This window comes from Cystobacter fuscus (assembly GCF_002305875.1).
Lineage (GTDB): Bacteria > Myxococcota > Myxococcia > Myxococcales > Myxococcaceae > Cystobacter > Cystobacter fuscus_A.
In genome coordinates this window covers 2692459-2750129 of sequence record NZ_CP022098.1, presented here as the reverse complement: position 1 = coordinate 2750129, position 57671 = coordinate 2692459, and the positions used below count along the sequence as shown (strand labels likewise).

Here is a 57671-nt window from a genome sequence, read left to right as displayed (position 1 = left end):
GAGCCCATCCCCCTCAGCGAGTCAGCAGGGCGAGGATTTCCTTCACATAGGGGGAGTCGCACTCCACGCCCGGTGTGTCCGGTCCGGAAGCCGTCTCGCACCGCTGGAGGACGTGCAGGAGCGGATGATCGCAGGACAGGGCGGTCAGCCCCACGGAAGCCAGCTCCGCGCGGGCCTTCTTCTCGGCGGCGTCGAGCCGCTCGGCCCGGGCTGGCTCCTGTTGGCGAAAAGCCGCTTCGGTCATGGGCTTGCCATCCGGCAACTTCCGGCCTCCACGTCGCAAGCCATCGACGAGCAGGGGTACCCTGCACATCTCCAGGGAGCGGGCCGCGCGCAAGACGTCCCGGCCGTCCGCGGGCTTCGTCCCGGGCGGAGGCCCGGCCCAGACCACCCGGCACGGCTCGAGCACGGGATTGCCGCCCGACTGGCCCCGCGAGAGGCCGTGCATGGCCACGAGCTGCCCCGCGGCCAGATTCCCGGCGGCGGCCGCCTGCCCCGCCTCCACCCGGCAGAGAACGGACCGGGTGGGCTGGTTCGACGCGAAGGTGACCACGAGGCGTCCACTGTCCTCGTGGATCGCCTTGATCAGACCGGCCACCTCCACCTCGCCCCCGTCCACGACGCCCCGTCCACCCGGAGAGAGCATCCCGTCCGGAGAGGTGCGCACCATGTCCGTGGGCGCGGTGGGGACCGAGGACTTCTTGCACCCTCCACCCGCCACCAGCCCCAGCACCACCACCAGCAACACACGCTTCAACACGACCTCCTCGACGGATGAGCGGCCCCCACCCTACCGGAAGCCACCGCCCTCGCGCTGGCCGTTCATTCCGTGTTGACACGACGGTGAACTGAAACCATATTGGTTACAGTTCGAGTCCGCGATGAACACCAGCAGCCGATTCACCGTCGCCATCCACATCCTGACCCTGCTCGCCCATGGTAGGGGGGAGCAGCTGACGTCGGAGTTCATCGCGGGAAGCGTGAACACCAACCCGGTCGTCATCCGGCGATTGCTGGCACTCCTGCGTGACGCCAGGCTGGTCACCGCCCAGGTGGGCGTGGGGGGTGGCTGGCAGCTCGCACGGCCTCCCAGGGGAATCACCCTGAGGGACATCTACCGCGCGGTGGAGGGAGGCACCCTCTTCCCGCTGCACAGCAACACCCCCAATCCCCTCTGTCCCGTGGGGAGCACCATCCAGTCCGCGCTCGCCGGGCACTTCGAGGAGGCGCAGCTCGCGCTGGAAAAGGATCTCGAGCGCACGACCGTCGCGGACCTCGTCGAGGAGATAGACGCGCTCGCCCGCTAGCGAGGGACGCGGACCTCTTTTTTTACCCTGATTTGTAACTACCTCTGTTTCATTTATTTGGGTGATGACCGTGACCGCTCCAGCGCTGGCCCTCGACGCGTATCGAGGGCTCGTCTCCCTCGACACTCCGTTCACGCCCCCCGCCCCGGCCTCGGAAGAGGAACGATCGGCCTTGCCACGACGTCTGATCGAGCACCTCCAGGCGGACGGCACCGAGCAACCGCTGCGGGAGGAGTCGGGCCCGAGCACCCGGCTGGAGGCGAATGAGCGGGCCTGGCTGCGCGCGCTCCTCACGGTTCGCGGCCCCCAGCAACTCCCGGAGGACTTCCTCCTGGCCCTGGACCGGCTCCTCCAGGCGGAGCGGCGGATGCGCCCCGAGGTGGACCCCATCCACCTGCCCCGTCTCGGCGACGTCCCGGGCACGGCGGCCGCCCACTGCGCCGTGTGGCAGGGGGACATCACCACCCTCGCGGCGGATGCCATCGTCAACGCTGCGAATGCCCAGTTGCTCGGGTGCTTCCGTCCCTTCCACGCGTGCATCGACAACGCCATCCACGCGGCGGCCGGCCCCAGGCTGCGCGAGGACTGCGCCCGCATCATGAGAGCCCAGGGCACGCCCGAGCCCACGGGCCACGCGAAGGCGACCCGGGCCTACAATCTGCCCGCCCGCTACGTGCTGCACACGGTGGGCCCCATCGTGCGCGGCGCCTTGCGCTCGGAGCATGAGGAAGCACTCGCCGCCTGCTACCGCGCCTGTCTGGACGTGGCCACGCGGCTCCAGGGAGTGCGCTCGATCGCGCTGTGCGCCATCTCCACGGGAGTCTTCGGCTTTCCCAAGGGGCCCGCCGCCCGGGTGGCGCTGCGCACGGTGGGAGCGTGGCTGCGCGAGCACCCCGGCACGCTCGAGTTGGTGCTGTTCAACGTCTTCGGTGACGAGGACCGCGAGGCGTATTCCGCGGCACTCCAGAGGGGAGCCCTCGATGAACACGCGTGAAGGAACACGGAACATGGGGCACGAGAAAGCGGTGGAGCTGGCGCGGCGCTGGCTCGAGGAGAGCGAGCGGGTCCTCATCGGCGCGGGGGCGGGCATGTCGGCCGCGGCGGGCATCGACTACGGAGACACGGCGACGTTCGCCCGGCTGTTCCCCGCCTTCGTGCGCCTGGGCTTTCGCGCCCAATACCAGTTCATTGGTCACGAGGGCCTCACCCCCGCGCAACACTGGGGCTTCTGGTCGACGCACGTGAAGCACGTGCGCTTCGGAGAGGACGAGCGCCCCGCCTACCAGACACTCCGGCAGCTCGTGAGGGACAAGGACACGTTCGTGCTCACGTCCAATGTCGACATGCTGTTCCCTCGCAATGGCTTCGACGAGGCTCGGCTCTTCACGCCGCAAGGGGACTACGCACGCATGCAGTGCCGGAGGGCCTGCTCGCACGAGACCTGGCCCACGCGGCCCTTCATCGAGCGATGCCTCGCGGTGATGGATCCGGAGACCCAGCAGGTGACCGCTCCGGACGCGATCCCGCGCTGCCCCCGCTGTGGAGGGGACGTCTTCATGAACGTGCGACTGGACGCGTCCTTCGTGGAGGAGCCCTACATCGAGCAGGCGCGGCGCTTCCGACAATGGGTGCGCGATGGCGCGGCGCGGCGGCTGCTCGTCATCGAAGTGGGGGCGGGCTTCAACACGCCCTCGGTGGTGCGCTGGAGGATGGAGCACCTCGTCCACCACCACCCCGATGCCCGGCTGATCCGCATCAACCTCACGGACCCCGAGCTTCCCGAGGAACTCGGCGAGCGTGCCGTCTCCCTGGCGATGGGGGCGAGTCAGGCGTTCGAGCTGCTGGGGTATCAGGCGGCCACGCATGATCTTCCTTCGGCCTGACGGCCAGGCTGCCCGCGGAGGATGTCCCGGCGCGGACTCCATCCTCGTGCACCAGGGTGATACCGGGCCTCGGGAGATGCCGTTATGCACCCCTCATCCAGAGTCCATGATGAGGGGGGCAGTCGCCATGTCTGAACGTGTTGCCACGCTCGTGCTGTCCGGCGGAGGAGCCAAGGGTGCATTCCAGCTCGGCGCCGAGCGCGTCCTTCGCGAGGAGCTCGGTTTCCGCTGGGAGCGCATCATCGGAGTGTCCGTCGGAGCCCTCAACGCCACGCTCCTCGCCCAGCAGGAATACGCCCGGTTGATGGACCTCTGGCTGAACATCCGGGAGGAGGACATCTACCGGAAGTTCTCCTGGCCCGTCCTGGCCTTCCGGCTCGCCGTCCAGCACAAGCTCGGGTTCTACGATGACTCGCCGCTGCGAGCGCTCATCCAGAAGCACGCGGCGGGGCGGCCCTTCCGAGTCCCCACCCATGTGGGCCGCGTCTCGCTCGTGTCGGGCGAGTACGAGCTGCTCGGCCATGAGAGCCCCGACTTCCTCGACGCGGTGTGGCACAGCTCGACGATGCCCGTCATCTGGGAAGCGATTGGTCCCCAGGCGTTCGTGGACGGAGGACTGCGCAACGTCACCCCACTCGGCGACGCACTGGACTTCAACCCGACGGAAATCGTGGTCATCGCCTGTAGCTCGGGAAAGGCAGAGCAGGCGCCCTCCCCGGCCAGCATCATCGACGTGGCCAAGCGCAGCCTCACCGACATCACCATCAGTGAAATCCTTCGCAATGACGTCGATGAGTTCGTCCGCATCAACAACCTGGTGCGGCAGGCCCGCGCGGTGGGCCTGGAACTGAAGAAGCCAGACGGCAGCGCCTACCGCTATTGTCCCATCACCGTGATCCAACCCAGCAAGCGGCTGGGGGACATGCTCGACTTCTCGTCCGTGACCATCCGGCTTCGCATGCGCCACGGCGAGGAGGTCGCACGAATGGAGATGGCACGACAGAGCCTGATGAACCTGCCGCCCCCCGTGCCGCCCACACCCGTGTAAAAGTCATCCACCCCTCCGCGCCAACGCCGTCCGGGTCGACAGGGTCAGGGGCCCGGGCAGGTCATCCAGCGCGAACCAGCCCACCCCGGCCAGGGCCGCGGGTTCGCGGTTGATCGGCTCGCCCCGGACGATGTGGGCCCGGTAGACCGGCGACACCCAATGGGTGCCCGCCGCCACGTCGATCTGATCGACGAGGCAGAGCAGCCCGTCGAGGGCGATCTCCACGCCCAGCTCCTCGGCGATCTCCCGGACCACCGCGGCTTGCAGCGTCTCGCCGAAGTCGACCTTGCCGCCCGGCAGCCCCCAATGGTCCGCCTCCGGCATGCGCCGACGCCGCACCAGCAGCAGTCCATGGTCCGGGTCCTGGATGAAAGCACCGACACCCACTCGGGGTTGAGGCTCCATGTGTCGCTCCTCACGGGGTTGAAACCGGGGCGACCCTAACACCGCGAGGCCCCTCTGGACGGCTCTCGGCGGACGCGGGCTCCAGGCCCGCGTCCGGAGCCCTCCTCCTCGAGCGCTACGGCGCGAAGATCTTCACCGACGACATCTTGTCGTTGGCTTCCGCCGGGATCAGCGACGTATCCGCCGTGAACTGCCACATCGTCCCGGTGAAGTTGTCGTCCGCATAGATCTGCACCGTCCAGCCGGCGGGGACTCGGAGCGAGCTCATCCAGTCGTTGGGGATACCCGCCGCGATGAGCTGCGTGTACGTGTAGCTCCCGGCGCCCAGCGAGACCCCGAGACCGCCGTACCCACCATCCGCGTAGAAGATGACCCCGGGCGGCTTCGTGGCATTCACGTTGTCGAACGCGGCCGCGCTGTCATGGGCCCGGAGTCCAAGCGCGCCCGAGGCATACGTGGCATCGGTGGCCGTGACGATGGGTGTCGCCGAACGGTTCAGATAGACCGAGAGACGGTCTCCATTGGCCACGACCGCGAGGTGATAGGTGACGTTCGGATCGATCGCGGCGGCGGCGCTGGCGAGCTCGGTCCAGGTCCCTCCGTTCGCCTTGCCCAGCACCACCCTGTCGGAGCCCGCGGCGATGCCGGCGTAGTACCCCTTGTAGGCGTCGAGCCCGGCGCCCGGGCTGCTCACCCGGAACATCAACCCCGCGTCCCCGGAGGCGCCCGGCGTGACGTCGGCCTCATGGGACAGCGCGGAGAAGTTGGTGTTCAACAACGCCTTCGCATCCTGCACCTGCGGGGTGGCATACCGGCCGTTCGACACGGACCATGTCGCGCCGTAGGTGCTCCAGCCCAGCGAGTCGCCATCGCAGAAGTTGTCCTGGCTGCTCATCTCCACCGGCTTGATCGTCCCGTCGCTGTTGAAATACATGCGCTCATAGGCGAGCACGCGGTGATTCCCGTCCGTATCTCCGAGCGGATGGCGGTGATAGAAGATGTACCAGTCGTCCGTCCCAGGGACGTTGATCACCGTGTTGTGACCCGAGCCGGTGCCGATGGCCGCGTTCTGGCTGAGGATCGTCCCCACCTTGGGGAAGGGCCCCAGCGGCGAGTTGGCAATGGCATACGACACGCGGTAGTCCGGCCCCGTCCACCCGCCCTCGGACCACATCAGGTAATACTTCCCGTTGCGCTTGAACATCAGCGCGCCCTCGACGTAGCCCGACGGCGTGATCTCCTTGAAGGACGAGCTGTCCAGGCTGATCATGTCGGCGTTGACCTTGACGACGTTGCAGTGGCCCCAACCGCCGTAATAGAGATACGCCTGTCCGTCGTCGTCGATGAAGATGTTCTGATCGATCGGCTGCGCCCCATTGACGAACTTGCCGATCAAGGGTTTGCCAAGCGCGTCGACGAAGGGCCCGGCGGGGTTGTTCGACTTCGCGACCCCGATCCCGCCCAGCTGTCCGTCGTTCTGGATGTCGTTGGCCCCGAAATAGAGATAGTAGGTGTTGTTGCGGAAGATGGGCGACGGCGCCCAGATGGCCCGGGTTGCCCAGGACACGTTCACCTTGTCCAATACCTTGGAGTGCTTCGTCCAGTGGATGAGATCCGGGGACGAAAAGGCATCCAGATAGGTCTGCTCGTTATAAGGAGCGGAGTACGTCGGATAGACCCAGTACCGGCCGTTGTAGAACTTCATGTCCGGATCGGCATACCAGCCGCCCACGAAGGGATTGCCGGAAGTGCCGGGCGAACACTCCGGCGCGAGGGGCGCGACCGCTGGCGATTCGTGGCCAGGGCCCGCTCCCCCAGAGCCGGAACCGAGGGCGGGCGACACGCCCGGGCCGCCGCTGCCTCCGCTCGGGCCGTCATCCCCACCCGTGTTCTGGGAGGGCGTCGTCCCGTCGCCACAATGGAGCGTGGCGGCCAGGAGCAGTGGCGTCAGGCTGCCCAGCCCGGGCCGCCGCCACGCACCCCTTGGAGGCAGTGAATCACGATCTCCGCGAGCCACCGCGGCTGTGTCCACACGACGGCCTGCACGTCCATCATCGAGCGTCGATTTCATGGCCCGCATCCTGCGTCGGATCAGGTCCAGGCCTCAAGCCAAATTCAAGTTTACCCTGTATTCCAAAATCAACCCGTCAATACAAACCCTTGGGCCGCCTGTCCTCAGACTTGGGGGTGCGCGAGCATGGCGTGCATCCCGGGGGGGAGCGCCACCGTGAAGGTCGAGCCCTGGCCCGGCTCGCTCTCCACCAGGATGGAGCCCCCGAACGCCTGGACGATCTGCTGCGTGATGTGGAGCCCCAGGCCCAACCCGCCATAGTGGCGCTCGGACACGGCGCGCTCGAACTTGCCGAAGATGCGCGAGCGGTGCTCCGGCGCGATGCCGATGCCCTCGTCCCGCACCGACAGCCGCGCCATGCCCCCTTCCGACCAGACGCGCACGTGAATGGGCCGGCCCGCTCCGTATTTGAGCGCGTTGGTCAGCAGGTTGATCACCACCTGCTCCAGCCGCACCCGGTCCCACTCGCCCACCACGGGCGGTCCGGCCCATAGCTCCACCGCGCAGCCCGCGTGCACGGCCTCGTCCGAGAACTGCGCGAGCACGTCCCGCGTGATCGCCACCAGGTCCACCCGCTCCAGACGCAGCGGGAGACGGCCCTGTGCCAGCCGGGAGACATCCAGCAAATCGTTCACCAGCCCCGACAACTTGCGCACCTGGGCCTCGCAGATCCGCGAGGCCCGGAGCACGCGCTCGGGGTCCACGGGCCGGCTCACCGCCGACTCGACCACCCGCCGCAGTCCCTGGAGTTGCAGCCGCAGCGGCGTGAGCGGCGTCTTCAGCTCGTGCGAGGCCACCGCGAGGAACTCGTCGCGCAGACGCACCGCGCGCTGCGAATCCGTGAAGAGCCGCGCGCGCTCCAGCGCCGCGGCCACGCGGTGCGCCAGCTCCTGCCCCAGGGAGATGTCCTCGGGGCCGTAGCGCCGCCGCTGCGAGCAGGAGCCCAGGGTGACGAGGCCCAGGGCGCGCTCGTGCGAGCGCAGCGGCACCACCAGCACCGAGCAGGCCTCGTCCGACAGCTCCTCGAGCTCGGGCACGGTGCGCGAGGCCAGGTAGCGCCACGTCTCCACGCCGAAGTCCTGGAAGAGCAGCGGCTCGCCCGAGTGCATCGCGTCCAGCAGGGGCCCCCCCGAGTCACTCAGCGGGGGCAACGGCCACCCCCGCCGCAGCCGCTCCTCTCGCGCCTCCTCCCGGTGGGCCACGGCCGCCCTGCGCAGGAGCCCCTCGGGGGTGCACAGGTCGATCACACACCAGGAGGCCACCGAGAGGCTCGCGAGACCCGCCACGTCCTGGAGCGTGGCGTCGGACACCTCCAGTGACTGGCCCAGGGCACGGCTGGCCGTGGAGAGAAAGCGCAGCGCGCCCTCCGCGCGCTTGAGGTCCGACAAGTCCAGCACGAAGGTGAGGACGCGGTCCTGCTCCTCCACCCACGCCGCGCCCGTCAGCACGGGCACACGGCCGCCATCCCCGCGCAGCAGTTCAAGTTCGTGAGGGCGGGACGCGCCGCGCGTCCACGGCTCGCCCGGCTCGCCAGCGAAGGATCTCTCCTCTGGAGGCAACAGCATGCGCCAGTGCAGGAGGCCCCGCCGCACCTCCTCCCGCTCGTGACCGACCAGCGAGAGGAAGGCGTCATTGGCCTCGAGCAGGAGGCCATCCCGGTCACAGAAGCACAGCCCCATCATGTTGGACTCCATGATGCGGCGGAACACACTCTCTCCCTCGCGCAGGGCCCGCTCCATGCGCAACCGCTCGGTGATGTCCTCGAGGACAGCCACCGCGGCCGTCACCCGGCCCTCCGCGTCACGCACCGGCCCGGCACTCACCTCGAGCGTGAGCGGGGGACCCTCCTTGCGAGGAAATTCCGAGACCTCGCCATGCACCACCTCGCCGGAGAGGGCACGAACCAGGGGCCACTCGCTCGGGAGATAGGGCCGCCCGTCCGGATGGAAGGCGCTGCTGGTCGCGTACTCCTTCAGACCCCAGTTGGGAGTCACGGACCAGTTCCCGAGCCGCAGTGCCAGGTCATTGGCCATCACCATCCGGCCACTCGGGGCCTCGGCGAGGATGACGCCCTGAGGCAGTTGCTGGAGCACGGCCTGGAGGCGGCGATGCTCCAACTCCAGCAGACGGCGGTGCTCGTCGGACTCGGCCTGCGCCCGCTCCGCTGCCTCACGCAGATCCCTCTCGCGCGCATACAGGAGGGCACGCTCCAACGCCTGCGCGCAGTGCTTGGAGATGAGGCAGGCGAAGTCCTTGTCCTCCGCCGCGAAGCCATGCCCCAGCGGGAAGCCGACCCCCAGCACGCCCAGCAACCGTCGATCCACGTGCAGCGGCAGGAACGCCCACGCGCCATTCTGGTTCAGCGGCATGTCGTCGAGGGCCGGGTAGAGATGGCGGAAGGACGCCAACGACTCGACCCAGACGGGCTTCTCCGTGAGCGCGGCCTCCGCGATGGGAACAGGCTCGGTCACGGGCAGCCAATGCCAGCGCTCGAGAGCATCCTCGGGCATCCCCATCGCTTGAACCAGGTGCAGCATCCCGGGCACCACGAGCAGATAGATGCAAGCCTCGCATGCTCCCATGGCCGGCCCCGCCTGCTGGACGATGACACTCGCCACTTGCTCGGGCGTGAGCGCCCGCGACAGCTCGCTCGTCACCTTCTGCAAGCGCAGCAGCCGCTCCATCGATTGCCGCGCCGCCCGCTGCCGCCTCTCACTCAATCGGACTCCGTCGTCAGGAGCACTCCCACGGAGTCAACAACGCCCGTGGCGTTCGTTGCTCCCGTTGCGCCGCTGGCGGACGGGTTGACGCGAGCCGGCTTCCAGGACGTGCAGCGCGTCGAGCTGAAGCCCAACAATGGGGCGGCCCCCATCCGCGTGCTGGCCGAGCAGCTGGCCGGGGCGGCCAGCAGCCTGCGCGCGCGGACGGGCAGTGCGCGAATCGACGTGGTGGCCTTCAGCATGGGGGCACTCGTCAGCCGCTATTACCTGCAGCGGCTGGAGGGCCGGAACCACGTGCGCCGCTTCGTGTCCATCTCCGGCCCCCATGCGGGAACGCTGATGGGGTGGCTGCGAGCCAACCCCGGGGCACGCGACATGCGGCCCGGAAGCGAGCTGCTGCGGGGGCTCGCCGCCGACGAGGCCCCTTTCGGGGACGTCCAGGTCTTCACCCTCTGGACACCGCTCGACCTGATGATCCTCCCCGCTCGCTCCTCCCAGCTCGCCGGAGCGGGGGAGCGCACCATCCCCGTCGTCCTCCACCCGCTGATGCTGCGCGATGGGCGGGTCCTCCGCTCGGTACAAGAGGCTCTCACGGTGGAGCGTCCGGAGGACTTCCCGCCCCTGCCGGCCACGCCCTGAACCTCCGCCACGCTCGTGGCTGAAATCCCTCGACTCCTTGCTCATGGATCTCCCGGATTCTCATCCACGGGGAAAGGGATGAGGACGAAGAGCCCATCGCGTGATGACTCCTGTCACAGGATGGTGACAGCTGTCCCCACCAGGTGATGACAACAGACTCCACCCATTGGGGTCTCCAAATCCTATCACCCGGCGAGAAACCTCCTGATTTCAACGGGGTAACAGTCCAAGCGGAAGCAGGAGATGTAGGCATGGGTAATGCAATTCACCAGACCCGTCCTAAGACACAAACAGCATCAAACCATCTCCCGGAAAAACTCTCATGCACTCCATCAGCAAAAGCAGACTCCCGAGCCGTCCCAACGTCGATTCCAAGAAGACGAGCAGGAACACGAGCCAGGGCAGCAGCGCGGCGTCGCGCGGCAACACGGCCCCGGCGGCGACCGACGTCACGCACACGCAGGCTCCGCAGGCCGCCGCATCGACCGAGGCCGCGCACGAGCAGAATCCGCATGATCTGCAAGCGACGGTGAAGACGGCCGAAGACATGCAGGCGGTACTCGACCGCTTCGAAGCCGAGCGCGCGCAAGGCAAGCCGGTGGCCGTCATTTCAGGAGGCAGCCTGAGCGGCTACGCGGTGGCGCTGAAGCTGAAGAACCTGGGCTTCAACGTGATCAGCGCCGAGGCTCGCGGCACCTACACCCGGCAGAACGTCGTCGGACTGAAAGAGGAAGCCGTCCACTCGCTCGCCCACCTGTCGCCGGACGGCAGCCTGCTGAACTCGCTGGCGGAGTCCAACCGGCTCAGCATGAGGAAAAGTCGGATCGTCGAGAAGGACAACACCTTGCAGCAGGCCCCCTCGTCCTCTCATCGCTTCGCGGACTGGCTGATGCCCCAGCAGAACGGCAACCCGCTCCCGCCCCGGATTCCGGTACGCGAGGCCGAACCGCAGAAGCAGCCGTCTTTCATCGACGCCAACCCGGCCACGGCGAAGAAGCACGAGCCCATGGAGCACTTGAACCTGGAATGGCCGAACAAGGAAGTCGTCACGGCCATGGACCCCAAGGAGTGGAACTACCCGAACATGGAGCGCATCAGCGAGGACACGCTGGCCATCGGGCAGATCCGCGACCTGGAGGTCGGGTTGAACCAGCACGCGGTCAAGCAGGGCATCGAGGTCGCGCACGCCAGGGTCGCGCTCAAGGACATGGGCAGCCAGTACTCGCCCGAGTTCCAGTTCGGCAACGAGCATGTCGCGACCAGGTTCCCGGTCGACCTGGTCGTCGTCGCCGAGGGCAAGGGCAAGAACACGTCCGTCATCAGCCCCGAGCAGCACTCCATCGAGACCGGCGAGTCGTGGTACCAGCGGAACTTCGTCGTCGAGCCGGGCCTCAACAGCGGCACCAGCCTGGTCGGGTCCCGCACCGACCCGGACAAGCGGCCGCTGGTGCCGATCCGCATCAACCGCAAGGACGACTCTCTCATCAACGTCGCGCACTACGCCCGTCGCGACGAAACCGCGGAAGAGGTCTGGGCCAAGAACGCCGACCGCACGCAGGCCACCTTGCGCGCGGCGGGCTCGGCGGCCGACGCGAACGACCCGTCGATCGTCGAGTACCGTTCCGGCCGGATCGACGTGAACTACCGCCGCAGCGAAACCACGGCGCGCGGCAATGCGGTCCTCGTCGGTGACGCCGCCGGTACGGGCTCGCCCCTCGCCGGCGCCGGTGGATCGCTGGCGCTGTCGATCTACCCGGAAGCGGTGGAGCGCCTGGTCAAGCACCCCGGCTTCAACGACCCGAACACCCGGGAGCAGGCGAATGCGGCCTACCGGGAGGACGCGGACAAGGCGGTCGATGTGTGGCAGCGCAAGTCCGTCGACATTCAGCGCGCGCTGAACCTGGTGCCGACCGAAACCGCACAGCAGGTGAATGCCTCCAGCGGCAAGGTCAAGTCGTTGAAGAACTCCGTGGAGTAATGCTCTTCCCGGAAGGGTGTCGAAGGACTCGTATCAGAGCCGTGCCTGCTACGAGTCGTCTGACACTCCGTCCGGCTGCTGTTCCCGAACGCGAGGCTCGCCACGGTGACTCCGTCGAGCCAGTTCCCCCTGGGCGTCACCCTGAGTCATCGGCGCCGGCTGGCGCTCCTGCGATGGGCGGAGCGCTCGAATGCCTGGGTCTTCGAGGATGACTACGACAGCGAGTACCGCTACGTCGGCCGGCCGCTCGCGTCCCTGCAGGGCCTGACGCCGGACGCGCGGGTCATCTACACGGGCACCTTCAGCTTCATCACCGAGGGCCACTTCGGCCGGCACGTGCGGCGCATGAGAACCCTCTACGCCGAGCGACAGGCCCTGCTCGTCGAAGAGGCCCGGCGCGAGCTGGCGGGGTTGATCGAGCTGCACCCCGCGGACACGGGCATGCACCTGACAGGCTGGCTGCCCCCGGGAATGGATGATCGCACCGCCTCCGCGCGCGCGGCCTCCGCGGGCATCCACGTCTCTCCCCTCTCCGCGTTCCGAGAAGTGGCTCTCGTCCGGGGAGGACCCCCTCATTAAGAACCTCCCAGGAGGAAGCACATGAAAGCACGCATCAACGTCGCGGCTGTCGCCCCTGGGGCGTACCGGGCCATGCTGGGCCTCGAGAAGTACCTGAGCGAGTGCGGTTTGGAGGAGGGATTGCTCCACCTCATCAAGCTGCGCGCCTCTCAGCTCAACGGCTGCGCCTACTGCATCGACATGCATTGGAAGGACGCACGCGCGCTCGGAGAGACGGAGCAGCGTCTGTACGGGCTGAATGCCTGGGAGGAGAGCCCCTACTACACGGAGCGCGAGCGAGCGGCCTTCTCGTGGACCGAGTCCCTCACCAACCTCGGGGAGGGGCACGTGCCGGATTCCGTCTATGAGGCCGTGAAGCCGCATTTCTCCGAACGGGAATTGGCCGACCTGACGCTCGCCGTGGTCACCATCAACGCGTGGAACCGGCTCGCCATCGCCTCCCGTACGGTCCCAGGCGCGTACACTCCCGCGGCGCACTCCCAGAAGGGGTAGCGCAGTCATCTCCAGCCCGTACGGGCGCGAAGCGCCCGCGCGGCGGCCGAAGACTCGGGTAGTGAATCGTGAGCAGCCGCCCGACAGCAGGGCCCCGAGGCCGAGGGTGAACGCGCGTCGTCCGAGTTTCGCCATGGGAGAACTTTCCGCACCCCGGCGCGCCCCTGGCCCAATGATTCTCACCACGCCAGGGACGCTGACGTCCGCTGTCCTACGTTCCCATTCATCCAGACCCAATGGGGCCGGGCTACGGAACATGCGTTCTCGTTTTCTCAATTTGTTGCATAAGCTTTTTATACGGTTTTTACAGGATATGATGAGGTATACCCATCTCAAGGCACGACCGCCCTTCTTTGGCCGGCTGTGCCAGGGATTCAAGTCGCCGAACAGACGAGGAGGAGTCAAAGCATGATCATCCACAGGAGCTTGCGTTCCCCTGCCCTGCTGCTCGTGATGGGCATCTTTGGAACCGGATGTCTTCCGGACGAAGGCACGACGCAGGAAGAGGGCGTCTCCGGTGAATGCACCAGCGGAGAATGTAACAGCGGCGACACGGGAGGCAGCAGCGAGTCCAACGGCGGCGGCGAAAGCAAGCTGGTGACCGCGTGTGATCCCGGAACCACGACGACGGCCTGGGCGACGAGCTGTCCGACCTCACCGCCAGCCTGCACCGCGGGAACCTGGAAGGCGGGCGGACCGGATCCGGATCACACCAACTTCAAGCTGATCAAGGAGTCCGCGCACTTCGCCATCTATTCGGACGAGGCCATCTCCGACTCCACGGCCCAGTCCGCGCTCGACACGCTCGAGAACACGATCTGGAAGTTCTATTTCGGCTCGCCGATCTACTTCAAGGAGCCGCTCTGCAACCAGACGAACAAGACCAAGGCCAGCATCCACGTGCATTCCGGATGGGGTCTCTCCGGCGGCGCCTGGTCCTCGACGCGGATGGGTATGTGGATCGGCCCCGGCGCGCTCAATGATCACTGGGGGCTCGGGCACGAGTTCATGCACGCCGTGCAGAGCGTGAGCGGCGGCATGACTTGCAACCAGTCGAACACCTGCGGTTGGATCTACGAGAGCCACGCCAACTTCATGCCGCACCAGCTCCCCGAGTACCGCGGCGAGGTGCATTGCTCCGAGATGTCCGTGAACGCGCCGCACGTCTATCTGGGCTCGACGCGTGACCGCTACTGCAATTGGCAGTTCATGGAGTTCTTGAAGGACAAATACTGCTACAGCGCGGTCAACGAAATCTGGACGAGCAGCCCGAGCAACGATCCCTTCTCGCAAATCATGAAGACGCGCGGCTGGAACATCAGCCAGCTGAACGACTTCTTCGGCGAGTGGGCGATGCACAACGTGACCTGGGATTACAAGGATCCGCCCCCCACCAGCGGAGGCAACCAGGGCCCGACCTACCGCGCGAGGTATGGCTCGATCACGACGAAGTCGAGGCCGGAGCAGCGCCTGCGGCTGACCCAGCTCGAACCGCTGGATGGGAACTACGCGACGACTCGGCGCTTCGCGACGCCGACCGGCTGGGCGCCGCAGCGCTGGGGCTACAACATCGTGCGGCTCTACCCGGAAGCGGGCGCCACGAGCGTGACCGTGACCTTCCGTGGCGTGACGCAGAGCGGAGCGGACTCCGATTGGCGCTGGGGGCTCGTCGCCACGGACAGCGCCATCACCACGCCTCGCTATAGCGCCATGCAGCGCGGCTCGGACGGCGCGCTCGAGTTCTGCATCAATCCCGGCGAATCGCTCTTCCTCGTCGTGGTCGGAACGCCCTCGGTGCAGAAGCAGATCGTCTGGGATCAGATGTACAACACCATCCATCGCTACCCGTGGATGGTGCAGCTCGCGAATGCCTGGCCCGAGGGATTCAAGACCGGCAGCCAGGACGCCTGTCCCACGGGAACGAAGCGTCACTCGAACGGCGGAGGCTGCGTCACCACCAGCGTTCCGGCGAGCGTGTACGTCGGCCCCTACGCGCAGGTGCTCGGCGGAACCGTGAGCGGCTCGGCGCGCATCGAGGATCACGCGGTGGTCCTGTCGGGCAACGTCTCCGGCGGCACCGTCACCGGGCTGTCGGTGCTGACGAACGGCTTCGGCGTGAGCGGCTCGGCCAGGGTCGCCTCCACGTTCTATCCGCTCGGCTTCTACGAGGGCCAGCAGTCGGCCTCGGGCACGGCGCAGATCTTCGGTGATGTCGAATACCGGGGCGTGGGCCTGAACAAGTCGAGCGGCTCCTACTCCGGCTTCGTCGACTCGAGCACCCCGTCCCTCTCGAACCCGACGGACGTCACGATCGCGCCGCCCTACGCCTGGCGGCCGTAGCGCCGGCGAACAGGGTTGCCACGGCAGCGCGCGACAGCGGACCGTCCGCGCTCAACCGAGCACGAAGCGAACCCAGACGAGCCCATGGAGGGTGAGCACGGCGGAGGCGAGCAGGTCCAACGCCCCGCCGAGCTTCATCATCGTGGGCAGGCGCACATAGCCGCTGCCGAAGACGATGGCGTTGGGCGGAGTGCCCGCGGGCAGGGCGAAGTCGCACGACGCGGCGAAGGTGCTCACCGCGAGCAGGGGGAGCGAGCCGGGCAGCACGTTGAGCAGCACGTTCACGGTGGCGGTGTTGGAGGCCACGGCGGACAGGGCCACGGTGGACAGGGCCACGGCGCCGTACTGCGCGAGCAGGCCCAGGGACTCCAGACCCGCCAGGCGCACGCCCAGGTAGGTGGACAGGCCGCTGCCCTCGATGCCAGCGGCGAGCGCGAAGCCTCCTCCCAGCAGCAGCAGTGTGTCCCAGGGCACCCGGGCCAGCGCCCCTCGGGACAGCCGCCCCAGCAACACCAGCGTCCCGGCGGCGAGCATCGCCACGGCCGCCTCGTAGTGCTTCCCCAGCAATTTGAAGCCCCCGAAGGCCGAGGCCACCCACGGGGCCAGCACGTCGCGCAAGAAGTCCCCGCCCATCCACAGCGCCGCGGCCACCAGGAAGACGGTGCCCACCACCTTCTCGCCCCCCGACAGTGGCCCGAGCGCGGCCAGTTCCCGCTCAATGAGGTCCGAGCCCCGCCCGGGGCCGAGCGCGTCCAGGCGGCCCTCGCGCCACAGCACCCACCAGACGAGCGGCAGGAAGAGGAGGACGAAGGGCAGGGCCGCCACCATGTACTCGAGAAAGCCCACTTCGGCGGCCAGCCGCCGCGAGGCCACGCCCGCGAAGACGGAGTTGGTGGGACTGCCGATCTTCGTGCCAATCCCTCCGATGTTGGAGCCGTAGGCGACCGAGAGCATCAGCGCGGCGCCGAAATGCCCGAGCCGGCGGCCCTCGGCGGACTCGAGCTGGGAGACGAGCGCCATGCCGATGGGCACCATCATCACGGCGGTGGCGGTGTTGGAGATCCACAGCGAGACGAACGCGGTGGCCAGGAGCAGGCCGAGCAGCAACCGCCGGGGCTCGGTGCCGATGGTGCGCATGATGAGCAGGGCGATGCGCCGGTGCAGGTGCCACTGCTCCAGGGCGGCGCCCAGGGCCATGCCCCCAAGGAAGAGGAAGATGTAGGGGTCCACGTAGGGCAAGGCGGAGCGGCCCACGGCGGAGGGAAGGCCGCGCACGCCGAAGACGCCCAGCGAGGGGAAGAGGACAAGCGGGAGCAGGGAGGTCCAGGCCATGGGGACGGCCTCGGTGAACCACCAGAGGGCCATCCAGGCGGCCACGGCGGCGGCGGCGGCCGGGCGGTGGCCGGCACCGGGGACCTCGTGGAGCCCCGAGGGGATGAGCAGCAGGGCCGCGGCGGCGAGCGGCCCGGCGAGCAGTCCGAGCAGGCGCATACGGGACGGCGGTTTCCGGAGATGGGGCCTACTTCGAATCTGGAGGTTCCAGTTCTTCCGGCAGGGGCCTCGGGACGAACTTCAATCCCTTCGGCATCTCGTACACGACAAAACCCTGGTCAGCGATTTTAACGAGATCGCCATCCTTGGCATTTCCTCTGGCGAGCCACTTGTCCGCCTCCTCTCTCGTCACGAACGTTTGGGCAATGGTCACCGGCTTATAGGTGAAGAACCTCCGAAAATAATCACGGTATTCATCCAGTTTCTGGATGTCGCGGAGGTAAAGCAACGCTACCGAGGCAATTCGGAGCGCTTCGTCTTCCGGCGTGCCCTCCGGGTACTTCGCGCCCACAGTGCCGAGCATCTTCATGACGGTGTCAACATCGAAGTCTGAATGATAGGTCATTGGTGCACCAGGTTAGAGGGCAAGAGGAGCCAGAATCAGCCCGCCAGAGCCACCAGTCGTAATGACGAAGGCAACGCCAGCGATGATGACGACCGTACCAAACGCCACTTCGGCCTTGTGCATCCTGATCCACCCAACCGCGTCCTCAACGCGCGAGAACTTCAGCTCCTTCGCCTTCTTCTCATTCTCCTTTTCTCATTCCATATACCGCTTGCGGCATTCCCTGGTGCAATACTCGTTATACCATTCGTCCCGTTTCGTGTGAGGCCATGGTAGAGTACGAGCGTTCCAACACTCATTGAAGCACTCGACATGCTCCGCATCGCAATCGCGGAAGCCAGCTCCGCCAGTTCCGAGTGCAGTGCCGACTCCACGCGCATCCTCGGAGATGACGTAGACCCGTTCTTCTAGCCGTTGCCCGTGAGCACATCCGACGCTGAGCACCGCCATGGTGGTCATCGAAACAATCAGACTCATCTCTTTGTCCACCGCGTACTCTTCCTTTCTACCTGGCTATTCCTGCTCAACAACCTCCAAGGTACATGAGGAGGTTCGCGAAGAGAACGGGAGCCAAGGAGTCTGTTCCGAGGAAAACATGTGCTTCGTGCCGAGCCCTCCGATGTTTGAGCCATAGGAGACCGAGAGCATCAGCGCGGCGCCGAGGTGCCCGAGCCGGCGGCCCTCGGCGGACTTCGGCTGGGAAACGAGCGCCATGCCAATGGGCACCATCATCACGGCGGTACGAGAGGGCCATCCAGGCGGCCACAGCGGCGGCGGTGACCGGCACTGGGGACCTCGTGAAGTCCCGAGGGGATGAGCAGCAGGGCCGCGGCGGCGAGCGGCCCGGCGAGCAGTCCGAGCAGGCCCCCATCGACAGAGGGCGCTGCCGCTCAGCGTCCGACGCCTGTCAGCTCGGCGCTCATCCGCCACAGCTTCTCGGCGGCGTCGTCGTCCTGGGCGGCCCGGGACTCCTTGGCCACCTTGCTCTTGATGAAGTACCTGCCGCTCACGCCCTCCACCTCGGGCGAGGAGGCCAGGTACACCGACGTGCGAGCGCCGCCCTCGGCCGAGAGCATGAAGGGCGCGGCGAGCTTGATCAGGTGCTTCAGGATGCCCTCGGAGTTGAGGGCGAAGCCGGTGCGCACCACGCCCGGGTGCAGGCTGTTGGTGGTCACCTTCGTGCCCTCCAGCCGCCGCTTCAGGCCGCGCGTGAAGAGGATGTTGGCCAGCTTCGAGTTGCCGTAGACCCTCATTGGGCTATAGCCGCCCCGCTCGGCCTGCGGGTCGTCGAGGAAGTCGAGCGAGCCCAGGCGGTGGCCCTCGGAGGAGACGTTCACCACGCGCGAGGCACCGCTGGCCGCGAGGAGCTCCAACAGCTCGTGGGTGAGCAGGAAGTGCGCGAGGTGGTTGGTGGCGAAGGTGGCCTCGAAGCCATCCGAGGTCACCTTGCGCCGGTCGATGATGAGGCCCGCGTTGTTGAGCAGCACATCCAGCCGCGAGTACTTGCGCTGGAAGTCCTCCGCGAGCTTGCGGACGGAGGCCAGCGAGGTGAGGTCCGCGAGCAGCAGGTCCAGCTTCGCGTCGGGGACGGTGCGGCGGACCTCCGCGAGCGCGGCCTCTCCCCGGCCCGGATCCCGTCCCGACAGGACCACCGTGGCCCCCTGACCCGCGAGCCCCCGTGCGGACTCCAGCCCGATGCCCGAGGTGGCACCCGTGATGAGACAGACCTTTTCCCGCATGTTTCCCGCTGTCATCCGCGACGACCCTCCAAGGCTCCAGAAATGGAGGGCCCTCTATAATCCGCGGAGTCCCCCGCGCGCATCCATCTCGGTGTCGATCGCTCCGCCCATGCCTTCGCTCCGCGGGTCCGCTTGACCGGACGGATTACACAAGTAATATTATACCCATAATCCATCCTGTCGCACGAGCCCACGAGGAGCAGGGCGGGCGCGGCATGTCAGGGGCGAGGTACCTCGATGGCAACGCGAGAAGAGCAGGCCCCCGTCACGGGCGACCTGGTGACGGAAGAGCGCATCCCGGCGAAGATGGCGCGACATCCCACGGTGCAGCGATTGCGCCGCCATCCGGCCGGGGCTCCGGAGGCGGTGACGGCGGCGTGGCTGCGCGAGGTGAGCCTCGCGGCTGGCGTGGACGACGTGGGTTTTGTCTCGATCGAGCGGCCAGAGATGGCCGAGGAGCGCCCCTATGTCGAGGAAGCCCTTCCAGGAGTGCGCACGCTGATCTCGATCGTGGTGCGAATGAACCGGGACAACATCCGCAGCCCCGCGCGCAGCGTGGCCAACCGGGAATTCCATCAAACGTCCGAGCTCGTCGACGAGGCGGCCCGAGAAATCGTCCAGGCCCTCGCACAGAGGGGCCATCGCGCCGTCAATCCCTCCATGGCCTTCCCGATGGAGATGGACCGCTATCCTGGCCGGGCCTGGGTGGTCTCGCACAAGCGCGTGGCGGTGGCGGCAGGGCTTGGACAGATGGGGTTGCACCGCAACGTCATCCACCCGCGCTTCGGCAACTTCATCCTGCTCGCCACGGTCCTCACCGACGCACGGGTCGAGGAAGAAGGGCAGCCGGTCGATTACAATCCCTGCATCGATTGCAAGCTCTGTGTCGCCGCCTGCCCGGTGGGCGCCATCCACCCCGATGGGCATTTCGACTTCTCGGGCTGCTCGACCCACAACTACCGCGAGTTCATGGGCGGCTTCATCAACTGGGTCGAGGCCATCGCCGACAGCAAGAACGGGAAGGACTACCGCGATCGGGTCAGCGACAGCGAAACGGCGTCGATGTGGCAGAGCCTCTCGTACAAGCCCAACTACAAGGCCGCCTACTGCCTCGCCGTCTGTCCGGCGGGAGAGGACGTGCTCAGCCCCTTCCTGCGCTCACGGGGAGCGTTCATGGATCAGGTGCTGCGCCCCCTGCAGCAGAAGGAAGAGATCCTGTATGTCCTCGCCGGGTCGGATGCCGAGGCCTACGCGCGCAAGCGCTTCCCGCACAAGCGGCTCCAGCGGGTGACGACCAGCATGCGCCCCCGCTCGGTGAAGGGCTTCCTGGGCGCGATGCCTCGGTTCTTCCAGCGTGGAAGGGCCAAGGACCTCACGGTCTCGGTGCGGTTCTCGTTCACCGGGGCGGAGCAGCTCACCTCGACGGCGCGCATCGTCGATGGAGCGCTGAGCCTGGCGGAGGACGACGTGGCGCCCGTGGACGTGGAAGTCACGGCGGACGCGAACGCGTGGCTGGAGATCACCCGCGGCCGCAGCCCGCTCAAGGCCATGCTCCTGGGACGGCTCCGGCTCCGCGGAGACCGCAAGCAGTTCAAACGCTTCATGCGCTGCATCGGGCGCTGACGCGTGAAGGCAGTGACACGGCGGCCCCCCGCGCGGTCGCGGGGAGCCCGCCCTGCCTCCCGCGCTACGAGCGGGCGACCTTCGTCACCGAGGTGCCGGAGATCCCGGTGTTGAATTGCTCGGGACTGCCCACCTTGAGTTGGTTGTGCACGTCCTTCACGCCGAGGACATCCTCGGTGATGTCCTCGATGGTGCGCTTGTCGCGGCGCTCCTCGACCAGGCCGGTCAGCGTGACTTCACCGTTCTTCACCTGCACCTCCACGTGCTCGGCGTTCACCCACCCGTGCATGAGCCGGTCGTAGATGTCCTCGCGGATGCGGTCATCCGAGCGCGTGTAGGCCTTGGGCCCCTTGCCCAGCTTGCGCAGACCCTCGCGGAACCGGTCGCCGAGCCGCTCGATCGGACCACGCTCGTTGAAGTCGCGGCGGCCGTAGAGGCCCTCGTTCCTGTCGCGCGCCCCGTAGGTCCCGTAGTCCCGGTCGTACCCGAGGTCACGCTCGGAGTACCCGCCGCCTCCGAAGCTGCCCCGCGAGGTGGAGTAGCCCGAAGGGTTGTAGTGACCTTGGTTATAATCGCCTTGGTTGTAACTCCCCTGGCTGTAATTGCCCTGGCCGAGGTCGCGGGAATAGCGGCTGGAGTCCTCGCGGAGACCCCGGCCGTAATCCTCGAACCCGCGGTTGCCGACCGAGTACCCCTGGCCGCCCTGCCACGGGCCGCGCTCCTGCCTCGGCCCCATGTCACTGCCGCGGAAGCCTTCGTCGAAGTCCCGCTCCCGGCCCGACCAGCGCTCCCGGTCTTCTCCCAGATACCGACGCGTCTCGTAGTCCCTGTTCGCCATGACGTGTGTCTCCTCGTGGTTGCGCGTACGTGTCACGTGACGGTGACGTTTCCGTTGCAGCTACCTCTCGGTGTCACGTGGGGCCCGCGATGCCCGGAGGCCTCGCGAGTCCAGGGCAAACTGGGCCCTCCTCGCCGGACGGCAACGGGTGGCCACGCATGACTCGGCAGGCCGGCCGCTGCACAAGTCACCGGCTCAAGGAGAAAACGGGCCCGGAGAATAAAATCAGGCGCGCACCCACAGCGGTGAGGGAGGGAGGCACTCCTTGAGGAGGCGCATGGGGTCCATGCTTCCGCACCGACAGGTTCTCCCCATGCGTCACACCGCCATCCTTCTCGATCGCAACCCAAACCAATGTTTGCTCATCCAGACGATCTCTCCGATGACGGTGAGGACCAGCGACTCGATGAGGAAACGGAAGTGGAACAGCGCATCCTCTCCTCTCGGAGTGAAATCGGCCCATGCGTTGGACAGGGCTGGCGGCTCTCACCTACACTCGACCCCCCAGCCTCACGCCACTGCCCAAGGTCCAGACATGCCCACCATCAGCAGGGTCATCATCTTCGGGGACAGCGTCTCCGATATCGGCAACATGAAGGCGCGCAGCCTGTCCAAGCTCCCCATGGTGCAGCTCAACAAGTGGGGCCGCTTCTCCGACGGCAGGAACTGGGTCGACTACTTCTGGGAGTCCCTCGGCGGGAAGATGTTCGACCCGAACGATGTGAAGGCCACCCTGGCGGAGTCGAAGCGGCACATGAGTCTGACGACCGCCGGCTCCGGCGGGCAGCGGAAGATGGAACTCGTCAACTACGCCGAGGGCGGGGCCGTCGGCTGGCACAAGTCCGACGGAGAGAGCTGGGGGGGATACTTCACGTCCTCCCTCCTCTCGACACTGAAGGAGCAGGTGAAGAAGTACAAGGCCGAGCGCGACAAGAAGTGGGACAGCGTCTTCCTCGACAAGGAGACCCTCTTCATCATCTGGATTGGCGCGAATGACGTCGTCACCGTCAATCGAGAGCCCGAGGCGATGCCAGGAGTCGCGGAGTACATCTTCAGCCAGGCCTGCGCCCTCCTCGATGAAGCCAAGGGCTCCCACGTGGTCATCATCGGCCTTCCCGATCCGCAGTACATGCCGCGCTTCTCCCCCAAGGACTCGGCTTCGCTTCGAAAGAAGATCTCGGCGGGCGCGCGCAACTTCAACAACCGGCTGTCGGAGCTGGTCGACACCGACGTCAAGTTCAACTACCTCCCCACCCGATCGACGATCGAGTTCTTCGACATCGGGCAGGTCCTGGGTCCGAAGTTCCTCGCCGAGGAGGGCTTCGCCCCATTCGCCCAACCGAAGAAGTTCAAGAAGGGGGACAAGGTCGGCAAGCTGATCGAGACCGCACCCCTCCTCCAGTACACCGACACGGCGCTGGACGAGGACTTCGACTTCGGCAGCGTCTCCGATCTCCTGCACCCCACCGAGGGGGTCTACTCGACGATCTCGGACGTCGTGACGGCGTACCTCTCGAAGGAATGTCACTTCAGCTTCGGCCGATAGGCAGCGACCCCGACCATGGGAGCATCCATCCTCGCGGCATGCGCAGCTCCCCGGCAATCCGCTCCCGCGATCGTCGGCTGGAGTCGGTACTGACAAATCTGGTCACTCCACTGGCCAGATTTGTCACTTCACAGGGAGCAGGCAGGCAGGTATCCAGGAATGCCGGCGGTTTGGCGGTGCCCAAACCGTTGGCATTCCGGGTGCTTTGGGCACCACGGTCGGTAGGAGCCCCTACCGGCCTTCATCTCACCCCCAAGGAGAACCATGCTGAGCAACATGTCCCCGACTTTTTTCAATGGACTGGCGGCCGTCACGGTGGCGATTCCGATCCTGGCCTGGAGCAGCGGCCTGCCGGTCCACAACGTCCGCTCGTCGGCCATCAGCTTCTTCTATGAAAGCAACCACACCCAGAACCAGTCCACCGACTACAACGTGGGAGCGAGCTCCGCGACGTTCGTCTGGCAGGAGAAATCGTTGCACGGATTCGGCAACCTGAGCACGAAGGGCTCGGCCAAGGACGGGACAGGCCACATGTTCGAGCTCAAGCTGGTGCGCATCACTTCCAGCGACGCCACTTCGATCAATGGCGAATGGGACGTGTTCAAGGATGGCGATCCCACGTGCGCCGGATGCAAGGGTTATCTCTACGTGTCCTCTCCGGCAGACAGCTACCAGTATCTCAAGGGCTACGTCGACAACGGCAAGGTGGGCTACTCCTTCTCTGGAAATCTCGACCCCAACACCCGCTACGACTACTGAGAAGCTCCTGATGGAGTGACAGCGGGGTCGCCCGCGGCGACGAGGGCGATGTCTCCGGGCCAGATCGCGGCGAGTCGTTCCGCCGCCCTCCAGGCACGAAGGCCGGAGCGGCACACGAGCACGGCGCGCTGGCCGGGTTCGGGCAGGTCCATACCGGGGCCGACCTGGGCCACGGTCAAGCGCCGCGCGGCGGGGTGGAGCAGCGGGGCCTCCTCCGCCCCGCGCAGGTCGATGGTCAGGTCTCCTGGCGTGATCTCCGAGGGGGAGACGAAGCGCGGCGCCCGCGCGGGCTCCTCCGCCCCGTCGAAGCGGAAGCCGCCCGCGCGGAAGGTCGCGGCGTCGAAGGTGACGAGCCGCCCGAGGACACCCGTCTCCCCAGCCAGCAGCGCCAGCGCCATCTGCGCCTGCAGCGCGCCAATCACACCCACGACGGGGCCGAGAACGCCGGTTTCGGCACAGCTGCCCAACCGCTGTGGCAGGTCGGGAAAGACCGCGCGCAGGCTCGGCGCGCCGCCGCAGAAGCCGCCCGCATGACCCTCGCGCCCCGTGACGGAGGCGGAGAGGAAGGGCAGGCCCCGCGCGAGGCACAGGTCCGAGAGGATGTAGCTGACCGCGAAGCTGTCGGCGCAGTCGAGGATCAGCTCGCCCCCCTCGATGAGCTTGGGGGCGTTGGCGGGCTCCAGCGCGGCCATCACGGGCTCCACCACGCTCTCCGGGTTGAGCCCGGCGAGGTGGCGGGCACAGGCTTCGGCCTTGGGCTGGCCGAGGTCGCCCATGCGGAAGAGCGTCTGGCGGTGCAGGTTGCTCTCCTCCACCCGGTCGGGCTCGACGAGACGGATGTACCCCACCCCCGCCCCGACGAGATATTGCAGCACCGGCGCGCCGAGGCCCCCTGCCCCCACGACGAGGAGCCGCGCCGCCCGGAGCCGCTCCTGAGCACCCTCCCCCAGCACGGCGGTCTGGCGGGCATAGCGGCTCATCGCGTCACCTCGAGCCATTCGGAGATCCGTGCCTCGGGGTTGGGGTTCAACGTGATGTCGGTCACGACCGAGACGATGTCGGCCCCCGCCGCGAAGACACCCGGGGCACGGGCGGTGCTCATGCCGCCGATGGCGACGAGGGGGAGTGCGCCAATCAGCCGTTTCCATTCCGTCACCCGTTCCAGCCCTTGTGGGTGCCACTTCATCTGCTTGAGGACGGTGGGATGGACCGGCCCCAGCGCGACGTAGTCGGGCGAGAGCGAGAGGGCACGGTCGAGCTCGGCGGGGTCATGGGTGCTGATGCCGAGGCGCAGCCCCGCGCGGCGGATGGCGGGGAGGTCGGCACCGTCCAGATCCTCCTGGCCCAGATGCACCCAGTCGCAGCCCTCCTCGATGGCGATCCGCCAGTGGTCGTTGACCACCAGCACGGCGCCGGCCTCGCGGCAGAGGTCGCGAGCAGCGGCGATCTGGCGGCGCAGGTCGTCCGGCGCGCGGTCCTTGAGGCGGAGCTGGACGAGCTTCACGCCCAGGGGGAGCGCCCGGGGCAGCCAGGCCACGTCGTCGAAGATCGGGTAGAAGCGGTCGAGCGTCACAGGAAGGCCTTTCCGAGCACGGGGGTGGAGGGGGCGGCCATGTCGCGCGGCGGCATCGGGTCGGCGCCGTGGGCGAGACGCCCGGCCTCCAGCGCCTTCGCGAAGCCCTCGGCCATCGCCGCGGGATCTCCCGCCCTGGCGACGGCGGTGTTCAGGAGCACCGCGTCGAAGCCCATCTCCATCGCCGCGGCCGCCTGGCTCGGCAGACCCAGCCCCGCGTCGATCACCATCGGCACGTCGGGGAAATGCGCGCGCAGGCTGCGCAGGCCGTAGGGATTGAGCAGCCCCAGCCCCGTCCCGATCGGCGCGCCCCAGGGCATCAGCACCTCGCAGCCCACCTGCAAGAGGCGGTCGGCGAGCACGAGATCCTCGGTCATGTAGGGGAAGACCTTGAAGCCCTCGGCCACGAGGCTCCGCGCCGCCTCGACCAGGCCGAAGGGATCGGGCTGGAGCGTGTCGGCATTGCCGATCACCTCGAGCTTGATCCAGTCGGTCTCGAAGAGCTCGCGCGCCATCTGGGCGGTGGTGACCGCCTCGCGGGCGCTGTGGCAGCCCGCGGTGTTGGGGAGCACCCGCACGCCGAGCCCCGCGATCAAGCGCCAGAAATCCTGCCCCGCCCGCGCGCCCCCCGCCTCGCGGCGAACCGAGACGGTGGCGACACCCGCGCCCGAACGGCGGAAGGCCTCGGCCAGAACGGCGGGCGAGGGATATTGCGCGGTGCCGAGCATCAGGGGCGAGACGACTTCGGTTCCGTAGAAGACCGGCATCGGCTCAGCCTCCCTGCCGGGGCGTCACGATCTCCACCCGGTCGCCCGCGACGAGCTGAAGCCCGTCGCGCGCGGCGGCGGGCACGAAAGCCTCGTTCACCGCGGTCGCGACCCTGGCATCGCCATGGCCCAGTTCAAGGAGGAGCGCGCCGAGCGTCTCGCTCGCCGTCTCGCGTGTCTCGCCGTTCACGGTGATCTTCATTGCAGGAGCTCCACGGGTTCGCCGGACAGAAGGTGGTCGGCCGCCATCCGCGCCAGGACCGGCGCCATCAAGTAGCCGTGGCGGTAGAGGCCGTTGAGGAAGAGCGTGCCGTCGCGCCGGATGAGACGCGGGACGTTGTCGGGGAAGGCGGGCCGCGCATCGGTGCCGATCTCGAGGATCTCGGCCTCTCCGAAGGCCGGGTGCAGCGCATAGGCGGCGCTGAGGAGCTCCATGACCGAGCGCACGCTCGCGCGCCCGCGCTCGGCGCTTTCGATCATCGTGGCGCCGAGCATGTAGACCCCACCGCCGCGGGGGACGAGGTAGACCGGGATGCGCGGGTGGAGGAGCCGGATCGGACGCGAGAGGGCGAGGTCGGGGAGGCGCAGCACGAGCATCTCGCCTTTCACGCCGCGCAGCTCGGGGAGCGAGTCGCGCGCGGCGAGGCCCCGGCAGTCGATGCGCTGGCCCTCGGGCGCGGTCTCCGCGAAGGCGACGCCGAGCGCCGCGGCACGGGCGCGCAGGGTGGAGAGGGCCACGCGCGGCGTCAGATGCGCCTCGGTCGGGAAGAAGAGCCCGCGGTGGAAGCGGCCGTCGAGCTCGGGCTCGAGCGCTGCGAGCGCCTCGCCGCCCATCCACTGGTGCTCCCGCGTCCGGGCGGCGAAGCGGTCGAGCTCGGCCCGGTCGCGGCCCAGGGCGAGCACCAGCGTGCCGCGGCAGATGACCTCCACCCCTTGCGCCGCCCACCAGTCGGCGGCCGTCTGGCCGAGCCGGATCACCGGCTCCTCGGCCGTCTCGCCCTCGCAGAAGGGGGCGAGCATCCCACCCGCCCACCAGGAACAGGCATGGGGACCTGGTTCGGGCTGGGGATCGACCAGCGTCACCCGCCCGCCGCGGCTCGCGAGTTCGACGGCGGTGCACAGGCCCATGACCCCAGCGCCGAGGATCGTGTAGCCGCTGGTTGTAGGCGTCCGCATCGTGCTTCCTCTCTTCGAGAACCGGCGAGGGTTCAGAGGAAGCTCCGGGGCCACGACCGAGAGATCGCGCTCCCCTGCTGCTCTCCGTTCCCTACGCCGGTCCTAGCCGGATCAGGTTCGATGGGTTGGCGCCTGGCCTCTCAGCCCCCGGGAAGGGGCACCCCAACGGAATGGCTCATGGCTAGCAGCCGGGCGACGCGACGGCAAGGGGACTCCCGCGCCACCAGCGCCATGACAAGCCGGGTCCGCGCACCCGACCAAAAAACGCCTTAAGCTGCTTAATCCATAAAATCCGTGTAATCTCGTCATTACCCCCAAGGAGAAACGTCTGATGCAATTCCTCCGTGCAGGATTGTTAAGTATTGGCCTGCTGGCGCTGCTTCCCGCCGACGCGTGGGCGCAATGGAGCGTGTCCTCGCCCAACGGCTCGATCAGCATTTCCGTCAACCGCAGTTCCGCCGGCGCCCTGAGCTACTCCGTCACGCAGGGCGGAGCCGTGGTGATCGAAAGCTCCGCGTTGGGTATCAGCACCAGCATCGGCGATTTCTCGAGCGGTGTGAGCTTCGTCGGCCGGAGCGACACCGTCATCAACGAGAGATACTCCCTGCCCGGCCGGAAGAAGGCGAGCTACGTCAACAACGCCAACGAAGCGCTCCTGCGCTTCTCGAAGGGCGGTCAGGAGTTGCAGTTGGTCATGCGCGCGTATAACGATGGCATCGCCTATCGCTATCGCGTTCCCGGAAGCGGCTCCCTCACCATCTACGGTGAAAGCAGCGCGTTCAACCTGCCGGACGCGGCGACGGGTCATGCGCAGTCCTACGTGTCGAACTACGAAGGCTACTACACGGCGCGCAGCAGCTTCATCACCGGCAATTTCGGCATGCCGGTCCTGGCAACGGCGGGCAGTCGGTGGATGCTGCTGGCCGAAAGCGACATCGGGGGGAGCTATCACACGGCACAGCTGGCCGGCGGCAGTGGGAACAATTTGCGGTTCGTCTGGCCGACCGCGGCGAGCGTGAATGCGTCGCGGCAGTTCAATAGCCCCTGGAGGCTCGCGGTCATCGGATCGCTCGCCAACATCGTCGAGTCGACCCTGGTCGAGAATCTGAGCGCACCGTCCCAACTCGCCGATACCTCCTGGATCCGGCCGGGCCGCGCGGCCTGGTCATGGCGAGCGGGTGGCAATCAATCAGATTACAACACGCACGTCGCGTTCATCGACTCCGCCGCGTCGATGGGCTGGGAGTATTACCTGGTTGACGACGGCTGGCAGGAGAGCTGGGTTCCGTCGCTCGTCAGCCATGCGAACACGAAGAACGTCGGCATCTGGCTCTGGGTGAACGACGAGAACGTCAAAACCGAGGCGCAGATGCGCACGCTGTTCAGCCGCTGGTCGGGCTGGGGAGTGCGTGGCATCAAGGTCGACTTCTTCGATGACGATCATCAGGCCACGATGCAACTCTACGAGAAGCTCGCCCAGGTCGCGGCGGAGTACCGGTTGCTCGTCAACTTCCATGGATGCACCAAGCCGAACGGTCTTGGCCGCAAGTGGCCCCACGTCCTCAGCCAGGAAGGCGTCTTCGGCGCGGAACAAGGAGAACTCTCCGCGTCGCACAATCTCTCGTTGATCTTCACCCGCAATGCCATCGGGCCCATGGACTACACGCCCGGCGCCTACTCGAACTCCGGCGGACAGACCACCTGGGCGCATCAGACGGCGCTGCTCGTCCTGTTCTCGTCCTACGTCCAGCACTACTCCGACCATGGGGCGATGTACCACAACAGCATTGCCCGAGAGTTCTTGCGCGCACTTCCGTCGACCTGGGACGACACACGCCTGCTGGAGGGAAATCCGAGCCAGTACGCCACGCTCGCGCGCCGGCGGGGAGATGACTGGTACGTCGGCACGATCGTCAGCGGTACGGGCAGGACGGCGGCGATTCCCTTGTCGTTCCTGACCACCGGCACGAGCTACACCGCGCACATCTATACGGATGGGACCTCGGACAACGACATCGCGTACCAGGTGCAGTCGGTCACGAGCAATAGCGTTCTCAACCTTCCCTTGAGAGCGAACGGTGGAGCGGCGATCCGTATCACGGCCCAGAACGTGCCAGTGGTTCCGAGCGCCATCTACAAAATCATCAACCGGCAGAGCGGCAAGGCGCTCGTCATCCAGAACGCTTCGAGGTCCGACACCGCGGAGGCCATTCAGTGGGACTACCTCGACAGCACCACCAACGATGAATGGCGCCTGGTCGACGTCGGCGGCGGATACTACAACCTGGTCAATCGCAACAGCGGTAGAACACTGGACGTCAGCGGCGCCTCCACCACGGCGGGAGCGCACCTCATCCAGTACACGAGCCGGGGTAGCGCCAATCAAGAGTGGCAGCTCGTCGACGTGGACGGCGGTTACGTCCAGCTCGTGAGCCGGAGCAGCGGCATGGTCGCCGACGTGGAAGACGGCGCCACGACCAATGGTGCGAACGTCATTCAATGGCCGTGGAACGGCGGCGCCAACCAGCAATGGCAGTTGGTGCAGGTCGGCAGCATTCCCTGATGTTCGCTGACCACGACGCGCTCTCGCGCACCGGTCTGGATTCCACTCCGGACCTCCTGCGGTGGCAAATGGCATCCTTTGACAGGTCCCGCCTGTCTTCCTTATTGTCCCAGGATGCGGAACAGGCTCCGGTGCGTCATCGCCGCCATGCTCTCGGCATGCACCCTGTTGGGGGTGCTGCTGGTGATGAACTTCGCCCCCATCTTCCTGTGGTCGATCACCCCCAGGACGCCCTTCAACGAGGCGCGTCCCCCCGCACCGCCCGACTACACCCAGCCCTCCGCCTGGAGCGCACTTCCCGAACTCCATGATCTCGCGGACACGGTGCTCCCGTCGAGCCCGGGCATCGATCAGTCCCAGGCACCCGTGGATGTCTTCTACATCCATCCCACCACGTATGTCGGTGGCGAGTGGAATGGCCCTGTCGATGAGGTGTCCCTCAACACGGCGACCGACCGGGTGGCGACACTCATTCAAGCAAGCGCCTTCAACGCCTGTTGCGCCATCTACGCGCCTCGCTACCGACAGGCGAACCTGACCGCCTTCACCGAGCGGAGTGCGGAGGGCCTGGCAGCGGCGGAGCTCGCCTACCAGGACGTCGCCGCGGCGTTCCGCTACTGGCGGGAGAGATACAATCACGGACGGCCCTTCATTCTCGCGGCACACAGCCAGGGAACCGTGCATGCCCGACGCCTCCTGCGTGAAGCCGTGAGCGGGACGCCACTCCGGCACCAGCTCGTCGCCGCGTATCTCCTTGGGATTCCGATGCCGGAGGGTGCGCTCCGGCAGAGCCTTCCCGACATTCCCTTCTGCGCGTCACCCGAGCAGACCGGCTGTCTCATCAGCTGGAACGCACGCAGTGCCGGCTACGCGGAGCGAATCCAGGTGCGGGATTCCGTGACGGACACAGAGTCCACGGGAGACCGCTCCCTCTGCGTGAATCCCCTGACCTGGCGGCACGACCCGGAACCGGCCCCCCGGGAGCAAAACGAAGGAGCCGTGTTCCTCGAAACGACCCCACCCCACGTGATGCCAGGTCTCACCGGTGCGCACTGCAAGGAGGGGAGGCTGGAGGTCCTCGTCGGCGGCGAACTGCCACGGGACCTCATGAGCCGGCTGCTCGACCACGCGCTGGGCAAGGGCAACCACCATCCCGTGGAGTTCCAGCTCTTCTACATGAACATCCGCCGCAATGCCTCCGAGCGGGTGGCGGCGTTCCTGCGCACGAGCGCCACCACGAACACACGGAGTGCCCCATAGATCCGACACCCTTCCCGGGACACCTGCGAGGCGGCGAGGCCTCGCCGGGGCACCCCACCCGGCGCTCGGTGGACGCACTCGCCGGGGTCAGCGCACCTCGAATTCGTAGATGCGCGTCGCCGGGTCGCCGTTCTGGGACGGGGTGGTCACGTTGAACTTGATGTAGCGCGCCGAGGTGGCGCTGATCGAGTGGGTCGAGGCGTCGGCGGTGTTGTTGGTCACCGTCACCGGGGTGCTCCAGCTGGTGCCATTGCTGGAAGTCTGGATGGTGAAGGCCTTGGTGTTCCAGGTGTTCGATTCGCCGCCCGCGCCGGCATGCCTGACCACGAAGCTGCTGACCGTCTGCACCGAGCCGAGATCGACCTGCAGCCAGGACGGAGAGGTCAACGAGCAGAACTTGTCGGTGGTGCCGCCGGAGACGCTGCCGTTGACCGCCTTGGCCGGCGTTTCGTTGCTGTTGCAGGCGCTGGAGCCGGTCGCCGGCTTGTTGAGCGCCAGGTTGACGTAGCCGGCGCCGACCGAGACGGTCTGGGTCTTGGTGTGGCTGGCACCGCCGTTGTCGGCCACGGTCAGGCTGACGTTGTAGTTGCCGGCGCTGGCGTAGACATGACTGGGGTTGGTCGCGGTCGAGCCGCTGCCGTCGCCGAAACTCCAGCTGCGCGAGGCGATGCTGCCATCGGCGTCGCTGGAGGAGTCGCTGAAGGTCGCGGTCAGTCCGCTCACGGTGAGGCCGAAATTGGCCACCGGCGGAGTGTTGCCGCTGACCGCGGTGTTGATCGCCGCCGCGTACTGCGCGGTCGTGCCCTGCGACCAGCACTTCTGGATGTCGTCATACAGCCACATGAAGCCGCCGCCGATGCCAGCGGTGGCCTTCCAGTTGCTCATCTTGCTCTGTACCGTGGTCGGACTGTCGCCGCTGCCGCAGCCGGTGCCGTGGCGCGACCACAGGCCCGGGTCGACGCTCATGCCCATCGCGGTGTTCCAACTGGCCGGATTGTTGCCAGCGCCGCCGTCGTACACCTGCAGGTAGATGTTATCGACCGCGCTGCCGAGGTTGTCCTTGAGGTTCTTCCAGAAGGTCTGATTGGTGTAGGGAGCGAAGGTGATCTTGTAGCCCAGTCCGATCAGCATCTGCCCGAACTGGGTGGTCGGGGAGAGGTCGTAGGCACTCTCGTCGTCGAAATTCACCGCGTCGGCGCCGGTGACGGTCTTCAGCACCTGGAAGTTGCGGTACAGGATGCTGTTGCTGCCAGTGCCGCAGACGATGGTGCTGCCGCAGCCGGCGGCGGTGCCGTTGACCAGCCTGGCCATGCGCTCGAAATCGGGAACACTCCAGGCGCCGGTCGACACTTCGATGCGATTGACCGAGGTCGGCGCGGTCTTGAGCGTGGCCAGCCGCGTCGGCCAGGCCGGGTCGCCGATGTAGGCGCCGTTCTTGACCACCGGGATGTCGTTGTAGACCAGGTCGCCGTTGTCCTCGATGTGGAAGCTCCACAGCATCACGGTGGTGAAGCCCGAGCCGCGCAGGTCGTCCATCACCGCGGTGCCGCCGGAATAGAACGGGCCTCCGCCGTAGATCATCGAATCGGCATGGGCCGCCGGCGCGCTCGCGGCCAGGGCGAGGGCGGCGAGCGCCGGCCAGGCTCGGCGGGCGGGACGGAGGTGGGACGAGAGTTGATTCAACTTCGGCATGGTGCGATCCCTTGCAATGAGCGTCATGGACGCAATGGCATCGATGTCGCCGGCCTCGGCGACGGGCCAACATTGCGAGCGCCGAGAGCGGAGCGTCGATATATTGGATCGACTTAAACAGGGAAACAAGGTTTTAACTGGATGCTGGTCGGATGACAGGGGGCTTGGGCCCGTGGGCAACCGCGGCCCGGCGCTCAACACCAGGCGAGCCACAGTAGCCCCTGCGCCGGGGCCCGCCGCTTCAACACGCACATCCGGGACCCCGGCGGCACGTCTTGCTACACGAGATACAGGAATCCCCACATGGACACCCTCGCGTGCAGACCTTGCAACAACCGCGAGAGGGCGGAGAGGTGGGCTCGTCCGGCGGAGCGTCCCACGTCGGCGGGGGCTCTCGCGTGAGGTCCACATCCGGCTTCGCCGCGGTCGGAGAGGGGGTGGACTCCGCTGGCTCACGCTTCGTGGGCACCACGTCCGGGCTCACCTTCGCCGTCCGCTTCTTCTTCTTGCTCGGGACGGGAGCCGGCGGTTCCGAAGCAGGGGTGGGTTGTACCTGCATCACGGGGGAGGCAGGGGGCGGGTTCGTCGGAGCCCGGGTACCCGGGGCCGTGCACATCGCGCAGGAACCGATCAACACCAGACCCAGCAGCACGGAACCACAACCACTACCCGAGGCTTTCTTGGAGGCCATGCCCCGAGCCTAACCCGCCACGAGACCGGCCCGCACACCACGCCCTTCCTCCTTTCGTGGTATTGACAGGAACGGACCAGGAGAACACACTTCCTTGCAAGCCGCGCAAGGATTTCGAGAGGAATTCGACCTCCGTGGGTGCTCGTCACGCGCGTCCGGGTTGGGTTTGACTCGTCAGCGAATATTGACCCTCCCTCGTGAAGGGGGTCGCGCCCCCCACACATCGAGCGATTCCAAGGGCTTCCACCGCGAGAGCATCTCCCTGAAGCCTGGACGCAGTGCTGGCACCCTTCTCGCACGTGGAAAAGGGCGCATCCCGCCGCTGAAACGGGTACCGCGAAGGCTGCACCATCCGGGAATCGTCGTTCAACTTGTGAGCCATTTTGTCTTCGAGGGAATCATGCGTACTCTCCAACTCTCCATCGCGATCGGCCTCCTGACGGGGGCCCTCGGCTGCGGCAACGCGTCGGAACCCTACCGCGATACGAAAACGACCCGGTCCATCGAGGGGCTGGTGACGGCCGACGAGCTGGCCATCCGCCAGGCCATCGAGGACTACGCGAACGGGTTCATCCAGGAAGACATGCAGATGCTGTTGGGTCTCTGGGACACCGTGAATCCCAGCAGCGTGACCTATGTCGCGGCGGAGCTGAACCAGCCCATCGTCGGGGTCACCAACCTGGAGCCCTACTACCAGAGCTTCCTGGACACGCTCATCATCAACAGCGGAGACATCAGCAACCTGCAGATCTTCCAGACGGGAGACACGGCCTACGCCTTCTGCAACTACACCTGGGTCTATGAGAACAGGCCGGGGAGCGCGGAGATGGTGCAGCCCACTCGCGCGACCTTCGTCCTGGTCAAGCGCAATGGGCAATGGCTGTATCAACACTTCCACGAGTCCATCTCGTTCGATTACGAGCCGCCCACCTCGCTGAGATAGATCTTCGTCCAGGCGGTCCCCGTCGCATCCCGTCGTGCGGCGGGGACCCGGCTCGAAATCAGAGTCTTTCGTTCATGACATCTCATCATGAACGAAAGAGCTACCTGGACGAAATGGGGCGATTCACGCCCTCAGTTCCAGCATCTGAAACCCAGCCAGGAAAACCCCTGGCCAGTGACCGACATATCGCTCAGGATACCCGTTTGGTATCCGTGATAGCCGCAGACCTCGTTCGCGGCGATATTGGATTCATACCAGAGCCAATAGATGGGAACGCCGGGGAGGGTTCTCCCTCCGAAGCTGAACCGCGTGTCATTGGAAGCAACGGACACGACCTGAACATTCGTGTTCGCGAGGCAGAACAAGCCGGTCAGACCATTGGCGCGGTCCTGGTGGCCCGTGAAGAATCCCGTCTTGTATCCCCGCCCCTGGCACAGGAACATCGCGGCCCTGTTGCTCCAGAAGTAGATCTGCTCACCGGGAGGGTCTTCATTGGACCTGTCATTGCCCCATCCCACGGTGTTGTAGAGTTCGGCGTTCGGAATGTCGAACCAGACAATCATGTCGGAGCTGAACACGAACTTCATCTTCGAAACCGCTCGGCACCATCGAACCAGATTCAAGTTCCCTCCACATCCTTGTTTGTGCTCGTCCACCAAGGGCCGCTCTTTCTCAAGCCCTGGGGTGACGACCCTCTACCTGTTGCGCCAAACGAATGCTGTAGTGCCTCCCCGAGAACGGCGTACAAGCAAGGTGCTCCACACGCACGAATGTGCTCAGAATACAAGATGCCTGAAACCACCCAAATCGACCTTGGTGGCATCTGGTCGCTCGATGCCGAAGGCCAACGGCCGGATCTCAAGATCACCCTACCGGGCGACGTCCATTCCGCTTTGCAGGAACAGGGCCTCATCCCCGATCCCTACTTCGGCAAGAACGAAGCCGAGGTGCAGTGGGTGGCGCACAAGGATTGGAGACTCTCGCGCAGCTTCCGACTGGACGCCTCCGATTTGGATGGAAGCTGGTATCTCGACCTGGATTTCGTCGACACGGTCGCGACCCTCCGCGTCAATGGAGAGAGGGTACTGGAGGCCGACAACTGCTTCCGCCGCTATCGGCCCGACGTGTCGAAAATCCTCGTCGCGGGAGAGAACACGATCGAGGTGCTCCTGCATTCCCCAGTCAAGGCCGGCAAGGCGGTCCATGATCGGCAGCCCTTCGAGGTGCCGTGGACCAGGAACTCGCCGATTCCATACGGAAACATGTTGCGCAAGCCTCAATGCCACTTCGGCTGGGACTGGAACATCGCGCTCGCGCCGCTCGGCCTCTACGGCTCGGTCAAGCTGCGCAAGATGGACCCGGCACGCATCGAACATCTCACGGTCAAGCAGCGCCATCTGGCGAACGGCTCGGTCGAACTCGACGTCGTCCTGACCCTCTTCGCCGTAGACCCGTGCGTGCTGCCGGTCGAATTCGAATTCGACGGCGAGACGGTGCGGCTCGATTGCGGTGCGAATGCCGGCGAGACGGTGCTCCACCGACTCTTCGTCGTCGAGCGACCGCGCCTCTGGTGGCCTGTCGGCAGCGGCAAGCAGGAGCTCTACGAACTCAAGGTCACGATCCCTGGCGAAACCGTAACCCGCCAGATTGGCATCCGCACGATCGAGCTCATCACCGACAAGGACGAGGCAGGCACCCGCTTTGCCTTCAAGGTCAATGGCCGCGAGATCTTCTGCAAGGGCGCGAACTGGATTCCGGCCGACGCGCTCTTCTCCAAGACGAGCCCCGAGAAGACCGAGGCGCTCTTGCAGTCGGCGGTCGACGCGAACATGAACATGATCCGCGTCTGGGGTGGCGGCTTCTACGAGCACGACGGGTTCTACGACACCTGCGACCGCCTAGGGCTGATGGTCTGGCAGGACTTCATGTTCGCCTGCAATCTCTACCCCTCGACACCCGAATTCCTCGACAATGTCGCGGCCGAGGTGGACTACCAGGTGCGGCGGCTCTCACATCACGCCTCGATCGCGCTCTGGTGCGGCGACAACGAACTCGTGGGCGCACTCACCTGGTTCGAGGTCTCCCAGAAGAACCGCGATCGCTACCTCGTCTCCTATGACCGGCTGAACCGGACGATCGAGGCCGCCGCCAAGAAGGCCAATCCGGAGATCATCTGGTGGCCATCGAGTCCGTCCCACGGCCATCTCAATTTCGGCGATGCCTGGCATGCCGACGGCTCCGGCGACATGCATTTCTGGTCGGTCTGGCACGAGAACAAGTCGTTCGATCATTATCGCGCGGTCAAGCCGCGTTTCTGCTCGGAATTCGGCTTCCAGTCCTATACGTCGAACCTGCTGATCAGCCGGTTCGCCGACAAGAAAGACATCAACATCGCGTCTCCGGTGATGGAGGTGCACCAGAAGAATCCTGGCGGCAACGAGCGCATCGCGGGCACCATGTTCCGCTATTTCCGTTTCCCAAATGATTTCCACAACTTTGTCTATCTCTCGCAAATCCAGCAGGGAGTGGCGATCAAGACCGCCGTCGAATTCTGGCGATCGCTGAAGCCCCATTGCATGGGCACGCTCATCTGGCAGCTCAACGACACCTGGCCGGTGGCCTCTTGGGCAAGCCTGGATCACGGCGGCAACTGGAAGGCCCTGCATTATCAGGCGCGGCGATTCTTCGAGCCCGTCAGCCTCTTCGCGATCCCGTCAGCCGACGGCAAGGTGATCGACATGGCCATGGTCAACGACACCCCCCAACCCACCGAGGTTTCGGCCGAGTTCTTCACCGTCTCGATGGATGGCCAACGCTCGCCGCTGACCACCGCGCGTGGCACCTGCCGGCCGGATGCTGCATCCACGCTGATTTCGCTGCCAGCCGACAGCGTGCCCGAGGGGCGCCTGCTCATGTGGTCCTATTCCGCTTCGGACGGTTCGTCGGGCAGGGGGCACCACGTCAACGGCACCTACAAGCAGCTCGAACTGGAGCCGCCGGGACTCTCTGCCCGCACGGTCCGGAGCGCCAACGGCAGCTACGAGCTCACGCTTTCGTCCAAGGGACTGGCACTCTTCGTGATGCTCGAGGCCGATATCGAGGGCCGGTTCTCCGACAATGCTTTCGATCTCACCGCGGGCGAAAGCCAGACCCTTCTCTTCACACCGGCAGAACAGGGGGCGGAAGCGGAATTCACCCTCCGCGACCTCCATTCCTGCCAGGCGGTCGACTGAAAATGGGCCTGATCCGTTTTAGTGGAGCGAGGTGGTGAAGTAGGTGCACCAGGACAGTCGCCGCACATACGGCAGCACTCGCGTGCACGCGGAGCTGCGTGCCCGCGGACCTGAGTTCACCCCTGTGTCGGACGTGGGACTCACTGCCCTGACGCAGGGTCGGATACGCGGCGCGGCGGTACTGGGCGTGCATGCACTGCCGCACGCCGGTATTCCGTCCGCTGTCCCAGGATCTGAAGCACAGCCTTCAGGTCCTTCCGCGTTTCAGCCCATTCGAGGGGCATGCGCTGCCGGGTCCTTACCTCCAGGGCCGCGCGGAAGGCGGCCACCGCCTCCTCCAGGCGTGCGGGACCAGCCTCACGCTCCCCGAGCAGCCGCAGCGCAATGCCCAGGTTGCTCTGCGTTTCAGCCCAATCGAGGGGTACGCGCTGCCGGGTCCCTTCCTCCAGGGCCGCGCGGTAGGCGGCCACCGCCTCCTCCAGACGTGCGGTGCCAGCCTCACGATCCCCGAGCCGCAGCAGCGCATTGCCCAGGTTGTGCTGCGTTGCAGCCCAGTCGAGGGGCACGCGCTGCCGAGTCCTTTCCTCCAGGGCCGCGCGGTAGGCGGCCACCGCCTCCTCCAGGCGTGCGGTGCCAGCCTCACGCTCCCCGAGCACCGTCAGCGCAGCACCCAGGTCGTTCTGCGTTGCAGCCCAGTCGAGGGGCACGCGCTGCCGAGTCCTTTCCCCAAGGGCCGTGCGGTAGGCGGCCACCGCCTCCTCGAGAGGGGCATTCTCTCCCGTTTGCCTGCCCACCAAGGTCAGTGCGTCCGCGAGGAGGTGTCTCGTCGAAGCGCGAGCAGCGACACTCCAACCCGGTCTCATGACACCATCCTGGAGGAGCTTCCTGACCTTGTTGATGAAAGGCCCGAGTTGGTCAGCAATGTAATGCCCCCGTTGATCCTCAAACTCGGCATGTTGGGTCAGCGCCAGGAGCTGAAGGAGCTTGCCGAGGTCCTCCCAGAAGAGGGAGGGAAGCTCGAAGCTCTCGCTGCCAAGCTGGTATCGCCCCCACCCCCTGTCGCGATTCACGTCTCTTGCTGTCGTCCAATAGAGCTTGGGCAGGCTCTTGCCATCATGGTGGAGGACTGTGCCCCAGAGCAGGATGTCGGCGCCTGTGGCCTGGAGGTATTTGCGTGCCTGCTCATGACCGGCGCTCTCCTCTACCTCGGGAATGGTCCCTTCGAGAGTCAGCGCCCTGTCGAGCTTGATGATTTGAATGCCTTCGAACTCCTTGAGCGCCTCCGAGACAAGGCGTTCGTTCTCGCCCCCGATGTCGTTTTCCAGATGAGTCATGGCGATGCTGAATCGCTGGGGGTCAGCCTTCGGGAGTGGTTTACGCGAGAGCAGCCGGACGAGGTCCGACACGACAGGCTGCTTCTGGACCTTCTCCCAGTTCCACCAGATGGAAGCGAGGAGGCCGAGGACGGAGAGTCCCAGCAGGCCCTTGAGCCCCAGCCGCTTATAGATCCTCTTCCGGACTTCCCCGTAGATGAGTGGAGTTTCTTCCTGCTTGGGGCGGCTGGCTTCCTGCGGCTCGGGGCTGGTCTCGTTTCCCTCAGCCATGGCAGCTTCCTCGGCGTCATGACGTCCGAACTCGAGCGTTCGGTGGCGATGGACGCTTCGTCTCTTCTTTCGGAGAACAGGAAGAGCAGATGTGATGTCCCGTTCCCGCAGGCCCCTCGGACCGAGGGAGGCTTGCCTGGCGTCCAGCACAAACCTCCGGCGATTCTCTGTCTGGCAGGCTGTGATTACGGGGGGGGGAAGTCACCCGTGACGGAAGCGGGGACCCTCCGTCGTCTCGCCGAGCGTGAAGCGCAGCGTCTCCTCCAACGAGGGGTGGAGGAAGGAGAACCCCTGGCGCAGGGCCACCCGTGGAAGGACGCGCGCGCCGCCCAGCAGCGTCGCCTCGCCCATCTCCCCGAAGAGCGTGCGCACGGCGGCGCCAGGCAACGGAACCACCGCCGGCCGCGACAGCACCCGCCCCAATATCCGAGCGAACTCCTCCTGACGCACCGGCGTGGGGGCCACCGTGTTCACCGCCCCGCGCAGCTCCGGCGTGAACAGGGCGAAGTTCACCAGCCCGAGCACGTCCTCCAGCGACACCCAGCTCATCCACTGCTGGCCCGTGCCGATGCGCCCTCCGGCTCCCGCCTGGAAGGCCGGCAGCATCTTCGCCAGCGCGCCCCCACCCGCCCCCAACACCACCCCCAGCCGCAGGTGCACCACCCGGATGCCCGCCGCCTCCGCCGGCGCCGTCGCCGCCTCCCACTCGCGCGTGACGTCGGCGAGGAAGCCCGTGCCCGGCGCGCTGGACTCGGACAACTCCTCGTCTCCACGGTCTCCGTAGAACCCCACCGCCGACGCGCACACCAGCACGCGCGGGGGACGCGCCAGCCGCGCGAGCGACTCGCACAACACCCGCGTGCCCTCCACCCGGCTGCGGCGGATGAGTTCCTTGCGCTCGTGCGTCCACCGCCCCTCGGCGATGGGCGCTCCGGCCAGGTGCACCACCGCGTCCACCCCCTCCAGCGCCGCCACGTCCATCTCTCCCAGCCCGGGCGCGAAGGCAATGTCCCCCGCCTCGGGTTGGCCCCGCACCAGCCGCCGCACCCGGTGGCCCCCCGTCGTGAGGAAGGGCCTGAGCGCGCTGCCCACCAGCCCCGACGCGCCACTGAGCGCCACCGTCAGCCGGGGCTCTCCCGCGAAGGCCGCATGCCTCCGGACATCCGCGCGCGTCACCGCGTGGCGGTAGGCGAACATCCGCTCCAGCCGATGCCGCGCGTAGCCGCCGCCCGCCACCCTCCCGAGCACTCCCACCGGCAGCGCGTACTCCACCTCGTCCTCCAGCACCGCGCCTCCCCCGGCCTCGTTCCACATCCGGTGCGTATGCACCCAGCGCGAAAAGGGCCCCGACTCCTGCACGTCCTGGAAGAGCGAGCCGGGCACATAGCGGGTGTGCCGCGCCGTCCAGGGCAGCGACACCGGCCCCACCTTCATGCGCAGCTGGATGCGCGTCCCCTCGTGGATGCCCTCGCCCTGCTGGGACACCACCTCGACGGGCTCCCAGGGAGGTGTCAGGCGCAGGAAGGCTCCCTCGCGCGCATGCCAGGCGAAGAGTTCCTCCGCGCTCACCGGCACCTGACTGCGCGCCTCGAACACCTGCGACTTGCCCATCGTCCCCTCCGGGGGCCAGATTGGCCCGACTGGAATGCTTACCTCGGACCTCCTCATACGGGCAGTGGAATTGCTGCGGCGCGGCGGTGTCATCGCCTTGCCAACGGAAACCGTCTACGGCCTCGCCGCCAACGCCGAGGACGAGCTGGCCGTGCGCCGCGTCTTCGCCATCAAGGGCCGCCCCGCCACCCATCCGCTCATCGTCCACGTGGCCGAGGCCCAGGCGCTCTCCTCCTGGGCCCGCCACGTCCCCGAGGACGCCTGGCGCCTCGCCGAGGCCTTCTGGCCCGGCCCCCTCACCCTCGTGCTGCCCCGCTCCCCCCGCGCCACGGACGCGGTGACGGGTGGACAGGACACGGTGGCCCTACGCGTCCCCCACCACCCCCTCGCCCGCGCGGTGCTGGAAGCCCTCGACGGAGGCGTGGCCGCGCCGAGCGCCAACCGCTTCGGCCGGGTGAGCCCCACCACGGCGGAGCACGTCCGGGCGGATCTCGGCGCGGACGTGGACCTGGTGCTCGACGGCGGCCCGTGCACGGTGGGCGTGGAGTCCACCATCGTCGACCTCAGCCAGGGAGAGCCCGCGGTGCTGCGCCCCGGGGGCCTCGCGGTGGAGGAGCTCTCGCGCGTCCTCGGGCGGCCGGTGCCCGTGCGCGTCTCCTCCACGGTGCGCGTCTCGGGCAGCCTCGCCTCGCACTACGCGCCCCGGGCGGGCGTCGTCCTCGCCGAGCCCTCGGAGGTCGCCGCGCGCGTGGAGTCCCTGCGCGCCCGGGGCCAGCGCGTGGCCGTGCTGGGCCCACCGGGACTGGCGCTCGCCCCCGGCATCCCCCGCCATGACGTCCCGGAGGAGCCCTCCGCGGCGGCACGCGTCCTGTACACCCGGCTGCGCGAGGCGGACGAGCAGGGCCATGACGTGCTGGTGGCCTGCCTGCCCCGGGCCGAGGGCCTGGGCCTCGCCGTGAGGGACCGGTTGAGCCGCGCCGCCGCGCCTCGGACTCCAGGCGAGTAGCATTCCTGCCCCGGCCGCCAATTTCAGGCTCCGGACACACTGCCGTAGAGTGCGCGGGGCTCCACTCCCGGAGCCCCCTCTCGCCGCCCTCCCCCAGGAGCCAGCCCCGTGAACCGGCGCCTCGTTGGCCTGCTCGCCGCCTTCTGCCTGATCTCCGCCTGCAAGGACGAGTCCGTGGGCCGGATCGAGCCCAGCACCCGTCCCCGCGGCGCGCCCGGCGCCCTGACCCCGCCCGCCCAGGCTCCCGTGCCCGCGCCGGTGGATCCCTCCAAGGTGCTGCTGCGCTGGAAGCTCGACGCGCCCACCGCCTACCAGCTCACCCTGTCCGCCACCCCTGGCGCCGCCCCCGAGCCCAAGCCTCCGGCCGCGAGCAAGAAGAAGAGCCGCGCCAACAAGAAGAGCCGCAAGCGCGCCGCTTCCCCCGAGGAGGGCTCCGTCGCCACCGCCGCCCGGACTTCCACCTTCTTCCTGCTGCGCGGGAGCACGCCCACCGAGGGAGCCCTGCCCTTCGCCCTCATCCCGGAGGCTCCGGCCGGAGAGACACAACAGGGGCGGATGAGCGAGCGCGGCTTCGTGCTGGAGGGACTGTCCGGGGCGATGCGCAACCTGGCGGTGATGGTGCTGGAGCTGCCCATGGACCCCGTGGGCCCGGGCTCCGCCTGGGTCCTGGCGACGGACCTGGTGGACATGAACGATCTGCCCGCGGGCTTCCGGCAGAAGAACACCCAGCACAAGAGCGAGGTGAAGCTCACCGCGCTCACCCCCCTGGCGGACGGCGAGCAGGTGGCGACGCTCGAATACGAGCTGTTCGAGAGCGTCATCGGCCAGCAGGGCCCGCTCAAGGCCAAACGGCGCGAGCACTCCCACGCGCACGAGAACGCGCCCCTGTCCGTGAAGAAGAACGCGCGCGGCAAGGCCGCGGCCGCCAAGACCCCCGAGACCCTGCCGGAGCTGTCCGCCGAGGTGCGGGTGAGTGGCCGGGGGCAGTTCCTCGTGAAGGCGGGCCGGTGGCGCTCCTGGGAGGCCCGGATGACCACGCGCACCGAGGGGCTCACCCTGCCCGGCCTGCCGGCGGGCGAGCGTGTGCTGAGCCTCAAGCCGGTGGAGCCGGTACCGGCGGAGCTGCTGCAACGGCAGGCGACGAAGTAGCCGCCGACTCGCGCACGAGCCTCACCACGGCATCCACCCAGGCCGGGTGGGCGTTGAGCGAGGGCACGAGCGTGAGCGACTCCCCACCGCTGGCGAGGAAGCGCTCCTTCTCGCGCACGCCCACTTCCTCCACCGTCTCCAGACAGTCGGCGACGAAGGCGGGGCACATCACCGCCAGCCGCTTGATGCCCCGCGCCGCCAGCTCCGGCAGCACCAGATCCGTGTACGGGCTCACCCAAGGCGTGCGGCCCAGGCGGGACTGGAAGGACACGCTCCAGCCGTCGGCGGGTAGCCCCAGGCGCGCGGCGAGCCCTCGCGCCGTGGAGTAGCACTGGGCGCGGTAACAGTGGCGGTTGGCGTCCGTGAGGGCGTCGCAGCACCCGGCCGATTCGAGGCAGTGCTTGCCGGAGGGATCGCTCTTGCGCACGTGCCGCTCGGGCACCCCGTGGAAGCTGAAGAGGACGTACTCGGCCCGGGCATTGGAGATGACGGGGCGGGCCACCTCGGCGAAGGCGTCCAGGAAGGCCGGGTGACTGTGGAAGGCGGGCACGGCGCGCACGTTGGGCACGTCCCAGGACTGGCCGAGCACCTCATAGGTGCGCGCCAGCGTGGAGCCCGAGGAGGACGGGGCCTCCTGGGGGTAGAGCGGCATCACGGTGAAGTCCGTCACGCCCCGCGCGCGCAGGCGCGCCACCGCGTCCGGCAGGGACGGGTTGCCATAGCGCATGGCCAGCTCCACGGCGTACTCGTCGGCGAGCCGCCCGGCCACGGCGGCCGCGAGGGCCCGCGAGTGCACCAGGAGGGGCGAGCCCTGCTCCATCCACACGGTGCGGTAGGCGTGCGCGCTCCTGGGCGAGCGGAAGGGCAGGATGATGAAGTTGAGCAGCAGCGAGCGGCCCACGGGGTGGATGTCCAGCACACGGGGGTCGCTGAGGAACTCGCGCAGGTAGCGGCGCACGGCGCCCGTCTCGGGGGCGTCCGGCGTGCCCAGGTTGACCAGGAGGAGACCCTTGAGTGGCATGGCGCGGGCTCAGTGCAGCGAGTGGGGCTGGGTGAGGGCGAACTCACCGATGCGGGCCTCGAACTGGCGGCCGTCGGGACGCACCAGGGTGTAGGAGCCCCGCATGGAGCCGAAGGGCGTGCGCAGCTGAGCCCAGCTCGTGTACTCGAAGCGCTCGCCGGGCTCGAGCCGGGGCTGCTTGCCCACGACACCCTCGCCCCGCACCTCCTCCACCTTGCCGCTGGCATCGGTGATGACCCAGTGGCGGCTGCGCAGCTGGGCCGGCTCCTGGCCGGTGTTGGTGATTTCCACCGTGTACATGAAGGCGTACTGGTGGGCGTCCGGGGAGCTGCGCTCCGGCCAGTAGGAGGGCTTGACGGAGACGCGAATGCCTTCGGTGGTGACGGAGGACATGGCCCCACCATTGGCTCGCCGGCCCCCCGGACGCAAGACAAACACGCGGGGAGGCGCCCGGGGAGATACCCTCCAGGGCCCTGGTACCCGACCGGCCCACCCCTCGAGCTAGGCGTCCTCGCGCTCCGGCTCGGCGGACGGGTGCGGCACACCGCTGGTCTCCGCGGCCTTGGGCCAGATGAGCGAGGCCAGGATGGAACCCAGCAGTACCCCGCCAATCACACCCAGCGACAGCCCGATGGAGATGTGGATGTCGACGATGGTGATGACCATCTTCGTGCCCACGAAGCCGAGGATGATGCCCAGACCCACCTTGAGCAGGTGGAACTTGTCCATGAGGCTGGCCACCACGAAGAACAGCGAGCGCAGGCCGAGGATGGCGCACACGTTGGACGTGTAGACGATGAAGGCGTCCTGGCTGATGCCGAGCACCGCGGGGATGGAGTCCAGGGCGAAGAGCAGGTCCGTCGTCTCCACCACCAGCAGCACGAGGAACAGGGGCGTCACCTTGCGCCGGCCGTCCTCCATGGTGAAGAAGCGGTTGCCGTCATTCTGGCGCGCCACGGGCAGGAAGCGCCGGCCGAGGCGCATCACCAGGGACTGCTCCGGCTCCGCGGCGTCCTCGTCCTTGGAGAAGGCCATCTTCACCGCCGTGAAGATGAGGAAGGCGCCGAAGATGTAGAGCAGCCAGTGGAAGCGCTGCACGAGCGCAGTGCCCGTCAGGATGAGGGCCGCGCGCATGACGAACGCCCCGAGGATGCCCCAGAAGAGCACCCGGTGCTGCACCACGAGCGGCACCTGGAAGAAGGCGAACACCATGAGGAAGACGAAGAGGTTGTCGACCGACAGCGCGTACTCGACCACGTAGGCCGTCACCCACTGCAGCGACTGCTCGTGGTTCCAATAGCCGGTGAGCCCCAGAATCCCGCAGAAGCCCAGGCTCAGGACGATCCACACCACCGTCCACAGACCCGCCTCCTTGGGCGAGACCACGTGCTCCTTGCGATGGAAGACGCCCAGGTCCAGGGCGAGCATGGCCAGCACGAAGAGGTTGAAGCCCACCCAGAGCGCGACGTTCGTATTCAAGCGGTTCCTTCCTGGATCCCACCAGGGATGGACCCCTCCCTATCATCAGGGGGAGGGGCTCCGTCGACCCCCTTGCCACGCGTCCCGCGGGAAGTAGCCCGTCTAATCGACGGCGGGACGGCGCAGGACCCGCAGCGAGCGGCCCGCGACCACCAGGGTTCCCCCCGCGGGGGTGTGGGGGTGGAGCGAGACGCGCGACTGACTCGTGTCCACCACCTCTTCCCAGTCCGCGCCCCACTCGATGGCGGGCAGGTGGAAGGTGATGGGCTCGTGGTGGGCGTTCATCAGCACCAGGATGGTGTCCCCGACGATGCGCTGGCCCGCGTCATCCGGGGTGGCGATGGCATCCCCGCCCAGCAGGAAGCACAACGAGCGCGCGAAGGGCTTCTCCCAGTCCTCCTTCTTCATCTCCTGGCCGTCCGGACGGAACCACGCCAGGTCCTTGAGCTCGCTGTCGAAGAGCGTGGCGCCCCGGAAGAAGCGGCGCTTGGAGAGCACGGGCTGCTCGCGGCGCAGGCGGCTCATGCGCCGGGTGAAGTCCAGCAGCTTGCGCTGGGGCTCGGTGAGCCGCCACTCCACCCACGACAGGGGGTTGTCCTGACAGTAGGCGTTGTTGTTGCCCCGCTGGGTGCGGCCCATCTCGTCGCCGGCCACCAGCATGGGCACGCCCTGGGACAGGAAGAGCGTGGCGAGGAAGTTGCGCTTCTGCTGCTCGCGCAGCGCGTTGACGGCCAGGTCGCGCGTCTCGCCCTCCACGCCGCAGTTCCACGCGTGGTTGTCGTTGCCCCCGTCCCGGTTGTCCTCGAGGTTGGCCTCGTTGTGCTTCTGCTCGTAGGTGACGAGGTCGTGCAGGGTGAAGCCGTCGTGGGCGGTGATGAAGTTGATGCTCGCGGTGGGCTTGCGTCCGCCCAGCGCGAACAGATCCGAGGAGCCCGTGAGCCGGCAGCCGATCTCCGCCGCCTGCCGCTCGTCCCCCCGCCAGTAGCGGCGGATGGTGTCGCGGTACTTGCCGTTCCACTCGCTCCAGATGACGGGGAAGTTGCCCACCTGGTAGCCGAAGTCCCCCACGTCCCAGGGCTCGGCGATGAGCTTCACCCGGCTGAGCACCGGATCCTGGTGCACCATCTGGAAGAAGGCGGCGCGGGTGTCATAGCCCGTCCGGTCCCGCCCCAGCGTGGTGGCCAGGTCGAAGCGGAAGCCGTCCACGTGCATCACCTGCACCCAGTAGCGCAGGCTGTCCATGATGAGCTTGAGCGCGTAGGGGTGCGTGGCGTTCCACGAGTTCCCCGTGCCGGTGAAGTCCTGGTAGTAGCGCGGCTCCTTGTCGTTCAGCCGGTAGTAGGCGGAGTTGTCCAGGCCCTTGAAGGACAGGGTGGGCCCCAGGTGGTTGCCCTCGCCGGTGTGGTTGTAGACGACGTCGAGGATGACCTCGATGCCGGCGCGGTGGAGCGCCTTCACCATGGACTTGAACTCGGCCACCTGGCCGCCGCGCGAGCCCGAGCCGCTGAAGCGCGCGTCCGGGGCGAAGTAGTTCAGGGTGCTGTAGCCCCAGTAGTTGGTGAAGCCCTTGTTGACGAGGAAGGGCTCGTCCACGTGGGCCTGCACGGGCAGCAGCTCCACCGCGGTGACACCCAGTTGCAGCAGGTGATCGATCACCGCCGGGTGGGCGAGCCCCGCGTAGGTGCCGCGCTGGTGCTCGGGGACGGAGGGGTGCAGCCGGGTGAGTCCCTTGACGTGGGCCTCGTAGAGCAGGGTGCGGTGCCAGGGCACCGCGGGGGGACGGTCCCCCTCCCAGTCGAAGTCATCCGTGAGCACCACCGCCTTGGGCATTCCCGTGGCGCTGTCGCGGATGTCGAAGCCGAGGTCCTGCTCCGGATCCCCCTGCAGGTAGGAGTAGACCGGGGCGGAGAAGTCCACCTGCCCGTGCAGGGCGCGGGCGTAGGGGTCCACCAGCAGCTTATGCGGGTTGAAGCGCAGGCCGCGCCGGGGCTCGTAGGGCCCGTGGGCACGCAGTCCGTAGAGCGTGCCCGTCTGCAGCTCGGGGATGAAGCCATGCCAGACGTGCTGGTTGTGCTCCGGGAGGGAGTAGCGGCCCAGCTCGCGCGACGGGTCGCGCGAGTCGAAGAGGCAGACCTCCATCTTGCGGGCATGCTCGCTGAAGACAGCGAAGTTGACTCCGTTGCCCTGATACGTCGCGCCCAGGGGGTAGGGCTTGCCCGGCAGCACTTCCGACCACTTCATCCATCACTCCTTCTCGAGCAGAACGAGCGGGAAGCCCACCAGCAGAGGTGACAGCGGAAGCACGGCCCCCTCTCCGTGCCGTCCCGGTCGGACCTGCTGCCCGGTGAACACATCCCGGAACGTCATGCTCGCATAGGAGGCGGGGAGTTCCAGGGACGTTTCTTCATAGGCCGCCACCAACCCCCCGGATTCCAGGGCGGAGAGGGTGTAACGCGGTGCGACGGCGATGACGACCGACGACCCGTGCTCGCGGGCGAAGGCCACCGCCGCGTCCGCGCGCGGGCCCGTCAGCGAGAGTGCCCGGTAGCCCCCCTTGCGGAAGAGCTCCGCCTGACGCTGGCGCAGGCGCAGTCCCTCGGAGAGGACGAGGAGCTTGATGCGGCCGTCCTCCATGTCCGCCGTCAGGCGGGTGCACAGCTCGGCGCGGCCCTTCTCGGTCTCCTGATCGAGCGAGCGCAGCATCCGCTCGCGCACGGTGTAGTCCACCGGGCGGCGGTTGTCCGGATCCACGAGCGACAGATCCCACAGCTCGCAACCCTGGTAGGTGTCCACCACGCCGGGCGACATGAGCTTCATGAGGAGCTGTCCGAGCGCGTTGTGCTGGCCGGGCCGCTCGATGCGGCGCTTGAAGGCGAGCAGGTCCGCGAGGAAGGCACGCCCCTTCTCCTCGTCCAGACAGTCCTCCACGTAGCGCGACACGCCCTCCTCGTAGTCCTTGTCCGGGTTGGTCCACGAGGTACGGACCTTGGCCTCCTTGATGGCCTTGAGCATGTAGTCGCGGACGCGGCCGCGGAACTCCTCCAGGGCCTTGCCGGAGAGCGAGCCGCCCATGGGCCAGGCGCCCACCACCGTCTGGTAGAAGAGGTACTCGTCATTGAGGGACGGGGCGGGCCCCTCGGGCATCTCCGAGCGGTGGGTGCGCGTGAGCGAGGACCAGCGCTCCACGCGCTGGCGCCACTCCTCGGGCAGCTCGGAGAGCACGTTGAGGCGCGCGCGCACGTCCTCGCTGCGCTTGGTGTCGTGCGTGCTGGTGGTGAGCATGCTCGCCGGCCAGTGCGCCGCGCGCTCCTGGTTGCGCTCGTGGAAGATGGCGGCGCTGGTGCCGAAGTTCTCCGGCTCGCCACCCACCTCGTTGAGCGCGACCATGCGCTGGTAGACGTAGAAGACGGTGTCCTCCAGGCCCTTGGCCATCACCGGACCCGTCACCTGCTGCACCTTCATGGCGAAGGCGAGCATCTCCGCGCGCTCGTGCTCGCCCAGATGCTCGGGGTAGCGCCGCAAGAGCACGTCGCCGAGGAAGTCGAAGATGGTGACGTTGAGCGTGACGTTGCGCGCCTTGGCGTGGCGCAGGGTGTCCTTGATGTAGCGCACGTCGCGCGCGTCCAGCTCCGGCCGCTCGTCATCCACGTAGGTGCGGTAGACGGGGAAGAGCGCGATGAACTCCATGAGCGCGCGCCGCAGGCTGTTGAGGGTGAAGTCGCGCGTGCGCCGGTTCATCTCCGAGATGCGGTTGAGCCGGTGGGCGAGCACGTTCAGCTCGCTGGACATGAAGTCGCGCATGATGAGGCGCTTCTTCTCGTAGACGAGCCCGTCGAAGTCGGGCGCCTCGCCGATGAAGCGGTGATAGGTGTCCGTCATCACCCCCTCGGCGTTGGGCTGCACGAAGATGCCACCCACCGCGTTGGCGAAGCGGTAGCCCGTGGTGCCGTGCACCGCCCAGGACTCGGGGATGCGCTCGCGCCCGCCCTGGATCTTCTCCACCGCCACGAAGAGCGCCTTGCGCAGCGGCGAGTCCACGTGCGCCCCCGCCTCCGCCCGCCAGCGCTCGCGCAGCCGCCGCTCCACCTCGGGCCACTCATCCGCCCGCGCGGCGTACTCGGTGTCGAAGAGCGCCCGCGCCCGCTCCAGGAAGTAGCGCTCCTGGAGCGAGAGGAAGTAGGCGGTGGGATCGTAGAGCCCGTCGGGGTGATCGATGCGCAGTCCCGTCACCTGCCCCTTGCGCAGCCACTCGAAGATGAGCTGGTGCGCCTCGGCGAACACCTGCGGATCCTCCACCCGGATGGCCGCCAGGCCGTTGATGTCGAAGAAGCGGCGGTAGTTGATCTCCTCGCCCGCCACGCGCCACTGGGCCAGCCGGTAGCTGCCGCCCTCGAGGATGGCGTCCAGCTCGTCGAAGGAGCGCGGGTCGCCGGGCTTGCCGTTGATGGCCTCCACGTTGGCGGCAATGTGCGCGGCCACCTGGGGGCTGGCGGCCGCCAGGGTGGCGAGGCGCCGCTTGATGACCTCCTTCTCGCGGTTGCGCTCGAGGATCTGCGCCTGTCGCGTCTCGGTGCGCTCGGGCAGGTGGCGGATGGCGGTGAGGATGGAGTGCAGCTCGATGAGGTGCGTGTCCACCGGGCCCAGCCGGGCCTCCAACGCCTCCACGCCACGCGCCAGGATGCGCGCGTACTGCCGGGGGGCCACCGGGAAGAGCCGGTCGTAGTAGTGGATGACGAAGGCCCCGTCGCGGAAGCCCAGCTTCAGCTCACCCTTCTCGAGCACCACCCCGTATTGGTCGCCCAGCACCGGCAGGAGCACCTTGCCCGCCAGCTCGTCCTTCACCGGCTGCCAGTCGACGTCGAAGAAGCGCGCGTACACGGACGCGGGGCCGTTCTCCAGCACGTCGAACCACAGGGGATTGAAGGTCTCGATGCCCATGTGGTTGGGCACCACGTCCACCACCTGCCCGAGCCCGTGCTCGCGCACCGTGTCGCAGAAGGCCTCGTGCTGCACGGGCGAGCCCACCTCGGGGTTGAGCTGTTTGTGGTCCACGCAGTCATAGCCGTGCGTGCTGCCCGGGCTCGCCTTGAGGTAGGGCGAACAATAGATGTCCGACACGCCCAGGCGGGCCAGGTAGGGCACGATCCGCCGCGCGTCCTCGAAGGAGAAGCCCTTGTGCAACTGCACGCGGTAGGTGGACAGCGGCGTGCCGCGCGCCAGCAGGTCCTCCCGGACCCGCGTGTACACCGCGCCCGCCAACGCATCGATTCCCGTCTGGGAGGCGTCGCCCCCCGACACCGTCGTTCCATCCAATCGCATGGGACCAGTCGTAGGGCCGTCTGACGCGTCTGGCCACCACGACGAGCGACTTCCGCCCGCTATCCAACGCTCGCCCGGTGGCAGCCCCAACGCGAAGGGCCCGCCACTTGCGGTGGCGGGCCCTCCGGGCAACTACCGGCCAGTGGAGCCGGTCCTCACGGCTCAGGACAGGTTCTTGTTCACCAGCGCCGTCAGCTCGAACATCGTGACGGACTTCTTGCCGCCGAAGATGGGCTTGAGCTTGTCGTCGGCGTTGATCTGCCGCTTGTTCTTCGGATCCTGGAGGTTGTTCTTCTTGATGTAGTCCCAGATCTTGCTCACGACGGCGGTGCGCGGCAGGGCCTTGCTCCCGACGATCTCCGCCAGAGCGGGCGACGGCGTCATCTCCTTCATGAACGCCGCGTTGGGCTTGCGCTTGCCCGCAGCGGCCTTCTTGGCGGCGGGAGCCTTCTTGGCGGCGGGAGCCTTCTTCGCAGCGGCGGTGGTGGTCTTCTTGGCGGCCATTCTGTTCGGATCTCCTTCCCCTGGTCGCAGTGTCCAGGGGCGTTGCACAGCGTGTTCACACCCTGAGCCAACGGGCTCGTAGCACGCCCGAGGCCGAAAATCAGCCCTCCGCTGCATTCTTCCCTCTGAGGGCCGAGAGAGAAAATAATGTTTCTCCCTCGGAAGGGAAGAGTGTTTTCTGCAATGACATCGACATGAGCCAGATCCTCGTCACTGGAGCGAATGGTTTTCTGGGGTCGGCGCTGGTGCGAGCGCTCGTCGAGCGGGGTCACCGTGCAACATGCCTGTTGCGCCCGGGCAGCGACGTCTCGGGGCTGGCCGGGGTGGAGTACACCCGAGCGGAAGGAGACGTGATCCACGCTCCGGGACTGGCGCGCGCGGTGGAGGGCCAGGAGGTGGTCTTCCACCTGGCGGGCGTACGCCGGGCGGCCACCCGGGAGGACTTCCTGCGGGTCAACGCCGAGGGGACCCGGCTGCTGTGCGAGGCCCTGGTGGCCGCGGGGCACCGGCCCCGGCTGGTGCTGGTGGGCTCGCTGGGGGCCTCGGGGCCGAGCAGCGCCGGGCGCCCCCGGGTGGAGGAGGATGCCCCCCACCCCACGGACGCCTATGGGGAGAGCAAGGCCGAGGCGGAGCGCATCGCCCTCTCCTACGCGGACCGGCTGCCGGTGACGGTGGTCCGGCCTCCGCGCATCGTGGGGCCCCGGGACCGGGAGAACCTGCTGCTCTTCCGGCTGGTCGCGCGGGGGCTGAAGCTGCGCCTGGGCGAGGGCGAGCGGCCCCTGACCCTGGTGGACGTGGAGGACGTGGTGGACCTGCTCCAGGTGGTGGCCGAGCGGGACGAGGCCCTCGGGCAGGCCTTCTTCGTGGGCCACCCCCACCCCTTCACCCTGGAGCGCATCCAGGACCTCGCCGCCGAGGCCCTGGGCGTCCGGCCCCGGACCGTGACCCTGCCGCCCCTCGTCCTGAGCACCCTGGCCACCGTGGCGGATGGGGTGGCGCGGCTGACGGGCCGGCCCCTGCCCCTCAACCGCAAGTTCGCGCGCCAGTTGCTCGCGCCCGCCTGGACGTGTTCGAGCGCCAAGGCGGAGCGGCTCCTGGGCTTTCGCGCCACGCGAGACCCGGCCGACACCATCCGCCGCAGTGCCCTCTGGTACAGGGAACATGGCTGGCTGTGACGCCCTCCCCCGAGAAAAGGACCGGGCCGCCTGGATGGATGTGGGATAACCGAGGCTGCTTGCACGCCAGAACAGGGAGCCTCGCGAGGCTTCTGGGGTCCATTCGGCGAATTCCGGGAGGTGGAGCGCGGTTGACACACGCCTGACTCCGGTGTCAGGAAGCCCGCCTTGCCCATGCCCGCGAAAGCCGCCTTCTACGATGTCGACGGGACGTTGGTGAAAACCAACGTCGTCCACGTCTACGCCTACTATGCGATGAACCGGGGTTCCCTGCTGGGCATCGCCGGGAGGACGCTGGCCACGGCCGCCAGTGCCCCCCTGTTCGCCGCCATGGACGCGGTGAACCGTAAGAAGTTCAACGAGTTCTTCTACCGCTATTACGCCGGACTGTCCGAGGATCGACTCATCTCCATCGCCGAGGACATGTTCGAGGACGTCCTCAAGCCCGCCCTGTACGAGCAGACGCGCGACCTCATCGACCAGGCGCGCCGGGCCGGCTGCCGCATCGTGCTCGTCACGGGCGCCCTGGACTTCAGCATGCGGCCCCTGGTGCGCCACCTGGGCGCCGATGATCTCATCGCCAACAAGATGCAGTTCGTGGGGGGCAAGGCGACCGGAAAGGTCATCCCCCCCATCATCGAAGGGGCGAACAAGGCCAACGCCATCCGCTCCTATTGTGTCCGCGAGGGCCTGGCGCTCGACCAGTGCCACGGCTACTCCGACAGCTCCTCCGACTACGCCATGCTCGCCGTGGTGGGGCGGCCCACCGCCGTCAACCCGGACATGCGTCTGCGCTCCATCGCCCGGGCCTACAACTGGCCCATCCTGGACCTCAAGTAACGAAAGCCTCCGCCCCCATGCGCCCCCTCAAGACGCTCCAGAAGCTCTACGACGAGGAAAGTCAGGTCGTCATCACCGAGAAGGGCAGCCCTCCCCGGGCGCTCTTCAGCGGGGAGAACTTCCTGCTCGAGGACCTGCCCGTGGGCACCCGGGTCATCTTCCCCCGTCCGCCCCTGGCGGGCGTGCCCAACGTGAAGGCCGCCATCCGCTGGGCCATCAACCACCCCGAGGGCATGGAGCCCCTGCACGCGCTCTTGCGCCCGGGCATGCGGCTCACCTGCGTCATCGACGACATCTCCGTGCCGCTGCCGCCCATGGCCACGCCCGACGTGCGCCAGTCCATCCTCGAGGTGGTGCTGGAGCTGTGCGCCGACTCGGGCGTGGACGACATCCACCTCATCATCGCCAACGCCCTGCACCGCCGCATGACGGAGGGCGAGATGCGGCGCATGGTGGGCCAGAAGATCTTCGACGCCTACTACCCGGAGCGCTACTACAACCACGACGCCGAGGACCCCGACGGCATCACGGAGCTGGAGCGCAGCCCATGCGGCTCGCACGTGGTGGCCGTCAACCGGCGCGTGGCCGAGAGCGACCTCACCGTCTACGTCAACGTGAACTTCGTGCCCATGAACGGCGGGCACAAGTCCATGGGCACGGGCCTGGCCAACTACGCGAGCCTGCGCGCGCACCACAACCCGCAGACCATCCGCGGCTCCGAGAGCTACATGGAGCCCAAGAAGAGCGAGCTGTACCGGCGCAACGAGCGCATCGGCAAGGCGATCGACAAGCACCTCAAGGTCTTCCACATCGAGTCGGTGCTCAACAACCGCATGTTCGGCCCGGCCACCGACTTCCTCCACAAGCGCGAGGAGGACTACACCGAGGGCGACCGGCTGAAGTTCCATGCCATGCGCTACGCGCTGTCGAAGGTGCCGCGCGCCGCGGCCCGCACCATTCTCAACTCCGTGCCCGCCCCCTATGACGTGACGGGCGTGTTCGCCGGCGCCACCGAGCCCACGCACCAGAAGATTTTGGAGAAGAGCTGGCAGCAGTACGTGGTGCCGGTGCAGGGGCAGAGCGACATCGTCATCTTCCCCATCCCCTTCATCTCGCCCTACAGCGTCAACTCCATCCTCAACCCGCTGCTCGTGCAGGTGATGGGGCTGGGCTACTTCTTCAACCTCAACCGCGGCGTGCCGCTGGTGAAGAAGGGCGGCGTCATCATCCTCACCCACCCGGCCTTCGACGAGTTCGATCCGGTGCAGCACCCCAGCTACATCGAGTTCTTCAACCGCGTGCTGCCCGAGACGCGCGACGCGGTGGAGATCGAGAGGAAGTACGAGCGCGAGTTCGCCGAGAACCCCAGCTACGTGCACCTGTACCGCAAGGGCAACGCCTACCACGGCGTGCACCCGCTCTACATGTGGTACTGGGGCGAGAACGGTCGCCAGCACGCGGGCAAGGTCATCGTCGCGGGCGCGGAGAACAACCACGTCCCGGCGCTGCTCGGCTGGGACCGCACCGACACCCTCACCGAGGCCATCGAGGAGGCGCGCGGCTTCATGGGCCGCTCGGCCAGCATCAGCCTGCTGCGCATCGCCCCCACCGTCATGGTCGACGTGAAGTAAGCCTCCTCCGGGATTGTCCACACGATGAGTTCCCCCGAGCTGAACGTCACCGAGGTCTTCACCGGCAAGCGCCTGCTGTTCTCGGGCTCCACCGGCTTCGTGGGCAAGGTCACCCTGTCCATGATCCTGTCGCGCTACGGCGAGCAGCTGGACAAGCTCTACGTGCTCGTGCGCAAGGGCAGTGCCCCGTCCGCCGAGCGGCGCTTCTTCGACAAGGTGGCCACCAGCGAGCCCTTCCAGCCGCTGCGCGACGCGCACGGCGACGAGGGCGCGCTCGAGTTCCTGCGCCGCAAGGTGCAGGTGCTCGACGGTGACATCACCGATCCGCTCATGGGCCTGACGCCCGAGCAGGCCGACGCGCTCGTGGGCCAGGTGCACGCCATCATCAACTGCGCGGGCCTGGTGTCCTTCAACCCCTCGCTGGAGGTGGGCCTCAACGTCAACACCCACGGCGTGAAGAACACCGTGGAGCTGGCGCTCAAGTGGAAGGTGCCGCTGGTGCACATGTCCACCGCCTTCGTGGCGGGCAACCGCAACGGGCTCGTCTTCGAGGACGAGGACGTGGTGGGCTACTTCCCCCGCCAGGACGAGCTGGACGGCCGCGACTTCAGCCTCGCGCAGGAGCTGGCGGACGCGGACAAGATCGTGGCCCGGCTGCGCGAGCAGGCCGACGACAAGACGCTCACGTCCCTCTTCCGCAAGAAGGCCCTGGAGCGGCTGGAGCAGGAGGGCCGCGACGCCAGCGACGAGAAGACGCTGCGGCTGGCCGTGGGCCGCGAGCGCAAGCTGTGGCTGTCCGGCGAGCTGGTGCGCGCGGGCATGGACCGGGCGCGCCACTGGGGCTGGCCCAACACGTACACGTACACCAAGAGCCTGGGCGAGCAGGTCATGGCCAGCACCCCCGGCCTGCGCTACGCCATCGTCCGGCCCTCCATCGTCGAGTCCGCCCAGCACTTCCCCTTCCCCGGGTGGAACGAGGGCTTCACCACCTCGGCGCCGCTCGCCTTCGCCGGCATCAAGGGCCAGCGCAACATCCCCGCCGGGGACAAGGCCATCCTGGACATCATCCCGGTGGACCACGTGGCCGGCGCCACCATCGGCATCACCGCCCACTCCATGAAGGTGGAGGAGCGGCGCGTCTACCACCTGTCCAGTGGCGACGTGAATCCGTTCTACGCGAGCCGCTCCATCGAGCTGGTCGGCCTCTACCGCCGCCGCTACTACCGCAACAAGGAGACGGGCAACGCGCTGATGAACGAGCTGCGCTCGCGCATCGAGCCCATGCCGGCCAGCCGCTTCGTCTTCGAGAACTTCAGCGCCCCCATGTTCGTCAAGGGCGCGCGCCTGCTGCGCCAGGTGATCGACGAGGTGAAGCCCGCCTGGGGAGCCCCCAAGGTGCAGGCCGTCATGGAGCGCGCGCGCGAGGCGCTCACCGAGGTGGAGGAACAGGGCGAGGGCCTCATGGGGCTCATCGATCTGTTCATGCCCTTCCTCTACGACAACCGCTACGTCTTCCGCTGCGACAACACGCGCTCGGTCTACGCGCACATGGCGCCGCATGACCGGGCCCGCATCCCCTGGGCCCCCGAGGCCATCGACTGGCGCGTCTACTTCCTCGACACCCACCTGCCCGGCCTGGAGAAGTGGGTGTTCCCGGGGCTCGAGGAGGAGACGAAGCGGCGCACCGTCATCCCCGCCCACCGCGACCTCCTGGAGATGCTGGAGGCGAGCGTCAACGCGTGGCGCCACCGCGTCGCCTTCCGCTTCGCGGCGAACGAGAAGGAAGAGCGCTTCACCTACGGCGAGGTGAACCGCTACGCCAACCGCGTGGGCAGCTTCCTGATGAAGGAGGGCGTCAAGCGCAACGAGCGCGTGATGCTCCTGTCGGAGAACCGGCCCGAGTGGCCCATCTCCTACTTCGGCATTCTGCGCGCGGGCGGCACCGCGGTGCCCGTGGACTCGAGCCTCAACGAGGCCGAGGTGGTGAACATCGCCCGCCGCTCCGAGGCGCGGGTGCTGCTCGTCTCCGAGGAGACGGCCACGGAGATGCCGAACCTCGCCGAGCTGCTCACCCAGGCGGGCCTGTCCACGCGCGTGGCCAGCCTCGCCGAGGCGATGAGTGGAGACCCGGCGTACCCGGACAACATCGGCCCGGTGCGCCACACGGCCGCCGCGGACGACGTGGCCAGCCTCATCTTCACCTCGGGCACCACCGGCACGCCCAAGGGCGTGATGCTCACCCACCGCAACTTCGCCTCGCTCATCGCGAAGCTGGCGGGCGCGTTCGCCATCGGGGTCGGCGACGGGGTGCTCTCCGTGCTGCCCCTGCACCACACCTTCGAGTTCTCCGCCGGCTTCCTCACGCCCTTCTCGCGCGGCGCCGAGGTGACGTACATCGACGAGCTGACGTCGGACAAGCTCGGCGAGGTGTTCGAGACGGGCCGCGTGTCGGCGATGATCGGCGTGCCCGCGCTCTGGCAGCTTTTGCACCGCAAGGTGACGCAGGAGATGGCCAGCCGCCCGCCCCTGGTGGAGCAGGCGCTCAAGACGCTGATGGCCACCCACGGCGA

At 67.4% G+C, this 57671-nt stretch carries 45 protein-coding genes and 1 riboswitch (1 of these 46 running past the window's edge); of the genes, 22 read left to right on the top strand and 23 right to left on the bottom strand.

The features are described from left to right. Nucleotides 1-13: 13 nt before the first annotated feature. Nucleotides 14-757 carry a hypothetical protein gene (locus CYFUS_RS11450; protein ID WP_095985258.1) on the bottom strand — a complete coding sequence of 248 codons (744 nt, stop codon included), beginning with the start codon at nt 755-757 and terminating at the stop codon, nt 14-16. 124 nt (nt 758-881) lie between these two features. Between CYFUS_RS11450 and CYFUS_RS11445 the strand changes: the two genes are divergently transcribed. The 4 genes from CYFUS_RS11445 to CYFUS_RS11430 all read left to right on the top strand — a co-directional run bounded on the left by CYFUS_RS11445 (nt 882) and on the right by CYFUS_RS11430 (nt 4238). Beyond that, nucleotides 882-1307 (top strand): Rrf2 family transcriptional regulator, encoded by a 426-nt coding sequence (locus tag CYFUS_RS11445; RefSeq protein WP_095985257.1) that lies wholly within the window; start codon nt 882-884, stop codon nt 1305-1307. 172 nt (nt 1308-1479) lie between these two features. Beyond that, nucleotides 1480-2301: a protein-ADP-ribose hydrolase gene (locus tag CYFUS_RS11440; protein WP_198316541.1), complete on the top strand. Its 822-nt coding sequence runs from the start codon at nt 1480-1482 to the stop codon at nt 2299-2301. A 13-nt stretch (nt 2302-2314) separates the two neighbouring features. Further along, complete coding sequence (locus tag CYFUS_RS11435) at nt 2315-3190, top strand: NAD-dependent protein deacetylase of SIR2 family (protein ID WP_095985256.1); 876 nt, start codon at nt 2315-2317, stop codon at nt 3188-3190. A gap of 127 nt (nt 3191-3317) precedes the next feature. Further along, nucleotides 3318-4238 carry a patatin-like phospholipase family protein gene (locus tag CYFUS_RS11430; RefSeq protein WP_232537498.1) on the top strand — a complete coding sequence of 307 codons (921 nt, stop codon included), beginning with the start codon at nt 3318-3320 and terminating at the stop codon, nt 4236-4238. A 3-nt stretch (nt 4239-4241) separates the two neighbouring features. Here CYFUS_RS11430 and CYFUS_RS11425 read toward each other — a convergent pair whose 3' ends face one another. The 3 genes from CYFUS_RS11425 to CYFUS_RS11415 form a co-directional block, all read right to left on the bottom strand. Further along, nucleotides 4242-4643 (bottom strand): NUDIX domain-containing protein, encoded by a 402-nt coding sequence (locus CYFUS_RS11425; RefSeq protein WP_095985255.1) that lies wholly within the window; start codon nt 4641-4643, stop codon nt 4242-4244. A gap of 115 nt (nt 4644-4758) precedes the next feature. Beyond that, nucleotides 4759-6714, bottom strand: a complete 1956-nt coding sequence (locus CYFUS_RS11420; protein ID WP_095985254.1) for a family 43 glycosylhydrolase — start codon at nt 6712-6714, stop codon at nt 4759-4761. Between the two features lie 104 nt (nt 6715-6818). After that, entirely contained in the window at nt 6819-9434 is a 2616-nt protein-coding gene (locus tag CYFUS_RS11415; protein ID WP_157758388.1) for an ATP-binding protein, read from the bottom strand. Nucleotides 9435-9479: 45 nt separating this feature from the next. Here CYFUS_RS11415 and CYFUS_RS11410 point away from each other — a divergent pair, with 45 nt between their 5' ends. The 5 genes from CYFUS_RS11410 to CYFUS_RS11390 all read left to right on the top strand — a co-directional run bounded on the left by CYFUS_RS11410 (nt 9480) and on the right by CYFUS_RS11390 (nt 15462). After that, complete coding sequence (locus tag CYFUS_RS11410; protein ID WP_232537497.1) at nt 9480-10073, top strand: lipase family alpha/beta hydrolase; 594 nt, start codon at nt 9480-9482, stop codon at nt 10071-10073. A 322-nt stretch (nt 10074-10395) separates the two neighbouring features. Further along, nucleotides 10396-12051: a hypothetical protein gene (locus CYFUS_RS11405; protein ID WP_095985252.1), complete on the top strand. Its 1656-nt coding sequence runs from the start codon at nt 10396-10398 to the stop codon at nt 12049-12051. A gap of 105 nt (nt 12052-12156) precedes the next feature. After that, nucleotides 12157-12630: a hypothetical protein gene (locus CYFUS_RS11400; protein WP_095985251.1), complete on the top strand. Its 474-nt coding sequence runs from the start codon at nt 12157-12159 to the stop codon at nt 12628-12630. Between the two features lie 21 nt (nt 12631-12651). Next, nucleotides 12652-13122 (top strand): carboxymuconolactone decarboxylase family protein, encoded by a 471-nt coding sequence (locus CYFUS_RS11395; RefSeq protein WP_095985250.1) that lies wholly within the window; start codon nt 12652-12654, stop codon nt 13120-13122. A gap of 408 nt (nt 13123-13530) precedes the next feature. Continuing rightward, nucleotides 13531-15462 (top strand): DUF6055 domain-containing protein, encoded by a 1932-nt coding sequence (locus CYFUS_RS11390; protein ID WP_095985249.1) that lies wholly within the window; start codon nt 13531-13533, stop codon nt 15460-15462. Between the two features lie 51 nt (nt 15463-15513). Here the strand turns inward: CYFUS_RS11390 and CYFUS_RS11385 are convergent, their stop codons facing one another. The 3 genes from CYFUS_RS11385 to CYFUS_RS11370 all read right to left on the bottom strand — a co-directional run bounded on the left by CYFUS_RS11385 (nt 15514) and on the right by CYFUS_RS11370 (nt 19113). Further along, the gene (locus CYFUS_RS11385) at nt 15514-16953 is read right to left on the bottom strand and encodes an SLC13 family permease (RefSeq protein WP_095985248.1); all 1440 of its coding nucleotides are present in this window, start codon (nt 16951-16953) and stop codon (nt 15514-15516) included. 28 nt (nt 16954-16981) lie between these two features. Then, the gene (locus CYFUS_RS11380) at nt 16982-17323 is read right to left on the bottom strand and encodes a hypothetical protein (RefSeq protein ID WP_232537496.1); all 342 of its coding nucleotides are present in this window, start codon (nt 17321-17323) and stop codon (nt 16982-16984) included. 926 nt (nt 17324-18249) lie between these two features. Further along, a complete protein-coding gene (locus CYFUS_RS11370) occupies nt 18250-19113 on the bottom strand; it encodes an SDR family oxidoreductase (RefSeq protein WP_198316540.1) in 864 nt (287 codons plus the stop codon). Between the two features lie 222 nt (nt 19114-19335). On the opposite strand from CYFUS_RS11370, the gene CYFUS_RS11365 reads away from it, so the two are divergent. Beyond that, nucleotides 19336-20721, top strand: a complete 1386-nt coding sequence (locus CYFUS_RS11365) for an SCP2 sterol-binding domain-containing protein (RefSeq protein WP_095985244.1) — start codon at nt 19336-19338, stop codon at nt 20719-20721. A gap of 64 nt (nt 20722-20785) precedes the next feature. Here CYFUS_RS11365 and CYFUS_RS11360 read toward each other — a convergent pair whose 3' ends face one another. Further along, nucleotides 20786-21559 (bottom strand): BON domain-containing protein, encoded by a 774-nt coding sequence (locus CYFUS_RS11360; RefSeq protein WP_095985243.1) that lies wholly within the window; start codon nt 21557-21559, stop codon nt 20786-20788. A gap of 535 nt (nt 21560-22094) precedes the next feature. Here CYFUS_RS11360 and CYFUS_RS11355 point away from each other — a divergent pair. Together CYFUS_RS11355 and CYFUS_RS11350 are read left to right on the top strand one after the other, a co-directional pair. Continuing rightward, nucleotides 22095-23105 (top strand): SGNH/GDSL hydrolase family protein, encoded by a 1011-nt coding sequence (locus CYFUS_RS11355; RefSeq protein WP_157758387.1) that lies wholly within the window; start codon nt 22095-22097, stop codon nt 23103-23105. A gap of 264 nt (nt 23106-23369) precedes the next feature. Next, entirely contained in the window at nt 23370-23864 is a 495-nt protein-coding gene (locus tag CYFUS_RS11350) for a hypothetical protein (RefSeq protein ID WP_095985241.1), read from the top strand. Here CYFUS_RS11350 and CYFUS_RS11345 read toward each other — a convergent pair. From CYFUS_RS11345 to CYFUS_RS11325, 5 genes are read right to left on the bottom strand one after another with little or no spacing between them, the layout of a single operon-like run. Further along, a complete protein-coding gene (locus CYFUS_RS11345; RefSeq protein WP_095985240.1) occupies nt 23858-24844 on the bottom strand; it encodes a HesA/MoeB/ThiF family protein in 987 nt (328 codons plus the stop codon). The genes CYFUS_RS11350 and CYFUS_RS11345 overlap by 7 nt on opposite strands. Then, nucleotides 24841-25437, bottom strand: coding sequence for a thiamine phosphate synthase (locus CYFUS_RS11340; RefSeq protein WP_095985239.1), 597 nt, complete (start codon nt 25435-25437; stop codon nt 24841-24843). The genes CYFUS_RS11345 and CYFUS_RS11340 overlap by 4 nt, the downstream gene beginning before the upstream one ends. Continuing rightward, entirely contained in the window at nt 25434-26204 is a 771-nt protein-coding gene (locus CYFUS_RS11335; protein WP_095985238.1) for a thiazole synthase, read from the bottom strand. Before CYFUS_RS11335 ends, CYFUS_RS11340 begins: the two co-directional genes overlap by 4 nt. 4 nt (nt 26205-26208) lie before the next feature. After that, a complete protein-coding gene (thiS, locus tag CYFUS_RS11330) occupies nt 26209-26406 on the bottom strand; it encodes a sulfur carrier protein ThiS (protein ID WP_095985237.1) in 198 nt (65 codons plus the stop codon). Then, nucleotides 26403-27380, bottom strand: a complete 978-nt coding sequence (locus CYFUS_RS11325; RefSeq protein WP_095985236.1) for an FAD-dependent oxidoreductase — start codon at nt 27378-27380, stop codon at nt 26403-26405. The genes thiS and CYFUS_RS11325 overlap by 4 nt, the downstream gene beginning before the upstream one ends. A 71-nt stretch (nt 27381-27451) precedes the next feature. Further along, nucleotides 27452-27555, bottom strand: a riboswitch (TPP riboswitch). 156 nt (nt 27556-27711) lie between these two features. Here CYFUS_RS11325 and CYFUS_RS11320 point away from each other — a divergent pair. Both CYFUS_RS11320 and CYFUS_RS11315 read left to right on the top strand, forming a co-directional pair. Beyond that, nucleotides 27712-29943 (top strand): glycoside hydrolase family 97 catalytic domain-containing protein, encoded by a 2232-nt coding sequence (locus CYFUS_RS11320; RefSeq protein ID WP_095985235.1) that lies wholly within the window; start codon nt 27712-27714, stop codon nt 29941-29943. 114 nt (nt 29944-30057) lie between these two features. Beyond that, nucleotides 30058-31203 carry a DUF3089 domain-containing protein gene (locus CYFUS_RS11315; RefSeq protein WP_095985234.1) on the top strand — a complete coding sequence of 382 codons (1146 nt, stop codon included), beginning with the start codon at nt 30058-30060 and terminating at the stop codon, nt 31201-31203. Between the two features lie 87 nt (nt 31204-31290). Here the strand turns inward: CYFUS_RS11315 and CYFUS_RS11310 are convergent, their stop codons facing one another. Then, nucleotides 31291-32895 (bottom strand): PKD domain-containing protein, encoded by a 1605-nt coding sequence (locus tag CYFUS_RS11310; RefSeq protein ID WP_095985233.1) that lies wholly within the window; start codon nt 32893-32895, stop codon nt 31291-31293. A gap of 1091 nt (nt 32896-33986) precedes the next feature. On the opposite strand from CYFUS_RS11310, the gene CYFUS_RS11300 reads away from it, so the two are divergent. Then, entirely contained in the window at nt 33987-34529 is a 543-nt protein-coding gene (locus CYFUS_RS11300) for a YybH family protein (protein WP_095985231.1), read from the top strand. A 131-nt stretch (nt 34530-34660) separates the two neighbouring features. Here the strand turns inward: CYFUS_RS11300 and CYFUS_RS11295 are convergent, their stop codons facing one another. Beyond that, the gene (locus CYFUS_RS11295) at nt 34661-35116 is read right to left on the bottom strand and encodes a hypothetical protein (RefSeq protein ID WP_095985230.1); all 456 of its coding nucleotides are present in this window, start codon (nt 35114-35116) and stop codon (nt 34661-34663) included. 201 nt (nt 35117-35317) lie between these two features. Here CYFUS_RS11295 and CYFUS_RS11290 point away from each other — a divergent pair, with 201 nt between their 5' ends. Next, entirely contained in the window at nt 35318-37762 is a 2445-nt protein-coding gene (locus CYFUS_RS11290; protein ID WP_095985229.1) for a beta-mannosidase, read from the top strand. Nucleotides 37763-37902: 140 nt separating this feature from the next. On the opposite strand, the gene CYFUS_RS11285 is transcribed toward CYFUS_RS11290, so the two are convergent. After that, a complete protein-coding gene (locus tag CYFUS_RS11285; protein WP_095985228.1) occupies nt 37903-39366 on the bottom strand; it encodes a tetratricopeptide repeat protein in 1464 nt (487 codons plus the stop codon). Between the two features lie 201 nt (nt 39367-39567). After that, nucleotides 39568-40977 (bottom strand): TIGR01777 family oxidoreductase, encoded by a 1410-nt coding sequence (locus CYFUS_RS11280; protein WP_095985227.1) that lies wholly within the window; start codon nt 40975-40977, stop codon nt 39568-39570. Nucleotides 40978-41074: 97 nt separating this feature from the next. Here CYFUS_RS11280 and CYFUS_RS11275 point away from each other — a divergent pair, with 97 nt between their 5' ends. Together CYFUS_RS11275 and CYFUS_RS11270 are read left to right on the top strand one after the other, a co-directional pair. Then, nucleotides 41075-41983: an L-threonylcarbamoyladenylate synthase gene (locus CYFUS_RS11275; RefSeq protein ID WP_232537495.1), complete on the top strand. Its 909-nt coding sequence runs from the start codon at nt 41075-41077 to the stop codon at nt 41981-41983. A 108-nt stretch (nt 41984-42091) separates the two neighbouring features. Then, entirely contained in the window at nt 42092-43132 is a 1041-nt protein-coding gene (locus CYFUS_RS11270; protein WP_095985225.1) for a hypothetical protein, read from the top strand. On the opposite strand, the gene hemH is transcribed toward CYFUS_RS11270, so the two are convergent. The 6 genes from hemH to CYFUS_RS11240 all read right to left on the bottom strand — a co-directional run bounded on the left by hemH (nt 43077) and on the right by CYFUS_RS11240 (nt 51455). After that, entirely contained in the window at nt 43077-44153 is a 1077-nt protein-coding gene (gene hemH / locus CYFUS_RS11265) for a ferrochelatase (RefSeq protein ID WP_095985224.1), read from the bottom strand. The genes CYFUS_RS11270 and hemH overlap by 56 nt on opposite strands. A 9-nt stretch (nt 44154-44162) precedes the next feature. Continuing rightward, complete coding sequence (gene apaG / locus CYFUS_RS11260) at nt 44163-44546, bottom strand: Co2+/Mg2+ efflux protein ApaG (protein WP_095985223.1); 384 nt, start codon at nt 44544-44546, stop codon at nt 44163-44165. A 108-nt stretch (nt 44547-44654) separates the two neighbouring features. Beyond that, entirely contained in the window at nt 44655-45632 is a 978-nt protein-coding gene (locus CYFUS_RS11255) for a TerC family protein (protein WP_095985222.1), read from the bottom strand. Nucleotides 45633-45734: 102 nt separating this feature from the next. Next, nucleotides 45735-47873 (bottom strand): glycogen debranching protein GlgX, encoded by a 2139-nt coding sequence (gene glgX, locus CYFUS_RS11250; RefSeq protein ID WP_095985221.1) that lies wholly within the window; start codon nt 47871-47873, stop codon nt 45735-45737. A 3-nt stretch (nt 47874-47876) separates the two neighbouring features. After that, nucleotides 47877-50951 (bottom strand): malto-oligosyltrehalose synthase, encoded by a 3075-nt coding sequence (gene treY, locus CYFUS_RS11245; RefSeq protein WP_198316539.1) that lies wholly within the window; start codon nt 50949-50951, stop codon nt 47877-47879. Between the two features lie 162 nt (nt 50952-51113). Beyond that, nucleotides 51114-51455, bottom strand: coding sequence for an SWIB/MDM2 domain-containing protein (locus CYFUS_RS11240; protein ID WP_095985220.1), 342 nt, complete (start codon nt 51453-51455; stop codon nt 51114-51116). Nucleotides 51456-51649: 194 nt separating this feature from the next. Here CYFUS_RS11240 and CYFUS_RS11235 point away from each other — a divergent pair, with 194 nt between their 5' ends. The 4 genes from CYFUS_RS11235 to CYFUS_RS11220 form a co-directional block, all read left to right on the top strand. Further along, nucleotides 51650-52630 (top strand): NAD-dependent epimerase/dehydratase family protein, encoded by a 981-nt coding sequence (locus CYFUS_RS11235; protein ID WP_095985219.1) that lies wholly within the window; start codon nt 51650-51652, stop codon nt 52628-52630. A gap of 174 nt (nt 52631-52804) precedes the next feature. Then, nucleotides 52805-53470 (top strand): HAD-IB family hydrolase, encoded by a 666-nt coding sequence (locus CYFUS_RS11230; protein WP_071901256.1) that lies wholly within the window; start codon nt 52805-52807, stop codon nt 53468-53470. A 17-nt stretch (nt 53471-53487) separates the two neighbouring features. Beyond that, nucleotides 53488-55101, top strand: a complete 1614-nt coding sequence (locus CYFUS_RS11225) for a lactate racemase domain-containing protein (RefSeq protein ID WP_095985218.1) — start codon at nt 53488-53490, stop codon at nt 55099-55101. 24 nt (nt 55102-55125) lie between these two features. Further along, nucleotides 55126-57671: the 5' portion of an AMP-binding protein gene (locus tag CYFUS_RS11220; RefSeq protein ID WP_095985217.1), read on the top strand. The gene runs 1864 nt beyond the window's last position; only the first 2546 of its 4410 coding nucleotides appear in the window; it begins with the start codon at nt 55126-55128; its stop codon lies beyond the right edge, outside the window.

What these genes read in the sequence shown, in the direction of transcription:
- CYFUS_RS11445 (WP_095985257.1), top strand. Translation starts at nt 882, where the DNA reads ATGAACACCAGCAGCCGATTCACCGTCGCCATCCACATCCTGACCCTG.
- CYFUS_RS11435 (WP_095985256.1), top strand. Translation starts at nt 2,315, where the DNA reads ATGGGGCACGAGAAAGCGGTGGAGCTGGCGCGGCGCTGGCTCGAGGAG.
- CYFUS_RS11430 (WP_232537498.1), top strand. Translation starts at nt 3,318, where the DNA reads ATGTCTGAACGTGTTGCCACGCTCGTGCTGTCCGGCGGAGGAGCCAAG.
- CYFUS_RS11425 (WP_095985255.1), bottom strand. Translation starts at nt 4,643, where the DNA reads ATGGAGCCTCAACCCCGAGTGGGTGTCGGTGCTTTCATCCAGGACCCG.
- CYFUS_RS11420 (WP_095985254.1), bottom strand. Translation starts at nt 6,714, where the DNA reads ATGAAATCGACGCTCGATGATGGACGTGCAGGCCGTCGTGTGGACACA.
- CYFUS_RS11405 (WP_095985252.1), top strand. Translation starts at nt 10,396, where the DNA reads ATGCACTCCATCAGCAAAAGCAGACTCCCGAGCCGTCCCAACGTCGAT.
- CYFUS_RS11395 (WP_095985250.1), top strand. Translation starts at nt 12,652, where the DNA reads ATGAAAGCACGCATCAACGTCGCGGCTGTCGCCCCTGGGGCGTACCGG.
- CYFUS_RS11390 (WP_095985249.1), top strand. Translation starts at nt 13,531, where the DNA reads ATGATCATCCACAGGAGCTTGCGTTCCCCTGCCCTGCTGCTCGTGATG.
- CYFUS_RS11385 (WP_095985248.1), bottom strand. Translation starts at nt 16,953, where the DNA reads ATGCGCCTGCTCGGACTGCTCGCCGGGCCGCTCGCCGCCGCGGCCCTG.
- CYFUS_RS11380 (WP_232537496.1), bottom strand. Translation starts at nt 17,323, where the DNA reads ATGAAGATGCTCGGCACTGTGGGCGCGAAGTACCCGGAGGGCACGCCG.
- CYFUS_RS11370 (WP_198316540.1), bottom strand. Translation starts at nt 19,113, where the DNA reads ATGACAGCGGGAAACATGCGGGAAAAGGTCTGTCTCATCACGGGTGCC.
- CYFUS_RS11365 (WP_095985244.1), top strand. Translation starts at nt 19,336, where the DNA reads ATGGCAACGCGAGAAGAGCAGGCCCCCGTCACGGGCGACCTGGTGACG.
- CYFUS_RS11360 (WP_095985243.1), bottom strand. Translation starts at nt 21,559, where the DNA reads ATGGCGAACAGGGACTACGAGACGCGTCGGTATCTGGGAGAAGACCGG.
- CYFUS_RS11355 (WP_157758387.1), top strand. Translation starts at nt 22,095, where the DNA reads ATGCCCACCATCAGCAGGGTCATCATCTTCGGGGACAGCGTCTCCGAT.
- CYFUS_RS11350 (WP_095985241.1), top strand. Translation starts at nt 23,370, where the DNA reads ATGCTGAGCAACATGTCCCCGACTTTTTTCAATGGACTGGCGGCCGTC.
- CYFUS_RS11345 (WP_095985240.1), bottom strand. Translation starts at nt 24,844, where the DNA reads ATGAGCCGCTATGCCCGCCAGACCGCCGTGCTGGGGGAGGGTGCTCAG.
- CYFUS_RS11335 (WP_095985238.1), bottom strand. Translation starts at nt 26,204, where the DNA reads ATGCCGGTCTTCTACGGAACCGAAGTCGTCTCGCCCCTGATGCTCGGC.
- thiS (WP_095985237.1), bottom strand. Translation starts at nt 26,406, where the DNA reads ATGAAGATCACCGTGAACGGCGAGACACGCGAGACGGCGAGCGAGACG.
- CYFUS_RS11325 (WP_095985236.1), bottom strand. Translation starts at nt 27,380, where the DNA reads ATGCGGACGCCTACAACCAGCGGCTACACGATCCTCGGCGCTGGGGTC.
- CYFUS_RS11320 (WP_095985235.1), top strand. Translation starts at nt 27,712, where the DNA reads ATGCAATTCCTCCGTGCAGGATTGTTAAGTATTGGCCTGCTGGCGCTG.
- CYFUS_RS11315 (WP_095985234.1), top strand. Translation starts at nt 30,058, where the DNA reads ATGCGGAACAGGCTCCGGTGCGTCATCGCCGCCATGCTCTCGGCATGC.
- CYFUS_RS11310 (WP_095985233.1), bottom strand. Translation starts at nt 32,895, where the DNA reads ATGCCGAAGTTGAATCAACTCTCGTCCCACCTCCGTCCCGCCCGCCGA.
- CYFUS_RS11300 (WP_095985231.1), top strand. Translation starts at nt 33,987, where the DNA reads ATGCGTACTCTCCAACTCTCCATCGCGATCGGCCTCCTGACGGGGGCC.
- CYFUS_RS11295 (WP_095985230.1), bottom strand. Translation starts at nt 35,116, where the DNA reads ATGAAGTTCGTGTTCAGCTCCGACATGATTGTCTGGTTCGACATTCCG.
- CYFUS_RS11290 (WP_095985229.1), top strand. Translation starts at nt 35,318, where the DNA reads ATGCCTGAAACCACCCAAATCGACCTTGGTGGCATCTGGTCGCTCGAT.
- CYFUS_RS11285 (WP_095985228.1), bottom strand. Translation starts at nt 39,366, where the DNA reads ATGGCTGAGGGAAACGAGACCAGCCCCGAGCCGCAGGAAGCCAGCCGC.
- CYFUS_RS11280 (WP_095985227.1), bottom strand. Translation starts at nt 40,977, where the DNA reads ATGGGCAAGTCGCAGGTGTTCGAGGCGCGCAGTCAGGTGCCGGTGAGC.
- hemH (WP_095985224.1), bottom strand. Translation starts at nt 44,153, where the DNA reads ATGCCACTCAAGGGTCTCCTCCTGGTCAACCTGGGCACGCCGGACGCC.
- apaG (WP_095985223.1), bottom strand. Translation starts at nt 44,546, where the DNA reads ATGTCCTCCGTCACCACCGAAGGCATTCGCGTCTCCGTCAAGCCCTCC.
- glgX (WP_095985221.1), bottom strand. Translation starts at nt 47,873, where the DNA reads ATGAAGTGGTCGGAAGTGCTGCCGGGCAAGCCCTACCCCCTGGGCGCG.
- treY (WP_198316539.1), bottom strand. Translation starts at nt 50,951, where the DNA reads ATGCGATTGGATGGAACGACGGTGTCGGGGGGCGACGCCTCCCAGACG.
- CYFUS_RS11240 (WP_095985220.1), bottom strand. Translation starts at nt 51,455, where the DNA reads ATGGCCGCCAAGAAGACCACCACCGCCGCTGCGAAGAAGGCTCCCGCC.
- CYFUS_RS11235 (WP_095985219.1), top strand. Translation starts at nt 51,650, where the DNA reads ATGAGCCAGATCCTCGTCACTGGAGCGAATGGTTTTCTGGGGTCGGCG.
- CYFUS_RS11230 (WP_071901256.1), top strand. Translation starts at nt 52,805, where the DNA reads ATGCCCGCGAAAGCCGCCTTCTACGATGTCGACGGGACGTTGGTGAAA.
- CYFUS_RS11225 (WP_095985218.1), top strand. Translation starts at nt 53,488, where the DNA reads ATGCGCCCCCTCAAGACGCTCCAGAAGCTCTACGACGAGGAAAGTCAG.